Source organism: Flavobacterium sp. SLB02, from assembly GCF_009664855.1.
Classification (GTDB): domain Bacteria; phylum Bacteroidota; class Bacteroidia; order Flavobacteriales; family Flavobacteriaceae; genus Flavobacterium.
In genome coordinates this window covers 1,600,419-1,658,089 of sequence record NZ_CP045928.1, presented here as the reverse complement: position 1 = coordinate 1,658,089, position 57,671 = coordinate 1,600,419, and the positions used below count along the sequence as shown (strand labels likewise).

Sequence of the window (57,671 nt, the reverse complement as noted above, 5' to 3'; positions counted from 1 at the left end):
TTATCTAAACGCAAACTCGCCATTGCATAAAATCGGTCTGCAACACTCAATACATAAGAAGCATATCCGCTAAAAGTGTATTCATCACGTCCGGCTCTTATTACCGGCGCCAACAATACTTTATCAATATCGCTTCTTCTAACCGGATTAAAATTAGTAGTTACATCAATGGTTCTAAATGGAGTCGCAGGAGTTGGTGTAGACGAAAATGTATCAGTATAATATCTGTAATTAACTCCCGCCAATATTTTATGCTTTAAAATTCCTGTCGAAAATTCACCATTAAAATTCTGCTGAATATTAGTATAATTACTCGAAATTGGACCAAAAAGCGTTGCACGGATAGTAGCCGTTGTAGGCGAAGTCCAGGTTGGTAAAACCTGATAGCTGTAATCTAAGTCTTCACTTACATAAGAAAATAAAGTAGTCGATTTCCAACGATCCGATATTTGATATTCGGCCTGAACAAAGGCTTTAGACGAAGATGATTTTGCATCTGCATCATCGTGAACCAGCGATTTTTTATAATTTAATTGTATATCGGCAGGATTTGTTATTCCTGATGCAGCAGTTACAGTTGGATATAATGGTCTTGTATTATTAACTTTAAACAACTCTGCATCAACGCTAAAAATAAGTTTTTCGCTTGCTTTAAAAATAATACTTGGCGTAAAAGAAAGAGTTTTATTAAAACCATAATCCAGGAAACTTTTTTCATTATTGACATCGGCATTCAATCTGAAAAGTACATTTTTATCTTTTGTTAATGGAGTATTTAGATCCAATGTAAGTCGGTTTACACCAAAACTTCCTGCTGTATAGGATATTTCAGTAGCTGACGCTTCAAAAGGTTTTTTGGTAACCAGATTGACCACACCGCCAAACGAAGAAGCAGATGAACCAAATAAAGTTCCCGAAGGTCCTTTTAACACCTCTATTCGTTCAACATTTGCAATACCTACACTTGATCTTCCTGAAAGTGTTTCCATTCCGTTTCGGGAATTAATTCCTGTCGTAAAACCTCTAAAGATAACAGCAAATCCACCCGAAGGATAATTAAGCGGTACAACTCCGGGTGCGTTTCTAACGGCTCCGGCAGGGTCAATTACAATTTGTTCCTGAATCAGTTCTTTGTGTATCACATTATAAACCTGCGGATTTTCTATATTTTTAAGCGGCATTCTCGCAACATATTGTGTTTTCTTAGAAAGAAGACTTTTTCTGTTATTGATCACCACCTCTTGCAATTCCTTATTCGAAACCTTCAATTGCACATTAACAGCGGTAGTTTCATTATCTGTTACTACAATTTGCTGTTCTACAGTTTCGTAACCTGTCAAGGATATTTGCAGCGTATAAGAATTGCTTCTTATGCGATTGAGTTCAAAATTCCCCTCCTCATTGGTACTGGTAGTATATTTCGAATTCTTTAAAACAATATTTACTTCAGAGGCAGGCTTTCCATCAGAAGTCGTTATTTTTCCTTTAATTTTCCCATGGCTTTGTTGTGCAACAGCGGCACTTACAGTAAATAAAAAGCTTATAACAAATAAAAACTTTGATGTTCTTACACTAAAATAGTTCATTGATTTTTGAGTTTGGTTAGTTTATCATTATTTAGAATCAATAAAAACAGTGCAAAAATAGAAATTAATAGCAGTTTAACAAGTACTATTTCTATTTATTCTTTAACATCTAACTTTTCCATGTTGTATTCAACAGAAAATCAATTCGTTTCTATGATTATCAAAAACAACTTTGTAATATTTTGAAGAACTCTACTTGTCATTAAAATCGATAAAATTAACAGGTAAAATTTTCTTTATACACCCTCATATTATATTAAATGCTAATAAAAATCTGAATGTTTTATTTTAAATAAAAAAGCAATTATTTTTTTGAAACATAGTATATATTGAGTCTAAATAAGTATAAATTTGTGCGAGAATTTTAGAATTCACAAACAATTCAATACAACCCTAACAAAATCTGCGGATCAGGCCAATTGACTGATCTGGGAAACAGCCTATATGAAGAAAGGATTTAAAAAAAATATTGGACTCTTGCATTTATGGCTAGGTCTTGGTTCTGGTTTAATTGTTTTTATTGCCGCATTAACAGGCAGTATTTTGGTTTTTGAAAAGGAAATTGACAAAGCGATACATCCGGAATATTATAATGTTGCTGCCATAGGAACTACCAAAAAAACAATTGACTATTGTACCGATATTCTTCGGAAACAATATTCGATAAAAAAGATTACCCGCATTTATACCTTTAGTGATCCTTCGCGCACCATGCAAATTTTAGGAAAGGATTCAGATAAAAAGGCTCAATTTTTCTCTATCGATCCTTATACGGGAAAAATTTTGGCAACAACGCCTCAGGAAAAAAGATTTTTTGTCTTTGTGTTAAAAATACATAGACAATTATTATTGGGTGAAACCGGCCAGATTATTATGGGAACTTCTTGCTTAATATTTGTTTTCATGCTGATCTCCGGATTAATTTTATGGTGGCCAAAAAAGATCAAAAACCTAAAACAAAGACTAACCGTAAAATGGAATGCTTCTTTCAAAAGAGTCAGCTGGGATTTTCACTCGACTTTTGGTTTTTACAGCTTTCTGGTTTTATTGCTTATCTGTCTAACCGGATTAAACTTTGCTTTTAGCTGGTTTCAAAACGGCGTTTATTTCGTAGCTGATGGCACGACAAAAAAACCTTCTGCAAAAGTAAAAAACCCAACAAAAATAGATCCTAACCTAAATCACACGGCTTTTTATCAAAGTATTTACAACAAGGCAGATAGTATTTTTCCGTACACGGGAAACATTCAGATCAGAATGCCTGTGGATACCATTAATAGTATTTTAGTATTAAAAGAATATTCAGAAATAGCCATTCCAAATCAGTCCAGCGCCGCTTATTTTGACAAATATACCGCCAAAGAAATTGAGGCAAGACCTTATGAAAATTTTTCAAACGGCGACAAAATAAGACGTTTGAACTACCCTATTCATACCGGAAGCATTTACGGTTTGCCAACCAAAATACTTGCCTTTTTAGTCTCTCTTTTTGCTTTGACTTTGCCTATTACAGGATTATTAATCTGGTTAGGAAAAAAGAAGAAAACGGCGAAATCTTAATAGATCATCAGCTTCACAGATCGCAAGTTATTCACTCTGTTTGTCATTTCGAGGAACGAGAAATCACACTAGAAAGCCCGTAAAAAATGTTGCCAATCTTTGTCGAGTTACGAGTGTGATCTCTCCCTTGGGTCGAGATGACAAACTAAACGAAAACGATTATCCCCGATAGATTCTGTGTTGATTTCAAAATTTAATCTAATATTTTTTTAATTTTGCTGTCAAGTCAGTTTAAAACTAGACTCCATAGCGTGTTAAGCCATTTGTGTTTGCACGATATTTTTGTATTGCTTCTCATAAGCGGTTTTATTTTTATATAGTATATAGGTCATTTCAAGTAGTTTTCTTTGAATCGATACCAAAGCCTTCATTTTTATTCCTTGTTTAGATACCAGTCTGGCATATGATTCTCTGTAATGATCATCCCATTTAACAGCTGACATTGCTGGAATCTGTTACAATAAATTGGCTTGGCTTTTTCTGGGGACTTATGGCAGCGCTTTCTTATACGGCAACGATGTATTCTTCGAACAATATTGAGCTGGATTCTACTCCGTTAAAAAGAAGTCTTTTTATGATTTTAGGTGGATTTATTATAATTGCTTTGATTTTTCATTCTTCGGTTAATAACCATTTTTCTACTGGTGTTTTTATGAGTTGGGGAATTGTACTTTCTTTATTCGGAACCATCCTTCCTCCTCTTTTATTTACCCGCGGAATGCCGTTAACCGGAAAGGGAATGGGTTTGGGTGCTATTATAGCTTCTGTCGAAATTCCTGTTTCTATACTTGTTGCTTTTATTTGGCTCAAAGAACCCGTTAATTTTCTACAGTGGATTGGAGTTATACTGATTCTTTTTACAGTAGTGTTGATGAACCTACGGAAAAATTAAATTCCAAATTCCAACACAGAATAATTGAAATTCCAATTTAAAAAAAAATCCAAATTCCAACGATCATTGGAATTTGGAATTTATTTAATCATATTTGTTGCTAAATTCTGTACTCTGTATTTGTTGAAAATCATCAAAACAATCACCACGATAAAGATTAATGAAATATTAGCTAACCCTAATAATAACTGACTTTTTACAGCATATAAATTGACAAATCCGTAACTGAATAATGAGCTTAACATATAAGTTCCTCCGCCTGTAAGTCCGCTGGCTACTCCGGCATTTTTAGAGAAACGGCTTAGACAATAGCCATATATATTATTAAAAATAAATCCTCCACAAACGTTGATTCCCATTGTAAAACCTATTAGCGTATAAATATTACTGGTAATCGAAGCTGTAGAAATCATTAATATTACCAGAATCACTTGTACCGTAACAGCAATAGTTATTTTTTTGGCCAAAGGTTTATGAATAAGCGATTTGGCAATAATACCGCCTGTCATAACCGCCAAACCGGACAATAAAGAACTGTAACCGGTTGTAATGGCTGAATATCCTAATACGCGTTCTACAATAAACGGACTTGACAAACTATACACAACTACAAGACCAAAACAAATCGCCAGAATTAAAACGCCCAAAGTAAAATCACCTGATCTTAGCATTCCTGAATAGGTTTGCGCAATGGTTTTTAATTTAAAAGGATGAAAATATTTCAAAGATTCTCCGCTATACAAAAGTTCTAAAACCAGAAAAAAAAGAGATAATCCGCCAAGAAAATAAAAGTTGGATCTCCAGCCAAAGCTATGTTCTAAATATCCTCCCAGAAACGGCGCCATAATAGGTGCACAAGCCCAAATGATCGAAAACAAACTGATGTAACTCTTTAGTTTTTCACCCGAATAAAGGTCGACAAAATAAGCTCGTTTGGCAATCACAATAAAGGCAATCGCGATTCCCTGAATGATTCGCATGGCATATATCACATAAATATCAGGCACTAAAGCAATCACAAAACTGGTTGCTGAAAACACGGCAAGAGATGCAATATTGATTTTAAAGCGTCCGAAACTGTCTAATATACTGCCTATAAAAATCTGGCTTACGCCGAGGCTAAACATAAAGAAGACTAACGAAAGCTGAATGGCTGCAGCCGAAACATGCAGATCTTTTGCCATCGCGGGAAGCGACGGTAAATAGATGTCTGTGGCAAATCCGGATAACGGAATAAGGGACAAGGCTAATAAGGTACTAAAGCCCTTATGATTTTCTTTTAAAGTTCTCATTTTTTAAAATTAATTAGTTTTAAATTAGACCGATCGGTCTAAAAAAGTTCAAAAAAAAACTACAATACATAGTTTTCGAATTCGGTTTTGATGCTGTCCAGAACAATTTTCATTTGTTCATCACTTCCTAAAATTTTTCTACATAAAATTGCACCTTCAATCATGGCAAAAACCTTTATGCTAAAATGTTCCGGATTGATTTCGGATGATACTTCTTTACTCTTTATTCCTTCTTCAGCAATAATAAAAAATCTATTTTGAGCAGAACGTATGGCTTTTTTTACCTGTTCTTTCATAGCAGGATTGGTATCATCAGCTTCTACTCCAAAATTCAAAATCGGACAACCATCTGCTGTATTGATGTCATTGGCATAAACATCCAATAAATTAAAGAGTTTCTCTTTGGCTGATTTTCCTTCAGCTACAGCTGTATTCAATTTTGTAGACAATTGAGATCTTAGATATAGAAATGATTCCTTGCAAATCTCTTCTTTGTTCTCAAAATTTCCGTAAATACCGCCTTTTGCCAGTTTCGTAGCTTCCATAATATCACTTAATGAAGTTCCTGCCATCCCCTTTTTGTTGATTATATGAGCCGATGCTTCAATAATAAATTGTCTGGTTCTTTCTGCTTTACTCATAGCTTTCTTATTTGAGGGAACAAATTTAGACCGTTCGGTCTTTAATTGCAAATGTTTTAACTTTTAATTTTGGAATTGGCCACAGATATTACTGATTTGAAGGGTTCACACTGGTTTTTATTTTTTGCTAATTATCTTGAAAAATTGGCGGTCTGTCTTTTTCAAAGTTTAAAACTTTGAAAAAGATTATATAATCCAGATCTTACTCTACGACAAACCCGACAGGTTTTAAAAACCTGTCGGGTTTACTGTACATAATAAGCTTTACTTCGGAAAATAATTCCCCTTCAAAACAAGCCTAACAGATCCTATTGCAACTCCCAGAACCACAATATTCATTATACAAAAGATTAGTATTGCCAATATAGAAACCGTAAAATCAGTATTTTTTAAAGCAAAAATAGAAAGTCCCTGTGATAATGTTGCAATCCCAAAAGTATAGGCCCAATATCCGGGTGCAAAAGCTTGTTCTTTCAGCCATTTTAAAGCAAAAGTGATAGCCACGAAAATAAATAATGCATATCCCATTAAACCATAAACAATGGGAATACTTAAATTTTCTCCCGCCAAAACCTGATAGGCAACAAACAAGATCACTGCCGGTGCCATATAAATTCCCATAAAGTTTCTGGTTTTAGCACCAAGTCCGCCAACGGTTAATTGTTGAGTAATTACAGAATCCATGATGAGCCACGAAATGGTTCCTATTCCCAAAAGCACATATCCGTAATTGGTATATCCTAATAATCCTGCTGCGAGCGCATTTACCAAAATACTTGCCGTGAATGTCAGGAATAGTGACGGCGTTGTATGTTCGGCCTGGCGATCTTGTGTCCATAAACCCGAAAGTTTATAAGCTCCATAAAGAAGATTTAAAATCGAACCAATCCAAAACAGCGATATAGCAATCGATAAACTATAAACATGAACCGCAACTGCCATTAATATTATAGATTCAGGAATCAAAGCCAGAAACGAAGATTGTACAGGATCGTTGAATTCGTTTATGGCCAATTTTCTATGTTGAATCCATTTGTTGCAATACAACACGAGCCACCATATAAAGGAAAGTACAGCCAATCCTTCTAAAACTTCGCCAATATATGACGGTAAATTCCATAATGAAGTAGCATTTCTCCAGGCATTTCCGGTTTCGGCTAATCCTAATGTCATTGCGAAAAAAGATGCCGGCGCAATAGGTAATGTAATGTTTTGTTTTTGAATCTGTTGTTGTGTGGTTTTGTCTACTATTTTGTCCATTATTAAAATATTTGATTTAACTTTGAGCAAAATTATACTGATTTTGCAAATTTATAATTGTAACATTATTCGTTAATTTAGTAATATGATGTTATGGTAAAGAACAATATATACCTCCCGTACGAAGTTATTTTTAAAGAAATAAACGAATCTCTACATACCGAAGTGGGTAATAATTTCTTTGAATTACTTTATATTGTTTCAGGAACTGGTGTACAAACCATCAACGAAAATCGATTATCATATGAACCGGGACATCTTTTTTTGATCACACCTCAGGATTCCCATTCTTTGGAAATCAAAAGTTCAACGACTATTTTTCAGTTGCGTTTTACAGATATTTACATCAAAAACGGACCTTTTACGTCGAATAATCTTTATAAGCTCGAATACATATTGCAACACGCACATCATCAGCCGGGATGTATTTTAAAAAGAATTACAGACAAAAATCTGGTGCATCCGGTTATTGAAGCCATCAGGCATGAATATTACAATCCTACTTTATACAATACGGAACTAATCCAGTTATTGATCAATACATTGATTGTCATTATCGCCCGAAATATATCTGAATATCTTCCGGAAAATATCAACAAACAATCTGACGGAAAAGCGCACGCCTTACTTGAATATATTCAGACGCATATTTATGAACCTGAAAAATTGAGCGTGACGGTTATGAGTGAAAAATTTGGGATTTCAGAAACCTATCTTGGCAGGTATTTTAAAAAACAAGCCAATGAAACGCTTCAGGATTATATCTCAAAATACCGAATAAAATTGGTCGAAAACCGATTACTTTATAGTGATTTGCGCGTGGGTGAAATTGCAAACGAATTAGGTTTTAATGATGAAAGCCATCTCAACAAAATCTTCAAAAAACATCGGGGCACTACTCCATCTGCGTTTAGAAAAAATCAGGTGAATTAACGGGGTTCTAATTCACACATTTTAATATGATTATGAATCTTTATTTCTAAATTTTCTTTAATATAAAAACTTCGAAATTCGATCAGCTTAGAGATTGTCTCTTTCAAAGTTTAAATTGTCCGTTTCAACATTATTTCCATTTTAAATTGATGACTTATGGCGCAAATTTGTCCTATAAATCAACTTAAAAAATAGAAATCATGACTACAAAAACAACAAAAATTATTTACTGGACAGGAATCATTTTAACTTCTTTATGGTTTGGTGCCAGCGGTTTTTTTGAATTAACTACCAACCCTATTGTTTGGGGAATTACGCAACAATTGGGCTATCCGGAACATTTTATTTATTTACTTGGTGTACTGAAAGTTGCCGGAGTAATCACATTATTGATTCCCAACAAAATATTACGATTGAAAGAATGGGTATTTGCCGGAGTTTTTTTTGATATCACTTTCGCCTTCTTTTCAAAACTTGCCGTTTTAGGTTTTGCGGCAACTACAGATGCAATTATTGCTTTTATAATGGTGAGTGTCACTTATATCATGTTTAGAAAATTGTATACAGCAACTTACACCTTAAGCAATTAAGTATTAAAAGCTTTACTTATTTAATCTCGCAATCCCGATAGCTATCGGGATTACTCTTTTCCAATCATTCAAAATAAAAACAATGAAAAATACACTTTTTATAAGCGCCCTCATTGCGCTTTCCGTTCTCTTTTCTCTCAACTGCTTCATGTTTCCGGATAGCTACGAAGAACTATCCGGAAAATTAAAAGCAGAGAAAATCGAAATAAATAATAATAATAATAATAATAATAATAATAATAATAATAACGGATTCGCGGTTGTAGAACTCTTTACTTCCGAAGGTTGCTCCAGCTGTCCTCCTGCTGATGAATTGATGGCGAGATTGCAAACCGAAAACAAAGACAAAAACATTTATTTCCTGGCGTATCACGTTGATTATTGGGATCGTTTGGGCTGGAAAGATCAATTCAGTTCAAACGAATTTACCATTCGTCAGCAAGAGTATCAAAAATGGCTGAATCTTTATGTGATGTATACGCCACAATTTATCATCAACGGAACTACAGAATTTGCGGGTTATAATGAAACAACGCTTTCTAAAAAGATTTCTGATGCTTTGGCAATGCAACAAACTTCAAGTCTGGAACTTCCTGCAAAAACCGATGATAAAGATTCGATAAACATTCATTTTAAAACAAATGAGATTCAACAAAACAGCAATTTGTTTATTGCTACAATTCAAAAAGAAGCCATTTCGAAAGTAGCACTTGGCGAAAATAAAGGAGATACTTTGCATCACGTTCAGATTGTGAGGCAGCTTAAAGGTTTTGATTTAAATGAAAAAGAAGGAAATGTTTCAATTGAAAAACCTGCAAATTTCAACACCAAAGACTGGGAATTAATCGCTTTTATTCAAAATACTTCGACTGGAAAAATTTCCGCTACAGCGAAAGTTAATCTGAAATAAGGATTGCCCGTGGATTGCAAGGATTTAAACGGATATTCACTGATTATTATTTTTAAAGAATTAATAATCAGTTTTTTTTTCCACAGATTAAAGGGATTAAAGATTTCTATTTAATTTTTTATACCACAGATTAGAATGATTTTAAGGATTAATCTTTTTAATCTTTAAATTTAAAATCAAACTGATTTCAAAAAAATAATCATTTTAATCTGTGCAATCTGTGCATTTTAAATAATAAACTATCTATTCTCTAACCAATTCAAAAATGCAGTTGCTTTGTCTTTACCCACCAATAGTTTTTCTTCTGTTGGGATGGTCAATTTGAGGATTAGCTTACGTGAAAAATAATGCTCTGCTTCTCTAATGGCCGAAAAATTGACCAGATATTGTCTGTTTGTTCTAAAGAATTGCGTTGGCGATAAAAGCTTATGCACTTCATCAAGAGATTGTGCGATCTGATACTCGGCTTTATCGAAAGTCATAATCGTTGGCGTTTCGTTTTTGATATAAAAAAACGCAATATTCTCTGTTAGAATTGTTTGGTATTTGTTATTCTTAAAAACCAAAAAACTGCTTTTTCCTTTATTCTCGCCTGTTCTCGTTAATAAATACTCGAAATCAGGCATTGCTTTTTTATTTCTTTGAAAGAAATTCTTCAACTCACCGGCTTTTTTAATCGCCTGAGCAATGCTTTCTCTCGAGAATGGTTTTAGTACATAATCAATTCCGTTTGATTTGAATGCTTCAATCGCGTAATCATCAAACGCCGTACAGAAAATTACAGGCGATAAAACCTCTACATTTTTAAAAATTTCAAAACATAAACCATCGGCCAGTTGAATATCCATAAAAATAAGGTCAGGCTGATCATTCTCTAACAAATAACTCACCGCGCCGTCTATGCTTTGTATATACGACAAAATTTGGGCATCTGGCCGGATACTCAAAATAAGCTGACCAAGTGCTTTGGCCGTTTTTACTTCATCTTCAATTATTATGATAGTCATAGGTCATGGGGATTTTTACTTTAAAAATAGTTTCGTTTTTCTCGATTTCAATTTCCTTGTGAATCAAATGCGAAAAGCGCTGATTGATATTGTCCAATCCAACTCCGGTAGACAATACGCCTCTTTTAAGCTGAATCTGATTTTCGATCACCAGAAAATCTCCTTCGGTATATAATTTAATGTGTAAAGGTTTATCTAATGAAACCACATTGTGTTTGATGCAGTTTTCGATTAATAATTGCAACGTAAAAGGCGGAACAGCCGAATCATATTGTCTTTGATCGACTTCATTTTCCAGAACAAATCCGTCCTCGAAACGCGCTTTTAAAAGATAAACATACGAATCCAGAATCTGAAGTTCTTCCCGTAAGGGAATCAAATCCAGCTTTCTGCTTTCAAGTGTAAAACGATAAAAATCGGATAATTTCAGGATAAAATCGGAACTCTGCGGATCCTGAATATCCACCATCGATTTTAAGGTATTCAGACTATTAAACAAAAAATGCGGATTGACCTGTTGTTTTAAAAGTTCGTATTGTGCGCCCAGATTAACGGCTTTGGTACGTTCGAGTTCTACGCCCATTTGCTGGGTTTGATAATTTTGAAATAGTAAATGCAGAAACATATAGACAATCAAATTGATCAAAACGCCTCGTAATTCGAACATGATTGGAGCATCCATTTTTGATATTTGAAAAAGTTCCTGATGCCCGATTACCAAAATCACCATGACTACAATACCCATGACAACACTCAGTAAAAGTTTCCAGTTGAATAAACTTTGATGGGTGCGTTGCGAAGAAAATTTAGGCAAACTATACATGTTATAATACCATATAAAAACCGAAAACAACAACGTAATCGAAGAGTTTATAATGATGTCTCCAGGAGTGGAATCACCATCAAATAATTTGGGTATAGAAGCAAGAATCGCGAGTGCTATAGAACTTCCCCAAATGACTTTAGAGGAAACCTCAAAGCGTTTTACTTTTTCCATATTTTGTGTTTGTTTTTAATCTTGCTTTGGTAAAGATAGAATTTTTTAGAAGTTTTTTATATCGAAAAATAGTGACTTCATTCTTTAGAAAACTATATTTTTTTATATTAATTAAAAACTTTAGATGACACATCCAAAGTATCTGATTTTATTTTCATATAATTAATATTTTGTCGCGTTTAAATCTTTAATAAAACATTAAGTTTACTGTTGGTCAGCCTATTTTTGTCATTTCGACGAAGGAGAAATCTTTGCAAGTAACTCCGCAACGAAAGTCAAATCTTTGTCGATCTTCTGGTGGAGATTGCCTTGCCAGTTCGCTATCGCTCATGTCCTGTTCGGAATGACAAAAATGACGATTATAAATGCTGAAAATGGATTCTAATCCTTTGAAAAAGGTAAGAAATCGAAATTATAAATGTGCATATTAACAAACCTTAAAAACTGTAAACCAATACGGTATCACTAAATAAAGCCGGTTCATCAAAAACTATTTTTTTCTCAGTAAATCCCATCAAAGTATTCCCAAATACATTTATTTTGTCTTTATCTATTACTTTGATCATTGCAAGATTATTGACAGAACCACGATTATTTTCGTTTAAAATAGTATGCCACTTTTGGCTGTACAATTCCGAACGGAGATCTTTCGAAAATTTATTTAGCATTGAAATACTGTCATTCTCATTCGTGATAGATTTAGTAAATATAAATCCTTCAAGCATTTGATTATTTTGAAAATGTTTATCCTTATTTAAACTATTACTAGAATAGTTTTGGGCGTTAGATTTAACAGAAAAAAAGAAAAAAGCAACGAAAAAAAAAGAGAATATTAGTTTCATAATTATAGTGTTTAAGAGTTAAAAAGTATTTTAATTTTAAACAAATTTATATCGTATCCCTTGAAACAAGAAGTCAAAAAAAGGTCAACCGGACAACTTAAAACCTGAATTGGACAAGTCACAATTTGAAGACGTTTATGTATTTTATTTTTGGACAAGCAAAGATGTTTGAATTGTATTGTGCAAAATAACCGCGCAAAGTTGCAGAGGCGCAAAGTTTTATTCTTAACTTATTTTTCTTTGCGCCTCTGCAACTTTGCGCGAAATTAAATCTGCTTTTATAAAACAAAACCGGAAGAAATCTCCCGGCTCGTTTTTAAAATATTACCTAAAACCTTATATATTTATTGTTTCGCCAATATCAGGCAAATACAAAATCAAACCCGCATTTTTAAATTCTTCGATTGCGCTGTTTTTATCCATTTTTATGAATCCGAAAGTATCATAATGAACACCGATCACTTTTTTGGATTTTACAAGCTCAGCAGCTTCAATGGCATCGTCGATTCCCATTGTCAATAGATCTCCTACAGGGAAAACGGCAAAATCTAAATCAATCCATTTCGCAACCAGACTCATGTCTAATGTAAGCGCTGTATCGCCGCTGTAGTAAAAATTCCCTTCGGATGTTTTAAAGGCAAATCCGCTAGCAGATCCTGCGTAGGCACCGTCAGGAAAGCTGCTTGAATGTTGCGAAATAAACGCTTTTACGGTTCCAAATTCAAAAGTTCCTTTACCCCCCGGATTTATAGGCTGTAGGTTTTTAAGTCCTAGTTTACCAAAATAATGATACAATTCCCAACTGCCAAATACAATTGCTCCGGTACGATTTGCGATGACTTCAACATCGAGCATATGATCAAAATGTCCGTGAGAAACAAAGATATAATCTGCCTTAATGGCACTTATATCAATATCTTTTGCCAATTCGTTTCCTGAAATAAAAGGATCAAACAACAAGTTTTTGCCTACTACTTCGACCGAAAAGCAAGAATGGCCGTAATACGTTACTTTCATATTTTTATTTTTAAATGGTTAATTTACCATTACTAAATTACTAAAAATCAATTAATTAAAAACAAAAATCATCCTTAGCGATTTTATTGTTCTTTATAATAAAGGTTCCTGAAAAGCTGCTTTATTGGCACCTAATATGATTCCGTCGTTCCTGTCCTGAACAAAACCAATTACTTCCCAGTCTTTTGTATTAAAGTCTTTAGGCAAATGAATAATAGCAATTCCGGACCTGTCTTTGCTAAGATTTACGGTATGCAAATTATGTACGATTTGATAGTGCGATAAAATACGATGCGCATTCTCCCCTCTTTTTACATTGCTTTTGGCAGATTTTTGAACAATGGTAATCAATAAACGACTGTTTTTTGATGCTCCTTCAACAGTATAATTTACAGAAAGATTACTGTTGATTTCGCTTGCCTTTAATGTCAGATCAGCAATTGCGGGTTTAGATAATGCTGTTTTTATGCCGTTTCTCACAACCGTTTCCTGCGAACCAATATAATCTGCTTTTCCGTTAATGATTAATTGTGGCGTATAAATTGGTTCTTTTCCCAAAAATTTAGCATACTCGTATTGTTTTTGGGTATAATCAGGATTGCTAAAAATATCTTTCCAGCCTTGTTTGTTCCAATAATCAACGTGATAAGCAAGAACGTATAAATTGCTGTCCTTGTATTCGTTCTGAATTTTCCCCATCAACTCATCCGCCGGAGGGCAACTCGAGCAACCTTCGGATGTAAACAATTCTAAAAGAGCAAAACCTTGCTGTTGTTTTTTATCTGTAGCATTTTGTGCAGTAGAAGTCATTCCAATAAGAAGTATTAAAGTGATAAAAACGGGTATTAATTTTATTTTTTTCATGATTTCTGTTTTATGAATTAATAACAAAAAAACCTCTTCTGTCGAAGAGGTTTCTGTTTGAGTGATTATATGATATTGATTGTCACATCAATGTTTCCTCTTGTAGCTTTAGAATACGGACACGTTTGGTGAGCCATTGCTGTAAGTTCTTTTGCGGTTTCAGGATCTATTCCCGGAAGACTTACATTAAGTCGCGCTTGCAAAGAATATTCCCCTTCTGTAACACATAAATCTACTTCGGTGTCTACAACAGTTTCTGCCGGAACTTTAGTGCCTAATTTCGAAGCTGCGATTCCCATTGCTCCAATAAAACAAGCCGACCATCCCGCTGCAAAAAGCTGCTCCGGATTTGTTCCCGGACGTGATGTTCCTGGTGAACTTAATTTGATATTCAATTGATCATCTGAACTTTGAGATGCTCCTTCACGTCCACCTGTTGTGCGTGTTTTTCCTGTGTATAATACTTTTGTTTCCATGTTTTTGAATTTTAGATTTTTGAATTAAGATTTTAGATTATTTTTCTATTGATGATATTGTTATTGGAATTTGGAATTTTAAAAATTTGGAATTTACCTAAGCTTATCAACATCCATTATCGCCTGAGCAAATGCTTTTGGGTCTTCCTGCGGAACATTGTGCCCAATTCCTTTTAGAATTCTGTGTTCGTATTTACCGCTGAATTTATTGGCGTAGGCTTTTCCGTCTATATTAGCACCGTCGAAATCGCTTCCTATAGTAATTGTCGGAACTTTAATTGCTGGTCTTGTCGCCAATCTATTTTCTAAATTATCATATTTAGATTCTCCAGATTCCAGAGATTGTCTCCATCGGTAATTATGAATAACAATTGATACGTGATCCGGATTATTAAAAGATTGAGCCGTTTGGTCATAAGTTGCTTTGTCGGAATTCCATAACGGAGAAGCTATTTTCCAGATCAGTTTATTAAACTCATAAGTGTTTTGGCTGTAGCCGAGTTTCCCTCTTTCGGTAGCAAAATAATATTGGTACCACCATCCTAATTCGGCTTGAGGTGGTAAAGGTTTTAAGTTCGCTTCCAGATTTACAACAAGGTAACCACTTACAGAAACCAATCCGTTTAAACGTTCCGGCCAAAGTGCTGCCATCACCACTGCTGTTCTTGCTCCCCAATCAAATCCGCCAATAATGGCTTTATCAATTTTTAGCGCATCCATAAAAGCAATAATATCACTTGCCAAAGCTGCCTGCTGCCCGTTTCTAAAAGTATCTTTAGAAATAAAAGTGGTTGTTCCCGATCCTCTTAAATAAGGCGTAAGCACTCTGTATCCTTTTGCAACTAAAATAGGTACCACTTCATTATAACTGTGAATGTCATAAGGCCATCCGTGAAGCAAAATTACCGGAGTTCCTTTAGAAGGTCCTGCTTCGGTATACCCTACGTTCAATAATCCGGCATTAATTTGTTTTAAAGTTCCAAGAGAACTTGCCGTTGTTTGTTTTTCTGATTGCGCGTTTACAAATGTCATTGTAAAAAATAAAGCTGCTATTAAAAGCATTTTAGAAGCTATTCTATTGGCGAAACTACTTGTGTTATTTTGTGCTGTTTTCATGATTATTATTTTTTAATATTTTGATTATTAGTTAATTTCTTCGTCAAAAGTATTCTGATAACAATCCTTGTACAATTAGAAAACAGTTGAAACGGACGAAGTAAAAGCTGAAACGGACAAACCAAAACCTGAGTTTTCTTATTTTTTCATGATCATAATAGGTTTCCCTTTCTCGACAATATAGGTGGCCAGTTCAGAAGCTTTGGCATTGGTATGGTTGTTTGCCGAGTGAAATTTTCCTGCCGGAATAAAAAGTACTTCTCCTGCTTTTAAGGTTATTGGCTTTTCATCCTCAATTTGATATTCCAGCGAACCTTCTAATACATAAATAATTTCTTCTCCCGGATGTGCGTGTTTTCCAAACGAGGTATGAGCATCAAAATCAATTCGGGCCTGAACCGTTTCTTTTCCCGGAATACTTAGATCGTGTTTTTGTAAATCGGTTCTTTTTACACCACTTTGTTGTGCCTGAGCATTTGATGGAGTGAATAATGCAATAAGACCTACGATCATCAATGCGTATATTTTATTAATTTTCATTTTGTTTGTTTTTAATTACGTGTTAAATATTATTTCACGCAGATTTAAAAAGATTTAAGCGGATAACCGCAGATTAATTTTAATAAAAATCTAAAATTAAATCTGCTTCAATCTGTCTAATCTGCGTGAACTAAAATTATTTTAATCTTAATAATTCTATCTAACTCTTTGTCAAAGTCCTGAAACCTGTTAGATATATTCTACTATTGCTTATTTTCTCAAAGATTTAAACGCTGCGCGAAGTTCTTCTGTAAAAAGCTGTGGTTCTTCCCAAGAAGCAAAGTGACCTCCTTTTGATACTTCATTAAAATAAATCAGGTTTTTATAACTTTTCTCTGTCCAGCTTTTAGGCGCTTGGTAAATTTCTCCTGGGAAAACAGTTACTGCAACCGGAATTTTTATATCGTTTGTTTTTTGTTCAACTGCATTAAAGTTGTTGGTATTATTTTCCCAATACAATTGTGCCGATGAGTTTGCCGTATTTGTTAACCAATACAAAGTGATATCATCCAGCATTTCATCTTTTGTAAGTGATTTTTCTGCGTTTCCACCACTATACGTCCATTCGTTGAATTTATCCAGGAAAAAAGATGCCAATCCAACCGGAGAATCTGTAAGTCCGTAACCTAAAGTCTGAGGGCGTGTCACCATCATTCCGGCATAACCACCACCTCTTGTATATAACTTATTAAGAGATAGAAAAGCAGCTTTTTCTTTAGCCGATAGTCCTTCAGGAGCTGGATCTCCGTCTTTTAAAGCTTTGGCAATATCAGCGGGAACTGTTGCAGGCATGTTTACGTGAATTCCCAATAATCCATATGGAGCCTGACGCGCCATAGCATCTGCAATTACAGAACCCCAATCGCCGCCTTGAGATACATAAGTTTTATACCCCAGACGTTTCATTAAAACATCCCACGCATTTCCAATTTTTTCAGGTCCCCAACCTGTTCCTTTTGGTTTTTCTGAGAAACCATAACCCGGCATTGACGGAATTACAAGATCAAAAGCATCTTCGGCTTTTCCTCCATAAGCAGTAGGATCTGTTAAGGGACCAATTACTTTTAAAAGTTCGAAGAAAGATCCCGGCCAACCATGTGTAATTACCAATGGTAAAGCATTTTTATGTTTCGATTTAATGTGAATGAACTGAATATCTAATCCATCGATATTGGTTACAAATTGAGGCAATGCATTTAGTTTCGCTTCTGTTTTGCGCCAGTCATAAGTAGTTCCCCAATATTTTACAAGACCCTGAATTTGTTGTAATTTAACTCCTTGTGATTGGTCAGTAACGGTTTCTTTATCCGGCCATCTTGTAGCGTTTACACGAGTACGAAGATCTGTTAAGGCTTCTTTCGAAATACTAATGTGATACGGACGAATTGCCTCGGCTTCATTAGTTGCTTTTGCCTGATTTTTTTGTGGGTATCCTGTTGCTGCGATCAACATAAATGTTCCTGTTGCAATGGCAGTCAGAAAGCTGTTTTTGTTTTTTAGAATTGTTTCCATTTTGATTATAAATTTTGTTATTGTGATTAATTTCTTTGTCAAAAGTATCTCGATAACTAGCGATTTAAAATCAGTAAATAGTCTAAACGGACGAAGTAGATCCCGAAGCGGACATTGCAGAAGTTGAAAATTTTATGGTACTATTGTTATTCTTTTCAGGAGCTAATCCCGCACCCGAGTCTGAAAGTGCAAATTGGCGAAGCAATACGTTACAATTTTTTATTCCGAACCCCCGAACAAAAGGATTTTCACTTCTATCGAGGCTAGGGCAATGATTTTCATAAGAATGTTTATCACAAAGTTTGTCATCCTGAGGAACAAAGAATCACACTAGGGACTCTGCACAGATTGGCGATTAATTTAAACACATAGAAACATAGGTTTTATGATCTTAATTGAGGTAGTTTAAAAAATCAAGATTTTTAAACATAGTTCACCTATGCGGTAATATTCAAAGTGAAACGCCTTTTCAACGTTTTAAAATTCTATGTTTCTATGTGTTTAAAAAAAAAGGGCATAAAAAAAGCCCAATCTCTACAATCAGGCTTTCGTCAATAGCTATTAAATTAGATTATCCTTTCAAATCATCAAAATAAGTGTTCGTTTCTTCTATAAGAGCGTGCATTAATTCTTTGGCTTTGGTATGTTTTAGAATTGGGGAAATTTGTCCACCCCAAAATAAGATCATATCCCATTTTTGCTGATCAAGCGCTGCTTTTCGTAATGGCGATATTAGTGTCGTCTGCAACGGAAACGGCAGTACATCTTGTTCTTTGCCTGAAATTTCCCTGGCAATTCTGCTGGTTAATCCGCGGCCCAAACGTCCTGTGTAAGCACGGGATAAAGTCGTGTATTTTGCTGCATCAGAAAACAACATTTCTCTATGAATAGGTAATGCATTCGATTCATCACACGCCAGAAACGCAGTTCCTATCTGCGCGGCACTTGCTCCTAAGGCTAAAGCTGCAGCGACGCCTTTTCCGTTTGCAATTCCTCCGGCAGCAATTATTGGAGTTTTTACTTTTTCGCGAATGAGTTGTAGTAAAACAAAAGTTCCTGTTAGCGATGATTCGGCGGAAGCCAAAAACGAAGGCCGGTGTCCGCCCGCTTCAAAACCCGAGGCGATAATCATATCTACGCCGGTACTTTCAAGAAAAACAGCTTCGTCTAAAGTCGTTGCCGCGCCAACGGTTGTAATTCCTGATCTTTTGCATTGTTCCAAAACATCGGCAGAAAGTGCTCCAAACATAAAACTGAAAACTTTTGGTTTAATATCCAAAATTACCTCCAACTGATTCTCAAACCTGGATTGAAACGGAGCCGGTTTTTCCGGTAACGGAATCCCAACTTCATCAAAATAAGGTTTAAATAATGCTGTTGTTTTCTTGTATTGTTCGTCTGATAAACCAGATTGCGGAATATCATGATCTGAAACCCAGAGATTGATATTATACGGTTTATTGGTTGCTGCTTTTAATTGTTTGTTTACATCAAATATTTCCTGAGGAGACATTGTATAAGCTCCGTATCCGCCAAGTCCGCCGGCATTTGATACCGCGGCAGTCAATTCTACCGTTGACAGGTTTCCGCCAAATGGTCCCTGCATTATCGGGTAATCAATCCCTAATAATGCTGTAGCTTTTGTATTGTACCACATTGCTATCTTGTTTAAAGTTATTCGCTTGTATCGGTCAGCATTTTATTGACGATAAGCCATTTTCCGTTAATCTTATGGAAAGATAAAAAATCCCGATAATTAAAGTCGTACATTTTAACATTAATTTCGGCTGTAGCAATTGAATTTACTACATTAATATTCAAGATTTCTCCTTTGAAAGGTTTTCCGGAATCTTTAGGACTTTGTCTGCTTTTTACGCCACTTAAATAAAGATCTACCGTTTTAAAATAAGGTTGTCCTTTTATATCTCCAAAAAGTAAAGCACTTTCATGAAAGATACTTCCTAAACGTCTTTCGTCTCCTTCGTAAATTCCTTTAAAATAATAATTTTCTAATGCATCAGTAATCGCTGATACGTCGGCCTGATTTTCCATTTTAATGTTATTTTGAGCTTTTATGCCCTGCAAAGTACAGAGCATAAAAGCAATTAATAAAATAGTTTTCATTTAATTATAAGTTGTGTCCAGCTCCTTTACCGCCATCAACATTGATGATTGAACCGGTAATAAAACTGCTTTTGGCAACCGTATACACCATTTCGGCTACGTCATCGACTTCTCCTACTCTGTTTAAAAGATGCAATCCGGCACTTTGATCTGATTTATCTCCGTGCATTGGCGTACGAATAACTCCCGGAGCAACGGTATTGATACGAATATTTTGTTTTCCAAATTCGGCTGCTAACTGAATCGTCAGGGCATGAATAGCGCCTTTACTTGATACGGGAGCCGAAGCTGGCCATCCGCCCAAACCGTGATTTACTAAAGGAGTTCCTATATTGATTACAACGCCATCTTGCTGTTTCAGCATTTGCGGAATAACAGATTGTGTAGTGAAGTAAGTTCCTTTTAGATTTGTGGTCAGGAATTTATCCAAATACGCTTCATCTACTTCCAAAAATGGTTTACTGTCGAATATTCCGGCATTGTTAACCAATACATCTACAGAACCAAATTTTTCTAAAGCAATTTTTACCAATTCTTCTCCGGTTTGTTTCTTGCTCACATCTCCGGCAAACATTGCCAGATTGTGTCCTGCTCCAAATTCGTTGTAAGCACTTTCTAATGCTGATGGTGTTAGCGAATTGATCACAACATTATCGCCTCTGTCCAAAAAGTATTTAGCGATTCCTTTTCCAATTCCGGATGCTGCTCCGGTAACGATTATCGTTTGTTTTTTCATGATATTTATTTTTTATCGGCTGTAATGCCTTTTTCTCTTAATACAGATACCTGATCTCCTGCGTAACCCCAATCGTCGAGTTCGATTTCCTGAATGACAACATGGGTTAAATGCGGATCTTTGTTTAATACATCAGTAATTAAATTTGTGATGCCGCTGATTAATTCTTGTTTTTGCTCGCGGGTAACGCCCTCGCGGGTCAATTCGATTTTTACGTAAGGCATGGTTTTAGTTTTTAGATACTTCGGCTATGATAGTAAAATCTAAATCAAAGTCGTTGTAGATTAATGTATCGCCTAAATCTTTGAAGAAGTTTCCTGAACGGAATTTGATATCGTATTTGGTACGATCAATAACCAATTTACCTGTCAATGAAAGTGCATTGTTAGTGCTTTCTACTTCGGTTTCAAAACCTGTAAGGTGTGTGATGTCTTTTATAGTAAGATTCCCTTCAAGATAATATTTACCATTTGAAATTTCTTTTACCGAAAGAATGTCAAATGTTGCCGTTGGGAATTTTTCGATCGAGAAAAAATCATCTGATGCCAAATGTCCTGCAAATTGTGCATTTGTATCGGGATCTGTAACATCCAGAATTTTTATTGAGGCGGTATTGATGACAATATTTCCACCATTTATTTTTCCGTCATTCAAAATAAAATGACCTTCTTTGATACCAATTGTACCATTATGTGCACCGGTAACTTTTCTACCAGTCCAATCGATGTTGCTTTTTGCACTTACGATATTAAAATTTGTTGTTTCCATTTTTATTGTATTTAAAAGTACAGTACAAAGGAACGCTGAGTATGGAAATTGGTTACGTGATGTAGATCACAATCTTTTTTTAACGTGCAAAGGAACAAAGGTTCAAAGTTTTCGTTTCACGCAGGTTTTATGAGATTTAAACAGATTTTTTTTATCGTGATTCTTTTTTAATCTCGCAAAGGTCCGAAGTCGCAAAGGTTTTTTATTTAATGCGGATCTTTTAATCACACAATGGACCAGAGGCTCAAAGTTTTTGTTTCACGCAAATCGCTTTATTCACATTTTGTCATCTCGAGCAACGAGGGCTATCCGCAAGTAGCTCTAAAAATATTGGCGATTATGATTGTGGGGTATGTAATGTTATCTTTCCTTCATCGAGATGATAAACTACGCGGAAACTTCAAATTAAAAAATCATTTTAATCCTGTAAATCTGTGACTAAAAAACTTTATGAATTGTATAATCTACTTAGGGTTTCTCTTGAAACTCCCAGATAGGCTGCAATTAAGTGTTTGGGAACTAAATTGTAAAGTTGTGGATATAATGCCAGAAGTTCTTCGTAACGGGTTTTAACATTGTTATTCATGAAAGACAAAAGTCGCTTTTGGGAAGCGATATATCCTTTGTTGGTTCTCCAACGGAAAAAATGTTCGATTTGATGAAATTCATTGCACAATTTTTCGCGGTCGCTGTTGGAAAGGCAAAGCAATTCGACATCAGAGATGCAATCTACATTTATGGTTGCAGGGGTTTGATTGTATAAAGCTGTATAATCTGATGTCCACCAAGTGGCCATGGCAAATTGCAGGATGTACATCTTGATTTCGTCATTGATGAAAAATGCTTTTAAACAACCTGAAATTACAAAATATTCACAATCGACTTTGTCACCGGCACTAATAATTGTTTGCCCTTTCTTGAATGATAATGGTTTAAAATGCGAAAAGAAATAATCGAATTGATCATCTGTTAACGAAGCGGTTTTGGAGATGTGTTGTTGGAGGATTTCTTTGTATTCCATGGAAAAGGTTCAAAGGTTCAGAGTGGCAAAGGTACAAAAGGTTTTTTTATAGCTGCTAGGATTCTTTTAAGATTCAAAGGGATAAAGTTTTTTGAACTTCGATATTTCTTATGGAAATCAGTGCCTAACCCTGATGTGAGGGAAATAGCTCCTAATAAAGACTAAATTCCAGTCCCTAAACTTAGTAATAAATTCCAAATTCCAATTTGGGGGAGCCAAAGACTTTCCCAGCAATGAGAATAAATAAAAAACCTAGAGACTTAAAATCTTACTAACTTTAAAAAAACCTTTATCCCTCTGGGCCTTTTCCTTTGTTTCTCATAAGAACCTTAAGCTAAAACCATCCCACCATCCATAATAAAATCGGCTCCGGTAATGAATTTAGCAGCGTCGCTACTTAGGTAAGCGACCATTTTGGCAACATCTTCCGATGCTCCCATTTGTTTTAGCGGAACCTTTTCTATCACCACGTCCATAATAGATTTAACGGTAGTTGTATCCAAACCTACTTTGTTCATCACTTCGGTTTCTGTTGGACCGGGACTTACGGAATTTACTCTGATTTTTCTTGGTGCCAATTCCACTGCCGCAGATCTCATAACCGAATTCAAAGCTGTTTTACTCGAAGAATAAATCGATGATCCAGGGCCCGGCATACTAGCAGTATTCGAAGAAAGAAATACAACAGATGCTCCGTCTCTTAGCATTGGAATAAATCTGCTCAAGGTGAAATATGCTCCTTTGAAGTTGACGTCTATGATGCTATCGAATAATGTTTCTGTGGCTTGTTCTATGTTTCCTAATCCGGCAATTCCCGCATTGATGAAGAGAATATCAACTTGTCCAAAATCTTCTTTTACTTTTGAAGCCAGATTTTCTATCTCAGAAATACTGGATTGATCGGCAACAATTGCTGTTACTCCCAAATCTGAAGCTGCTTTTTCAATTGCTTCTTTTCTTCTTCCGGTAATAATTACAGTTGCGCCTTGTTCTTTTAGTTGTTTGGCTGTTGCGTAGCCAATACCGCTATTTCCTCCCGTTATTATTGCTACTTTATTTTTTAAATTGTCCATTTTTTATGTTTTTAAATTAGTGGTACAAATTTAAATGGGAAAACATATTGCTTTTTCAGTGGTATCATGGAGTATACCTAAATGTTGGTATTTTCCACCACATAAGTTATATAAGTTCATTTAAATTTGGAACGTTAATTAAGCAAGTGTTTATAATTTCTTATATCACTGATATGGTGAAAAAAAATGTTTTTATATATTAGTCTAAAAATTGTTATGGAAAGAAATCAGAAAGAAGAAGTTAAGGCGCTTCAGGATACTTTGTATGTTTTGGGAGGAAAATGGAAATTGCCCATCATCAATTCAATCTGTAATGGAAACCATCGATTTACAGAAATTCAGCAAAGTATTCCGGGGATAACGTCAAGAATGCTATCGAAAGAACTGAAAGATATGGAACTGAACAATCTTGTAAAAAGAACCGAAGATCGCGATGCAAAAGTTCCTATTCTTTATGAATCCACTCCTTATTGCCAATCTTTTGGCCCAATTATAACCGAAATGATAAATTGGGGAATAGCACATAGGAAACACATTGGAAAGGTAAATTCCAAAAAGTAAAATTAAAAATTCCAATTGGGAAGCCCATCGACTTCAGGGTGACAATAGAAAAAACCTTTGAGCCTTTGTTTCTCTGACCCTTTGTCCCCTATTCTTTGCTTTTCAACTGCATCGCTCTTTGTAAAAAACTCTGATGCATTAATTTGTTTTCGGCCTCGTTAATGGCCTGAAGCAGATTATTTTGATTGTCGGCAATTTCTTTAAGAACGCTTGACATTACATCCCAAACGGGTTTCATTTTCAGGATCAATTCCTGTCCTTTTGGGGTAAGTGATATTAATCTTTTTCGTTCATCTACTTTGTCTTTTTTGGATCGGATTAGCTTTTGTTTTTCGAGTTCTTTTAATAAACTAATGGTGGAAGGATGTGTATAGCCTATCTCGTTTGCAATTTCTACAACGCCCAAAACTTCCTTATGATGCAAAGTATATACAACAGGAAACCATTTGGGTTCAAAGTCGATTCCGTATGATTTGTAAAATAATGCACCGTCTTTTCGCAACTGCTCACTAAGTCTTTGCAATCGCGTCGAAATGGCTAAAATCCCTGATTCATCAATTATATTCATCGTTACTTTTTTAGTTTTAAATGACAAAATACATTGTCGGCACTCATAACAGGAAATGTCTGCGGAAGCGATTCTTTATGGATTCGTACGAAATGATTTCTTTCATAAAAACGTAAAGCAGCTTCTAATACTGTTATGGTTCCCAAATATAAATCATCAATTTGATTTTCGTTGCAATAATGCAGTAAAGTGTCTAATAATTTCTGGGCTATAGAAAACTCTTTTCCACGGAATTCTTTTTTTACAAACATTTTTCTGATCGCAGCTTCAGAATTGCTAAATTTTACCAAAGCAATTGTTCCTACTAGTTCATCATTAATAAAAGCACCCCAGAAATGTCCTCCACTCGCGTAATAGAAGTTTTGTATGTTTAATAAATCCGGTTGGTCTTCGATTGTGATGGCAACATTAAATTCTTTTTGCTGAATGTTTAAAATTAAATCTACAACTTCATTTGAGAATTTATTTTCTATGGGAATAATCTGTGGTTTCATGTTTTTAGAATTCAAAAACACAAAACTACGTAGTTAAATACATAAATAATAATATTTCATTACAAATTGTTGTTTTTTGTTTCACGCAGCTTTAAAAAAGATTTAAGCTGATGGTGCAGATTTTATTTTTTCGCTTTGATTTAATTTAAAAATCTTTTTCGAGTCAGCCCCAATCTGCCAAATCTGCGTGAAATGAAAAAATAATTTACGCCTTAATGCCTTGTGGCAACTATTAAAACTAAGTCAAATGTGAAACTTATCACAAAAAATCGAATTTGTTTGTTTTTATGACCAATCGGTCATATATTTGTACTCGTAAAATGAAAACTATCATGACAAAGGGAGAAGAAACCAGACAATTCATCATAGAGAAAGCAGCTCCAATCTTTAATACAAAAGGAATTGCAGCAACGGCTATGAGTGATATTATGGAAGCGACCAAATTGTCTAAAGGAAGCATGTACGTGCATTTTGAAAATAAAGATGTTCTGGCGTGCGCGGCGGTTGATCATAATATAAAAGTATTGGGTGATAAACTGGTATCAGAAATTAGTAAAACTAAAACTGCCAAAGAGGAGCTTTTTACTTATATCGATTTTTTTAGTAATGCCATAAATCCTCCCCTTACCGGTGGTTGTCCGTTACTGAATTTTGGTACCGAGGCCGATGATACTAACCCTATTGTAAAGGAAAAAATAAATAAAGGCTGCAATTATAACCAACAATTATTGGCTAATAGTGTTAACAAAGGAATTGCCAACGGAGAGTTTAAACCGGAGTGGAATGCTGAAGAGTTTGGCATTGTTATGTTTGCCATGATGGAAGGCGGTCACCTTATTTCTAGAATGTCGGGTGATAATGATAAGATGAAAGTGATAGCCAAAACATTAAAAAAAATTATAGAGCAAAACACACTCTAATTTTTTTTACCCTAAAAATGACCGAACGGTCACTTAAAATTACAATTACAGTGTCAAAAATTAATTACAATATCAATTACAAAATTAAATATCATTAATAATTCACAACTAACAATTAATAATTTAAAATCATGTCAAAAACAATTTTAATTTCAGGCGCATCAAAAGGATTTGGAAAAGCCTGGGCAGAAGCATTTTTAGCAAAAGGATACAAGGTAGCTGCAACAGCACGAAATATTGATACCCTAGCCGACTTAAAAGCACAATACGGAGACGCTATTTTGCCTTTAACATTAGACGTAAACAAACGCGAAGATTCCTTTGTAGTTGTAGAAAAAGTAAAACAACACTTTGGTACAATTGATATCCTGATTAATAACGCTGGTTATGCCTTAAATGGTGCAGTCGAAGAAGCCAGCGAAACAGAAGCAAGAGCACAATTTGAAACAAACTTCTTTGGTACTCTTTGGTTAACTCAGGCTGTTTTACCGATAATGAGAAATCAAAAAAACGGTCATATTATTCAAGTTTCTTCTATTTTAGGAATCGCAACTTTACCTAATTTAGGTCTTTACAATGCCTCTAAATTTGCTGTGGAAGGTCTTACAGAAACATTATCTCAGGAAGTAAAACAATTTGGAATCAATGTAACTTTGGTTGAGCCAAATGGTTATTTTACTGACATTTGGGGTAACGGTTTCAATAGTAAAAGTATTGATGCTTATGATGGGCTTAAAAAAGCAATAGCAGAAGGACATGATCCCGACACTTTCGGACAAGCAAGCGCTACTGTACCTGCAATTGTTAAACTGGTTGAAGCAGAAAATCCTCCTCTACGCCTATTCTTAGGAAAAGTAGCTTTGCCACTTGCAAAACAAGTTTACCAACAAAAATTAGCTACCTGGGAAGAATGGGCTGACGTTTCTGTAGCAGCTCATGGTTAATTAAAAAACCTCTCATTAAAACTAAAACCTCCAAAATCAATGACTTTGGAGGTTTTCAATTTTATGCTTTATTCGTATTTAAGGTATTTCAAAACATCAATTTTGGTTGCTTGATAGGCTCTTGTAAGTACCACTAATAATGTTAATGCTAATAAGGCAGTAAACCCAATGATAAAAGGATAAACAGAAATAGTAATCCTGTAAGCAAAATTCTCTAACCATTTATTTAGTAAATAGTAGGCTGGAAATAACGCTATTAAAAATCCTATGATACTAAAGATTAGATATTGCCTGCAAAGTTCTTTTAATAAAACATTTGTTTCGGCTCCCAGTGTTTTTCGAATGGCGATTTCTTTCATGCGTCTTTCGATAGAATATGAAGCGAGAGCAAATAACCCGAAAAGTGCAATTACGATAACAACAACATTCAATAAAGAAAAGAGATTCTTTTGTTTTACATAACTGCTGTAAGACTTTTTATATTCTTTATCTACGAAATCATATGAAAACGGATATTCTGTATCTACTTTTTTTGTCCAGAGATTTTCTATATCAGCTATGGTTTGCTGCATGGTTTTAGGATCGGCTGTAATGTAAATATTGTTCAAAAGTCCAGAAAACCAAGGAACGGTTTTAAAATGGAAAAAAGACATTGGAGGTATTGGTTCTCCCGGATTTCCTATATTAAAATCTTTTACAATCCCAACAATAATAGCATCTTGTCCATTCCAATGCAATTTTTTGCCTATTGGATTTTTTTCATTTAATAGTTTTAAGGCAGTTTCATTAATGAGCATCGAAGCAACAGTATCCTGTGCAAATTTTGGACTCAAATAGCGCCCTTTTATGATTTTTATTTTCATCATTTCCAACAGTCCAAAATCTATTGGTACATTGTTTCCGTCAATATTTTTATCCTTATAATGATATGATATTACAGATTTTGCCCCATTTCCAAAAACAAAACCACCTCCTGCAACTTGCTGTACTCCTTTTATATGCTGCAATTGGCTTTTAATAATGTTGTATCGGGCAAATTGATCTTTATCCGTTATTGCTTCGCCGTAAATATTTCTGTAGGAGATATTGAGAATTTGTTTTCCGCTAAACCCTAAATCTTTTGAGTTCATAAGCTCTATTTGCTCATACACAATATAAGATCCAACAATAAAGAAAGCAGCTACAGCAAATTGAAAAATAAGCATACCGTTTCTAAGCCAGATACCGCTTTTACTTCTACCAAAGTTTCCTTTTAATACTTTTAGTGATTCAAAATTAGAAACATAAACTGCAGGAAGTATCCCCGCCAATATTACGGTTATAAAAAATATAGCAACAAGCTGGATATAAAACTGTCCGCTTTGTAATACAAGTGTTTTTTCCAAAAAAACATTATAGTACGGTAAAGAGACTTCGACAATAACCAATGCTATTAAAATTGAAAGCAACGAAATGATAGCGGTTTCAAAAATAAATTGTTGAATAATGGAAAATTTAGAAGCGCCTATAATTTTGCGAACTCCAACTTCTTTTGCTCTCTTTACTGCATTTGCCGTAGCTGAGTTAACATAATTTACAATGGATAGAATTAGAATTAAAACAGATAAGCCAACCATGATAAGCAAAAATTGAAGATTACCGTTTGCTTCTATCACTCCACCGGTTTTGGTATGTAATCGAATAGATGCCAATGACTCTAAACCTGGTTTTATCTGACCATATTTTTTAATAAATTCTTCTGGTTTAATGCCCTGATCTTTTGCAAAACGAGCTGTCATGTTTTCAAAATATATTTTTTCAAGATTTTGAATCACTTGTTGCTGTCCATTAGGATTTTTTAATTTTAATAACAGAACAAATTGAAAATTACCCCATTGCTGAATGGTCTCTTTTATTCTTGCATCTATAAAATTAACTACGCACGAAGGATTACAAATTGATTTTTTATCAAGTTTATAAACACCTCTTACAATTAGTTTTTTACCCTGCAACACGATTTGTTTGCCTAAAGCAGTTTCATTTCCAAAAAGCTGAACAGCCAAATCTTGCGACAAACAAATACTGTTGAGATCAGGTAATGCATTTTTTGCACTTCCTTCTATAAATTGATAAGGGAAATAATCAAAGAAGTTTTTTTGTGCTGCAATTATCCTATCAGACTGCACTTTTTTATTACTAAAGCGAATAATATCATTATTATAGTTACCGCTTAAATAACAGTAAGATGCTACTTCAGGGCTTGCATCTTTTATAGTAGATCCTATAGGTGCTGAACTCGAAGCCCAATAGGTAGTCGCATCCATTTGATTGGCAACCAAAAATATATTGTCTTTATTGGGATTCCATTGGTCATAACTCTGTTCGTCGTTCCAATACAAAATTGCAAAAATTAAACCTGCAATTCCAATACTCAATCCTAAAACATTCAGGGCTGTAAAAACCTTATTGTTTTTGATATGATAAATAAATATGTTGATCCAGTTTTTTAGCATGATTTAGTTTATTGAATTAGTTACCAAAACATCTACATTTCTATGGTTCATTTTCTCCGAAAGAATCACTCCGTCTTTCATTAAAATAGTTCTTTGAGAAAACGAAGCGTCATAATCAGAATGTGTTACCATCAGGATTGTCGCTCCGCTGGCATGAAGATCTGTTAATAATTCCATTACTTCATTTCCGTTTTTACTGTCCAGATTTCCTGTAGGCTCATCGGCAAGAATAATCGCCGGATCATTGATTAAAGCTCTTGCAACCGCTACACGTTGTTGCTGACCTCCTGAAAGTTGCTGCGGATAATGTTTCAAACGATGCGAAATACCTAATATCTTCGAGATTTCCTCTACTTTTTTCTTTCTTTCTGATGACGGAACATTATTGTAAATCAATGGCAATTCGATATTATCAAAAACAGATAATTCGTCAATTAAATTAAAATTCTGAAATATAAAACCAATGTTTTCTTTTCTGGCTTTCGATTTGAATTTCTCTTTCAGGCCAATCATTTCCTGGCCTAGCAATTCATAACTTCCTCCAGAAGCACTGTCTAATAATCCTATGATATTCAATAAAGTTGATTTTCCACTTCCCGAAGGCCCCATGATCGATACAAAATCACCCTGGTTTATAGTTAATGAAATTTCGCTTAAGGCATTTGTTTCTACTTCTTCGGTTCTAAAAATTTTAGAAAGCTTTTTAATTTTAATCATAACTAATTTGATTTTTGATGTTTGTTTTTCTTACTGAGAATTTTATTGCCGAAGTAAAAAACAGATCCTAAATTAAGATAATTGATAAGATAATCTATAAATATCTATTTTTGTTACATTTACCAGCAATATTGATTCTCATACTTGATGATTTGATAATCTAATTGTGATTTTCATGCCAAAAATTTAAGATTTGCAACTATCTAATTTCTAAATTATTATTTTTTTACAGCAATACAAAGTGTCCATAATTGGACAGCTTTCGTCCAAAACCGAACAACAATGAAAAAGACAAATGCCTCAATTTTAATCATAGACGATCAGGAAGACATCCTTTTTGCGTCGAAAGTGTACCTGAAAAAGTATTTTGAAGACATTTATACCCTTAATAATCCAAAAAATATTGTCGAATTGTTGTCGAAAAAAAGCATTGATGTCGTTTTGCTCGACATGAATTATCGAATAGGTTTTGAAGACGGAAGAGAAGGTTTGTATTTATTGAAAGAAATAAAAACACTTTCGCCCAAAACTGTTGTGATTTTAATGACGGCTTTTGGTAAAGTCGAAACGGCGGTTGAAGGTTTAAAAAATGGTGCTTTTGATTATATCTTAAAACCCTGGGAAAATAAAAAACTTCTGGAATCTGTAAAACAAGCCGTTGACAAATCGCGCAAAGAACAGAAGAAGGAAAAAAATATCGAAATTGAAAATGACTTTTTTATTGGAACTTCAGAGATTATAACAAAAGCGTATTCCCTTGCCGATAAAGTAGCTAAAACCGATGCTAATGTTCTGATTCTGGGTGAAAACGGAACAGGGAAATTTGTTCTGGCACATCATATCTACAAACAATCCCAAAGAAAAAACAATCCTTTTATTGCTGTTGATTTGGGATCTTTAAACTCTAATATTTTCGAAAGTGAATTATTCGGTTATGCAAAAGGCGCTTTTACCGATGCCAAAGTTGATACGCCAGGACGTTTTGAAATGGCGCAAAACGGCACTATTTTTCTGGATGAAATTGGTAATGTTCCGCTGCATTTGCAATCTAAATTGCTGCAGGTTATACAAACCAAAACTGTAACGAGATTAGGCGAAACAAAAGCAAGGCCTTTAAATGTGCGTATTATTACAGCAACCAATTTAAACCTGAAATTAGAAGTTGCAGAAAAAAATTTCAGGGAAGATTTGTATTATCGTATTAATACCATGGAAATTATTTTGCCCCCGTTAAGAGAACGTAACGAAGATAAAATCCCGTTAGCCGACTATTTATTAGGTAAAATGATCGGAAAATACGGCAGGGACGAAATTACTTTTGATAAAAAAGTGACGCAACAAATCGAAAAACACGCCTGGAACGGAAACATCCGAGAAATGGAAAATAAGATCGAACGCGCCGTAATTCTGTGTGAGAACAATAAAATTACGCTTGCTGATTTAGATCTCGAAACCATAACAGCTTACGAAGAAAATCACGATGATATTCAGCTTTCCTCTGTAGAAAAAGCTGCGGTTGAAAAAGCATTACTTAAAAACAATAACAATATCAGCAAAACTGCCGAAGAATTGGGATTATCAAGAGGTTCTTTGTACCGCCGTTTAGAAAAATATAATATTAACATTAAAACCGATGACTTTTAATCACATGTCAAAGAGAAAAATTATAATGTCAAAAACTTTTAGTTCTGAATTCTCAATTTTTAATTCTTAAAATATGTTACGATCCTTACAAACATACAAACTACTATTTCTGAGATTAATTATAATTGTCGCAGCGATCGAAGTTTCTATTTTCTTCTTTAAAAAAGAACTTTTGTTTACAGGCGTATTCGGACTTTTTATTGTTTTTCTGTTAATCAGGGAAATGTATTTTTATGTTCGCAATTTTGTTTTGATTTACAATAAAACAATCGCTTCAATTTTACAAAATGATTTTAGTTCCGATTTTTCAAAACATAAATTAAATGATAATTATACAGATCTATTTCGTTTGTACAGCTCATTGAAAGCCAAAGAAAATGAGCAGATTTCGAAAGATATTATTTACCGCTCTATTCTTAACAATATTGAAACCGGAATTATAATTCTGCAAAAGCAGGATAACGATTGGAATATTTTTTTAATGAATAACTACTTTTCGACACATTTTAATGTTCCAAAAGTATCCAAATGGAAATACCTTAAAAACCAATTACCAGCCTTATGCGAGATTATCGAACAAGATAATTTTCAGGAAATAAAAACATCTATAGAAATTAGTGTTAATGGACAAAGCAATCAAACCTTTGTTTTGCAGGCTTCGAGAACCGAGATTTTCGAATTGGATTATTTTATTGTTTTATTAGACTCAATCCAGAATGTGGTAGAGAAAAAAGAGAAAGAAGCCTGGGTCAATTTGATGAAAGTAATCTCGCATGAACTCTTAAACTCCATTACCCCTATTCGTTCTATTTGCCAGAATTTACAGGATTTGGTTGAGCAGGATTCAATGTCAGATGAAGATCTTGAAGATGTAAAAAACAGCGTAAGCACTATGTTAAGGCGAAGTGACCATTTGCAAAAGTTTGTCGAAGGCTATCGAAAACTCGCCATGCTGCCTTCTCCTAAAAAAGAAAAAATAGAACTGCAGCATTTGATCGATAACTGCCTTCAGGTTATGAATCCTTTGTTTAAAGAAAAAAATATAGAAGTCGTTAACCATATTACTTTCAAACGATTCATAAACGTAGATTCTCAACAAATAGAACAGGTATTAATTAATCTGCTAACCAATAGTTTTTATGCGCTAAAAGATGCTTCACAAAAGCAGATTATAATTTCGGCGGAAGCCAAAGAAAACCGAATCTTCATTAAAATAACCGACACCGGAAACGGAATAGAAAAAGAAATAGAAAACAAAATATTCCTGCCTTTCTTTACCACAAGACAAGAAGGCGCAGGAATTGGCCTGACGTTATCTAAAAATATTATCGAAGCCCATGGTGGTTATATCTCGCATAATAACGAAGAGAGTAAAACTACTTTTGAGATTTGTCTTGTTGAAGATTAACATTCATATTATGTAACATCACTCGAAAATTATATAACCTTCAAGTCCGGATTTTAAAATAATTTCATGGAATGAAAAATACAGTAATTTTATTAGTAGATGATGACGAAGATGACTGCGAACTTTTTATCGCTGCGATTGCTTCATTAAACAAAAATATACTCACTACAATCTCCAATAATTCTCTCGAAGCATTAAATAATCTAAAAGCAGCAACAGTTTTACCTGACTTTATATTTCTGGATATGCAAATGCCTTATCTAAGCGGAGCCGAATTTATACAGGAACTAAGAAACATTCCTGAACTTAGTAAAATTCAGGTGGTGGTGTATTCATCGCATTCACATGAAACTTTAAAAAAGCTAACGAACGAATTTAGTTCGGTACAAATATTTACAAAGCCTAATAATTTTCAAGAACTGGTTAGTACCCTTGATGGTATATTGTAATTGTTTTTATTAGAATATTCTTCAGGAGTTAATCCCCGCACCCGAGCCTGAAAATACGAACTGGCGAAGCAATCCGTTACAATCTTTTGTAGCGAACACCACTACAAAAGGATTTCCAATTCTATCGGGGCTAGAGCAATCATTTTTATAATATTGTTTTATCACAAAGTTTGTCATTGCCCTGCGCATTTTTGTCATTTCGATCCCGAAGTTTCGGGAGAGAAATCCCCGTCAGAAGCTCGACAAAGATTGACTTGCTGAAACGGAGTTACTTTCGAAGATTCCTCGTTCCTCGGAATGACAATGATTGTGACTATTTTGTATAAAACTAAAATTCCTTACATCCTTGTGTTTAAATCATTAGCAGGTTGCAAAGTATAATTCGATACTATATATTCTTTATTCTCTATTCCCATTAGAAATCATGTAACATTTACGGAAAAAAGTATAAAATCTCAACTCACCTCAGTTTGTAACTTTGAGTATATTATTTTATCACTAACACCTTAATTGCTATGTTACTACAATTTATATCCAATTTATTCGAAAGCGACGAATCTATTCAAAATCCGTACGATATTGTAATTCAGATTAATGATAAAGTCTCACCATTAGACCGAAGAAACCTTTATATGTTGCCTTTACATGATTTCTTGACGGACAATAATTATGGTGAAATTTCCGGTGGCGGAATACTTAAAGAAGAGCCCGGAGAAATCATCTTTTGTGATATTCATGTAAAATTTCATAAAAATGAGATTAGCACAGCAGTTTTAAACGACATAATCAATTTTGTCGAAATTTGCGGCGCTCCAAAAGGATCAAAAATTATAATCGAAAAAACACATCAGGAAATTCCGTTTGGTAAAAATGAAGGAATCGCCATTTATTTTGATGGAGAAAATAATCACGAAAAAAATCACGAAGATTATAATGTTGATTTCGTACAGTCAGAAATTTCGAAATTAACCAGTACGTCTCAGGAAAGACATTGGAAAGGAAATGCTACTACTGCATTGTATTTTTACGGAAAATCTTTCGAGACTATGAAAGATGGCGTATCTGATTTTATGCATACCTATCCCTTGTATAAAAGTGCAAGAATTGCTCAAATAGCTTAATCAGGTTATGAAAGTCCCACTATTAGCTTTCAATGACAAAGGAATATATTGCCAGCAGGCCGATGTCTACCTCGATCCGTGGCGTCCGGTTACCAACGCCATCATTACACACGGACATGCTGATCATGCGCGTTGGGGACACAAAAATTACATTACACATTATGACAATGTGCCTATCATAAGACACCGTTTGGGCGATATCAAGGTTACCGGAAAAAACTGGAACGAAACGTTTATCGTAAATGGTGTAAAATTTTCGCTGCATCCTGCCGGCCACGTTATTGGTTCTGCACAAATACGCGTAGAATACAAAGGCGAAGTATGGGTTTTTACCGGAGATTATAAAACCGAAGACGACGGGATCTCTGTGCCATACGAAGTGGTAAAATGCAATTCGTTTATAACCGAATGCACGTTTGGATTACCTGCTTTTAAATGGACTCCTCAGGCCGAAGTCATGACCGATATCAATAATTGGTGGGCAGAAAATCGTGCCGAAGGAAAAACGTCTGTTCTCTTTGGCTATTCGCTAGGAAAAGCACAACGTTTATTAAAATACCTGGATCCTAATATCGGAAAAATATATACCCATGGAGCGATCGAAAATATGACCGAAGTGTTGCGCCCATTGGTAGATTTTCCAGCCACAATAAGAGTAACATCAGAAACTAAAAAAGAAGATTTACTGGGTAGCCTTGTCCTTGCTCCGCCAAGTGCACACGGCTCGACATGGATCAGAAAAATGACTCCGTTTGTTACAGGCTCTGCCAGCGGATGGATGACTTTTCGCGGTGCCAGACGCCGACGTGCCGTAGACAGGGGTTTTGTTTTAAGCGATCATTGCGACTGGACAGGTTTACTCGAAAGCATTAAAGCCACCGGAGCCGAAAAGGTAATTTGCACCCATGGATATTCGGATATATTCTCAAAATACCTTCAGGAAATTGGTTACGATGCAAGAACCGCTCACACACAATATGAAGGAGAATTGGGGGAAATGGATTCTAAGAAAGATGTTGAGGAAGAAATTGAGACAGAGAAAATAGAATAAAGAATATAGAGAATAGATTAAAGAGCCAAGAAGCTAGAAGGAAGAGAATACTTTTAATCCGTTCGTTTTCTCTCTTGAATCTTCAGTAATGTTTCTTGTCTCTTGCATCTTGTCTCTTGCATCTTGCCTCTTGCATCTTGCCTCTCTTTAAAAAAAACAAGAAAAAATGAAAAACTTTGCCGAACTAATAAAAGCGCTTGACAGTTCTAATAAAACTTCGGTAAAAGTGGATGCTTTGACCAAATATTTCATCAATGCCAGTAATGAAGATAAAGTCTGGACGATTGCCATTCTTTCGCATCGTCGTCCGCCAAGGCCTGTAAATACCACTTTATTGCGATTATGGGCAAATGAACTGGCTAATATTCCGCTTTGGCTGTTTGAGGAAAGTTACCATATTGTGGGTGATCTTGCCGAAACCATTGCACTGGTGATTCCCACTACAAAAGAACATTCTGATAAAAGTTTAACCGAATATCTTCAGGAAATTATTGCCCTGAAAAAGAAAACAGATATCGAAAAAAAAGAATATCTGCACAAAAACTGGCTGGCACTCAATTATTATGAACGTTTTGTTTTCACTAAATTAATTACCGGAAGTTTCAGAATCGGCGTAAGCCAAAAATTAATGACCCGCGCACTTTCTAAAGCCGAAAACATTGATGAAGATTCCCTGGCACATAAATTAATGGGCGACTGGAATCCGAATACAATTACGTTTCAGGAATTAATTTTAGACGAACAAAACAGCGATTATTTATCGAAACCTTTTCCGTTTTACCTGGCTTATCCTATCGAAGGCGAACCCTGCAATCTTGGAGATCCTAACGATTGGAGCGCGGAGCACAAATGGGACGGAATTCGGTCTCAAACTATTATTCGTGATAATGAAATTTTTATCTGGAGCCGCGGAGAAGAATTGGTAACCGATAAATATCCTGAGTTCGCTTCTTTCATCGGAATTATTCCTGACGGAACAGTTATCGACGGAGAAATTCTTCCGTACATAGAAAACGAAATTGGAACTTTTAATGATCTGCAAACGCGAATTGGACGAAAAACAGTTTCGGCTGCGATCCTTAAAAAATCCCCTGTAATTATAAAAGCCTACGATTTATTAGAATGGAAAGGTCAGGATATTCGGAATCTTCCTTTTGAAGAAAGACGTATAGTATTGGAGAAATTGTATGAAGATATCAAACACCATGATATTCCGCTGCAACTTTCAGAAAGGGTGAAATTTTCAACCTGGGAAGAATTGACAGAAGAAAGATTGCGTTCCCGCGAAATGAAAAGCGAGGGTTTGATGATCAAACGAAAAGATTCGCCTTACCTCGTAGGAAGAAAAAAAGGCGATTGGTGGAAATGGAAAATTGAACCTTTAGTGATTGATGCCGTCCTCACCTACGCCATGCGCGGTCACGGACGACGTTCGAATTTATTTACCGATTATACTTTTGCCTTATGGCAAAATAACGAAAATAACAAACGTGAATTGGTCACATTTGCGAAAGCCTATTCCGGTTTAACAGATGCGGAATTTAGAATGGTGGATGATTGGATTAAAAAGAATACGCTGGAACGATTTGGTCCTGTTCGAAGTGTAACCCCTCAATTGGTTTTCGAAATTGGTTTTGAAGGAATTGCGCTTTCAAAAAGGCATAAAAGCGGCATTGCAACACGATTTCCGAGGATTTTGAGATGGCGACATGATAAAAAAATCGATGACGCCAATTCTATTGAAGATTTGAAGAGTATGATTTTATAGGATTGTTATATTACCCGTAAATGGCACACGGATGATACCGATTCGCAAGCGAAAACACGGATTGGGCACGGATTTTTATAGGATAATTTTAAAGCTCCAGAGGAGCGATATATAATTTTTTAGTTGATGCATAATATGTCACCCCTATGGGGGCCTACTAATAAATCTATAAATTTCTATAAATATGACGTCCCGCTGGGGCTTAATTTAAAAACCGATTACTTAATTTTCTTTCGCACAGTAAAACTTAATGAACCTTAATATCTTAATGATAAAAAAAATAAGGGTTTAAAAAAATAATAAATGAACAGAGAGCAACTTTTTGCGGTAGCAAATGACTGGTTTCACAATCAGGGATGGAAACCGTTTGCGTTTCAGACTCAGACCTGGACTGCTTTTTTACAAGGAAAAAACGGCTTACTCAACGCTCCAACCGGAAGCGGAAAAACCTACGCGCTCTGGCTCCCTATTGTTTTGAACTACATAAAAGACAATCCAAATTATAAAACCAAACATACACCTGGACTTAAAGCAATCTGGATTACACCTTTGCGTTCTCTTTCAGTTGAAATCAAACAAGCTGCGGAAAGAGTGGTTAATGATTTGGGAACAAAAATGACTATTGGTATTCGTTCCGGAGACACATCAGCCAGCGAGAGAGCCAAACAAAAAGGGAAAATGCCTGATTTATTGGTCACGACTCCAGAGAGTTTGCAATTGCTTTTAGCCACCAAAGGCTACGATAAAATCTTTAGCAATTGTACCGCAATTGTTATTGACGAATGGCATGAATTATTAGGTACAAAACGTGGGGTACAAACTGAACTTGGTTTGTCCCGACTCAAAGCGATTGCGCCCAAAATGCGTATTTGGGGAATCTCTGCTACGATTGGGAATCTGCAACAAGCACAGGAAGTTCTATTGGGAGTGGATTCACAAGCGTATCATAATTCGGTTTTGGTAAAGGCTCAGATTCATAAAAAAATAAAAGTCATTTCGATTATTCCGGATAAAATGGAAACCTATCCTTGGCGTGGACACATGGGCTTGCATTTGATTGATGAAGTCGCAAAAATTATAAAAGCAAGCAAAACGACTTTGATTTTTACCAATGTACGGTCGGCTTGTGAAATCTGGTTTCAGCGTTTGCTCGAAAAATATCCTGAGTTTGCCGGAGAAATGGCGATGCATCACGGAAGTATTAATCGCGAAACAAGACTTTGGGTCGAACAGGCTATTAGAGATGAAGAACTAAAAGTCGTGGTTTGTACCTCGAGTCTGGATCTGGGTGTTGATTTTGCTCCTGTAGAAACTATTATTCAGGTTGGCGGACCAAAAGGTGTTGCGCGTTTTTTGCAAAGAGCCGGACGAAGCGGACACCAACCGGGAAAAGAAAGTGTGATTTATTTTCTGGCAACACATGCTATCGAATTGATCGAAGCTTCGGCACTAAAAAAAGCAGTTGAAGAGAATGTCATCGAAGATCGTGTTCCGTATTTAAACAGTTGGGACGTTTTGGTACAATACCTTAATACTTTAGCAGTTTCGGATGGATTTCTTCCTGACGAAATTTTTAAAGAAGTAAAAGGAACTTTTTGTTATCAGGCTATTACAGAAGAAAACTGGAACTGGATACTGAATTTCATCACTAACGGAAGTCAAAGTTTACAAGCATATGATGAATATAAAAAAGTAGAAGTTGATGAAGACGGACGTTTTAAAATCAACAGTAGATTAATTGCGATGCATCATCGAATGCAAATAGGAACTATTGTGGGCGATGCTGTTGTAAACGTAAAATTCATGAGCGGCGGTTATATTGGGACTATCGAGGAATGGTTTGTTTCAAAATTAAAACCGGGCGATACTTTTATCTTTGCAGGAAAACAACTCGAATTGTTCCGAATAAGAAATATGCAGGTTTTGGTTCGAAAGGCTGATCCTAAAAAGAAATCTAAAGTAGTAAGCTGGATGGGTGGCCGAATGGCGCTTTCGGCTCAAATGAGCGAATTGTTGCGGCAAGAATTGTATCGTGCCAATACCGATGATTTATCGCCTGAATTAAAGGCATTACAACCTTTATTCGCGAGACAAAGAAAAGAATCTATCGTTCCAGGAGATAATCAGTTTTTGATTGAAACTTTTAAAACGAGAGAAGGTTATCATGCTATTTTTTATCCTTTTGAAGGGCGTTTTGTACATGAAGCCCTGGCAAGTTTACTGGCTTATAGAATTAGTTTATTGTTGCCTATTAGTTTTTCTTTGGCTTATAATGATTACGGATTCGAATTACTTTCTGATCAGGAAATTGATATGCAGAATGTTCTGGATAACAATTTATTTTCGACAGAATATGTACATCATGATTTGCAAAAAAGTTTGAATGCGACTGAAATGGCGAGACGGAAATTCAGGGATATTGCTGTCATTGCAGGTTTGGTTTTTACTGGTTTTCCGGGTAAAATGGTCAAAACAAAACATTTGCAAAGCGGTTCTCAATTGTTGTTTGAAGTTTTTAGGGATTACGAACCTGATAACTTATTGTTTCAGCAAGCATATCGCGAAACCTTTGAACATCAGCTGGAAGAAGGTCGTTTGATTATGGCTTTGGAACGAATAAACAATCAGGAAATCATCTGGAAATCGTGTTTGAAACCAACACCTTTTAGTTTTCCGTTAATCACAGACAGATTACGTGAAAAATTATCCAGCGAGACATTAGCAGAACGAATTAAAAAAATGACGGCTTCGTATATGAAGTAAATATTTATGACGATTACCATACAAAATCAGACCTTTACATTGCATCCGAGTGGGGCTTTATTTTGGGAAACCAGAAAATTGCTTCTCATTTCTGATGTGCATTTAGGGAAAGTATCTCATTTCAGAAAACACGGCGTGGCGATTCCCAATAATGTGGTTTCCGAAAATTTTAAACGTTTAACCAATATCGTGGAAAACTTTAAACCTGAAAAAATTATTTTTCTGGGCGATTTATTTCATAGTTCTAAAAATACCGAATGGGATTTATTCGAAGAATGGGTAAAATGCTGCACTAATACCATTATCCTGATTGCCGGAAATCACGATATAATTGATAAAAAAAATTATCTCAAACTTAATATCGAGGTTGTAGAATCCCTTGAAATTGATGACTTTTTACTCACGCATCATCCCACCATAAAAGAAGGTTTCTTTAATTTTTCGGGGCATATTCATCCCGGAATTATGCTGCGTGGTTTTGGCGCTCAATTTTTAAAATTACCGTGTTTCTTTCAAAAAGAAAATCAAATGATTCTGGCCGCTTTTGGTGAATTTACAGGAAAACATATTTTAAAACCCCAGCAAAACGATATTGTATATGCTATTGCAAATGATGAAGTTATTAGAATTAATTTAAACTGATTTCTTAAAGTAAAGCTGTTTTTGATTGGTGTCGCGAGTGGTATCACTTTCGTAATTGAATTCTTCGTAACCCAAAGACTTCAATGTCTCTATTAGTACAGTATTAATTTCAAAAGCTTTTGCCCAAATTAAATCGTATTTTCTCTGCAAAGCCACTTCTTCGGCACGTTTAAAAAGTACTGTTATATCCTCTGGATTAAAGTAAACAATATGATCTACTCCCATTGGTTTATTGGCATCCAAATTTTGATTCGAAAGTCGGGATGAATTCAGTTTCATGAAAGACAACGGATTTTCGCCTTCATAAACCATAAGCATTTCGACCGAAAAATCATTCTGTATTTTGAATAATTTCTGACTTGAGAGGTTTTCACTTGCATACTTCTCTCCGATTTCTTTCTTTGCTCCAAATAAATCCGAATAGAATTTCAGGGCTTTCTCTTGCATCCAGATTACATTATCATTTATGATTACTACGAATTTTGCAATTTTTGACATATCTTTTATTTTTTATGATAGTGCAAAGTTGAGATGATTTGATGGATTAGAAAAGAGCTAAATGTCTTGTATTTTGTTCGAAAAGGCGGTTGGGTTTATTTACCCATTTTTTTGTGTCATTTCGACCGAAGGGAGACATCGCGCTAGAAATTCCGCCAAGAAACTCACCAATCTTTGTCGATTTACGAGTGTGATCTCTCCCTTCGGTCGAGATGACAAACTTTATGGTGATACAATATTATTTGAAATACAAGATTATAAATTACACCTTCTTTCTGCGATATTCTAAGGGTGAAATTCCTTCGCATTTTTTAAAGAATCTGCCAAAACCGGATTGATTGGGGAAGTTTAAGGTATCGCTGATTTGATTGATTGTTAAATCTTTGTTTTGGAGTAATATTTTGGCTTCTAAAATCACAATTTCTTCGATCCAGTCGCTGGCTGTTTTACCGCTATTATTTTTAATTACTTCTGATAAATATTTGCGTGTTACATTCAGAATATCGGCATAATACTGAACAGATCTTTGGCTTAAAAAATCTCTGGATAGCATTTCTTTGAATTTTTCGAACAAGGGATTTTGCTTACTACCATTGATATTGGTTTGCTTTATAGCATCTAATTCGTAAATCAGAATATAAAGATACGCTCTTAGAATAGAGGGTTGATTGTCATTATTATGTTCGATGGATTGTCTTAATAAACTAAAAATTTGCTCAAACTTAACTTTGTTTTTTTTCTCCAGATGAAACACATGCATTTCACTATTGTCGAAAAACTCATATTGTGAAAGAAAAAACACATTGGCCTGATTGTGCAGAAAAAATGGTGATTTGAAAAAAATAATATCGATTAAAATTTCGTCACTGTCTTTTGTAAAACTTCTAATTACCGAAGGGCCTAGCGTGAGTATTGCGGGAGCATGAATCACCATTTTCTTTAGTTTCGTTTGCATTACAATACTCCCTTTTCGAAGAAATTCTATTGCATAACTTTCTGCCCGGTAAGGTTCACTTATATAGGGATGACCTTTTGCCTGAATATAAAAGTAGTCTTTATTATTGTCGGCATTAAACAAACTTTTATGATCCTCGAGTGAGTATGTTGTAATTTTATTCTTCAATTCTTTTTGCTTTAATCCATACCAAATATAGTTAACCATTTACCCATAACAAAAAAATGGCGCCATACAGCGCCATTATCTTATCATTCTACAGTCTATTCTCTTGACTCTATTTTCTTTCCTCTATATTCTTCTTCAATTTATTTTTTATCAATTTTATAAAGTTTTCCTGCATCTGTAACAGCGTATAATGCACCGTCATTTCCTTGTGTTACATCTCTAAAACGTTGGTTTTCCGAAGCCAAAAGTCTTTCTTCGCCAATCACTTTATTGTCTTTTATAGCAAGACGTACAATGTGCATTCCGCTTAAAGCGCCTATGAATAGGTTATTTTGCCACTCCGGAACGCGATTTCCTGTGTAGAACGTCATTCCACTTGGTGAAACTACCGGATCCCAATAGTAAACTGGTTGCTCTAAACCATCTTGCTGCTGAATTCCTGCTCCTACTTTTTCTCCGCTATATTCAATTCCGTACGTAATTGTTGGCCATCCGTAATTTGAACCCGCTTTAAGGCGATTGATTTCGTCACCTCCGCGTGGTCCATGTTCTGACAACCAAATTTCTCCTGTATTAGGATTAAGTGCCAAACCTTGCGGATTTCTGTGTCCGATAGTATATAATTCAGGTAAAGCTCCCGTTCCTGTAAAAGTAGGATTTCCACTTGCAGGCTGACCTTCTTTTGTTAATCGAACTACTTTTCCTAAACCTGATGCAACAGATTGTGCCAATGGTCTTGTTTCTAATACAGAACGTTCTCCGGTACTTACTACAAGAAAACCAGATTTATCAAAAAGAATACGTCCGCCATAATGAAGCGTACTTGCATTGGCCGGTTTTGCTCTGTAAATTACCGTTGCTCCTTCGATGGTTTTTTCATCGGCTGAAAGTTTTCCTTTCGCTACAGCGGTATTATTTCCGCCTGTTGTCGCTTCGGCATATACCCAGTAAATCATTCTGTTTGTTGTAAAATCAGGATCGATAGTTAAACCTAATAAACCTCCCTGATTAGCAGCATTAACAGTAGGAATACCTGTAATTGGAGTACTCAAAACTCCGGCTGTTGTAGCAATACGCATCGTTCCTGTTTTTTCGGTAATCAATAATCTTCCGTCAGGAAGACTTTTAATTCCCCATGGACTGCTTAGCCCTGTAGCAATAGCAACTCCCTCATATGGTGTATTGGTTTGCACACCGCTAACTCTGGTTTGTCCTGCAAAAGCAGGTTTATAAGTTGTATTGGCAGCATTTCCTTCAACAGGATTGGTAGTGGTGCCTGGATTTACATCGACATCTTTATCACTAGAGCAGCTCAATAAGGTGATTAGCATACTCGAAACAATAGCAATCTGGTTAATATTTCTCATAGTTTTGGGATTTTTATAATTAGAATAAATCAAAAATCTTAAAAATAAAACAAAAACTATTATATAATTTATGGGAAAAGTTATACCATTATAAGATTTGTTAAGTACTTAACCGCAAAGAATGCGAGGATTTTTTTACTGGGCTGAAATAATCTCAAAGGCGCAAGGACGCAAAGTCTATATTGTATTTTTTTTAAATACAAATTTGCTTCGCCTATTCGCTATCGCTCGAGTCACAAATTATCGCAAATTTTTATTTAACCACAGAGGACACAGAGATTTTTACAGAGAATTAAAAACTTGTGTTACTTTGTGTTTTCTCCCTTGGTGTTCTCTGCGGTAAAAAAACTTTGCACTTAAAAATTTTGAGCTCTTAGCGGTTATTTAAATTTTTTTTATACTTTTGCATTCATCAGATGATATGATAACTCAATTATGACATTAATCAATAAAAAATCTCTCGCAGAAGAAGTTGCTTCAAAATTACAGGAGCAAATATCTCTTGGTCATTATAAGATCAACGAGAAATTGCCTATTGAAGCAGAATTGATGAAGAGTTTTGGTGTTGGAAGATCCTCGATAAGAGAAGCGATGAAGCTACTCGCTAATTCAGGTTTGCTCCGGATTCAGCAAGGGGTCGGTACTTTTGTTCAGGAAGTGACCAGCATACAAGAGCCAATGGACCAGCGATTAAAGCGTGCAAGTCTTGAGGATTTAGATGAAGTAAGACAATTACTAGAGCTGAAAATTGCTGAAAAAGCGGCCATTAACCGAACAGAAGAGGATATCATTGCCATGAAACAGCATTTGGCCGATAGAATGAAAACGGCCAATGAAGGTTTACTCGAAGAATGTGTCAAAGCGGATATACAATTTCATATCGCGATTGCTCAAGCATCAAAAAATGAAATTTTGGCCGATTTATATAAATCTGTATCGAAACATTTAAAAAAGGAGTTTCTTAGAATCTATCCTAACACGAAAATATTTCAGGATACATACGCAATACACGAACAACTTTTAGACAATATCATTGCAAAAGACCCTAAAAAAACATGGAATACTGTTGCCAAAATAATAGGACATACTAATTACTAATTTTTTACTCCAATTCATCAGATGATCTGATTTTTTTTTTAATTCATTATGAAAACAAACACCATTACCCATTCGAAGCAGTTGGCCCAGCAAACTGTTTTCTCTATTTTATTTACTATTAGCTTAACGCATTTTATTAATGATATGCTTCAGGCTGTGGTTCCTGCAGTTTATCCTATTATAAAAGATAAATTTCATTTGACCTTTACCGAAATTGGTTTAATCACCCTGACTTATCAACTTACTGCATCTATTTTACAACCTTTTGTTGGATTTTATACTGATAAAAGACCACGCCCCTATTCACTAGCCGTTGCCATGGTTTTTACACTTTTGGGGTTGGCAGCTGTAGCAGTTGCTTCAAGTTTTATCAATATTTTACTTGCCGTTAGTCTAATTGGTGTTGGATCTTCTATATTTCATCCCGAAGCTTCAAGGGTTGCTCACATGGCTTCCGGAGGAAAAAGAGGTTTGGCACAATCTATTTTTCAATTAGGAGGAAATGCAGGAAGCGCCATTGGGCCTTTGCTTGCGGCTATTATTGTAGTGCCTTATGGACAGTTTAATATTATCTGGTTTTGTCTTGCAGCTGCTGTAGGAATTATTATTCTCTCAGGTGTTGCAAAATGGTATCAGGAGCATTTAAATCTTAAAGCTAAAAATAAATCTGCCGTAGCTGAGGAAGTTCATCATTCACTTTCAAAACAAAAAGTTATATTTTCGTTGGTTATTTTATTAGTATTAATTTTCTCGAAATACTTTTATATGGCCAGTATGACCAGTTATTATACTTTTTATCTTATTGATAAATTTCATGTCTCTGTACAGGAATCTCAAATTTATCTTTTTGCTTTTCTTGGTGCTGTTGCTGCCGGAACATTGTTTGGCGGAGCATTAGGAGATCGTTTTGGTCGAAAATACATCATTTGGATCTCTATATTAGGCGTTGCTCCTTTTACCTTATTATTGCCATACGCTTCTCTTTTCTGGACCGGAATTTTATCTGTAATTATTGGTTTGATTATATCGTCTGCTTTCTCTGCAATCTTGGTTTATGCTACAGAACTTGTTCCTGGAAAAGTGGGTTTAATAGCAGGTCTTTTCTTTGGATTGGCTTTTGGGATGGGCGGATTAGGTTCTGCTATATTAGGCAAATTAGCAGACTCAACAAGCATTGAGTATGTTTTTAAAGTTTGTGCATTTTTGCCTTTAATAGGGATTTTGACAAGCTTTCTTCCAAATATCGAAGGAAGGAAAAAAGCTGCTGCAGAAGATTAAATTGTTTTTTACTAATTCGATTATTTATATAAAAAAAGCGCTGAATCTAATGATTTAGCGCTTTTTTGATTGTACTAAAAGAATACAACTATTTTTTACCAGCCTTTTACAGCTCCGCCTTTAAATTCTTTAAGAGCTGCTGCTTCAACTTCTGGAGATTGAAAAGCTTGTAAAAACTGTTTTACTTTTTCTTCGTTTTTATTGTCCTCACGGCTTACTACCAAGTTTACGTAAGGAGAATCTTTATCCTCAACAAACAAAGCATCACGCGAAGGAACCAATCCAGCCTGAGAAGCAAAAGTATTATTAATAATAGCAATTGTTACGTTGGCATCATCAAGAGCTCTTGGTAATTGAGGTGCTTCTAATTCTAAGATTTTAAGCTTTTTAGGATTACTTACAATATCGGTTACTTTAGGCAATAATCCAATTCTCTCTTTTAGTTTTAGCAAACCATTTTTTTCTAAAAGCAATAACGAACGACCACCGTTTGTTGGATCATTTGGGATAATAATGGTGCTTTCATCTTTCAAATCTGCAAGACTTTTTATTTTTTTAGAGTAGGCTGCAATAGGATAAATAAATGTTTTACCAATGATTGCTAATTTGTATCCGCGTTGTTTCGATTGCTCATCAAGATAAGGTTTGTGCTGAAAAGCATTTGCATCAATATCTCCCTGGCTCAAAGCTTCGTTAGGAATCACGTAATCATTAAAAGAAATCAACTCTACTTCTAGTCCGTATTTTTCTTTTGCTACTTTCTTAGCCGCTTCTGCTACTTTATATTCCGGTCCTGTTGCAACCCCTACTTTTATGTGGTGCGGATCGTTGTTTTTGCTTTTTCCACAATTAACCAATGAAAGTGTCAAGGTTAAAATTCCGATTGCTTTTAAAAAATTATTTTTAGTAATCATATTTTAGTTTTTAATTATTATTTATCTGTTGCCTAAAATTTAACCGCAAAGTATTATCTATGATCAAATCGTTTTGATAAAAAGTCACCCGCAAACTGAATCACGAATACCAAAATTACCAACAACGCCAAAACCGAATTCATGATTACGGCATCATAACCAATATATCCGTACTGATATCCCACTTGTCCTAAACCACCAGCACCAACAGCGCCACCCATTGCAGAATAACCTACAAGAGTAATTAAGGTAATGGATGCAGCGTTTATTAAAGAAGGTAATGCTTCTGGAAGCAGTACTTTATATACAATTTGCAAAGGCGTTGCGCCCAAAGCTCTTGCCGCTTCGATTAATCCCGAAGGCAAACCAAGAAGGCTATTCTCAACAAGTCGGGCAATAAATGGAGCTGCTCCAATACTTAACGGAACTAGCGCTGCACTTACGCCAATAGAAGTTCCTACCAGGGCACGTGTAAACGGAATCATCCAAACAATTAATATAATAAACGGAATCGAACGAAAAATATTCACCAAAACCGATAAAGTTCTGTTTAAAACGGGTTGCTCCAGAATTTGATTTTTTCTCGTAAGGAAAAGCAAAATACCTGTAGGAAGCCCTAATGCAAAACCAAAAAAGCCCGACACAAATGTCATTACGATGGTTTCCCAGGTACCGTTTAATAATAAGGTAATAGTAGAATCAGACATAACCTATGATTTCTGTTTTAATATGTTTAGAAATAAAATATTCAATTGCAGCTTCGTAATTCTCGCGTTTGCCAGATAATTCGATCAGCATCACACCAAAGTTTACATCTCCCGCCTGATCCATTTGAGCACTTACGATTTTAAAGTTGGTATCAAACAATCTCGAAACTTCAGAAATTACAGGCTCATTTACCGATTTTCCAGTCATTTCAAGTCTCAATAACGGACTCAGACCTTCACCATCTTCCTTTTGTAATCTTTCCTGATACACTCTCGGGATATCAAGATGCAGAGAAGAAGCAATAAATTCTTTGGTTAATTCATGCTTAGGATCGGCAAAAATTTCTCCCACACTTCCCTGCTCGATCAATTTTCCGTGACTGATTACCGCGACCTCATCGCAAATTGATTTTACCACTTCCATTTGGTGTGTAATCAATAAAATTGTGATGTTCAGGCGACGATTAATATCTTTCAATAAGTTTAGAATCGATCTTGTAGTCGCAGGGTCCAAAGCACTTGTAGCTTCATCACACAACAATACTTTCGGGTTATTCGCCAAAGTTCTCGCAATAGCCACCCTTTGTTTCTGACCTCCGGAAAGGCTTGCAGGATAATCGTTTGCTTTTTCGGCCAAACCTACTAATTCCAATAATTCAAAAACACGTTTTCGAATATCGTCCTTTGATGCCCCAACCAATTCCAGCGGAAAAGCTACATTATCAAAAACCGTTCTTGAGGAAAGCAAATTAAAATGCTGAAAAATCATCCCAATTTGTCTTCTTTCGATTGCCAATTGCGCATTCGATAATTGTATCAACGATTTCCCGTCAACGATAATTTCTCCCGAAGTTGGTCTTTCCAATAAGTTCACACATCGAATCAAGGTACTTTTTCCAGCTCCCGAAGTTCCAATTACACCAAAGATTTTCCCCGGCGGAACTTTAAGCGAAACATCTGATAAAGCCGAAACAATTCGGTTTTTCTGATGAAAATTCTTGGTGACATTTTTTAATTCAATCATTTTTTAAATTCAAATTAAATCTGCTACATCCACAGATATCAATACTTAACGCTTCTGAAATTCTAAAATTTAAAATCAAAAAGCCTTTCAATAGATTATGAAAGGCTTGAGAAATAAATCATTTTATTTTTATATATAAGCCAGTTCATACCATCGCATAGAAGTGCAACACATTATGCTGCAGCTATAATAATTGGTATTCTGGTTATCGTTTTTCATTGCTGCGGCAAATTTAAAGAGATAATTTGAATTTCAATGCAAAATCGCAAACTTTTTTAACCCTATCAATTTAATAGACTTTTTTTTTAAGGACTTGAAGCTGTTTGCTGCTGTCCGCTATATCTTTGCTTAAAGAAAGTAAGCAAAAGATGCCGCTCCCATCAGGGCTAGGGCACTTGTTTTCATAATGACTTTTTTTTGATGGCGCACCCGATGGTAAGGATTTAAATCGATTTGAGTGGATTTCTTTTGTTTTTATCACTTTGTCAAAGTTTCGAACTTTGACAAAGTTTTCACGCAGATTACTAACGCCAGCCATCCTGAGCGAAGCCGAAGGGCCCAACGGGCTTCGACTTCCCTCAGCCTTACAACAACCCACATATTCTATCTTTTGTACAAAAAAATCCGTCAAAATTCGAGTTTTCGCAAAGCGAATCTGTATTATACGTGGGTCATAAATTTACACCTCTACTTTTCCAGCATCCAATAGTATAGCCAACTGAATACAAGATAAATCAGATCGATTACTCCAGGCATGATTGGCGCCTCTTTGTACAACAATATCTCCAGCTTGCAATAAAGTTTCCCCTTCATCCACAATAAGCCAGATTTCTCCCGAAAGAATTACGATATAATCTAATGTATCAGTTTGATGCATCAGCGGATGTGGCTGACCCTCGGGCGCTACAATCCCAAGATCCTTGTCAGGTGGAATCTGAACGTATCTAAAATAACTTCCGTTTTTGGGTATATTTGGGAAAGCGGTATTTTCGATTACTTTTTCTTCTTCTAATTTTACGGGCATAGAATCTGTAGACCAAATATCAGAGATGACCAAACCCGGAAAATGTTCCGAAACATTCGATACAATTGTATCTTTTTCGATTATTGATTTTCCACTTTTTATTCCTGTAACGATTCTTCTGGGAATTGTCTTCATAGTGGATTGATTTGCATGATTAATTTCTTTCCATTGGTTTTGTTTTCACGAAGAATATTAAGCGCTTTCAAAACAGTTTCATCTTCTAAATTGCCGACTATTTCAATCATTGGTGGTGTGATCGATTTGTTTTCGAGTAAAATTCTCAATTCATTCAATCCCTTTTTATAATAATCATATTGCTTTTCTAAGCCAAAAGCATAATTGGAGATATTAAGAATTGTGGCGCCTCTGCTAAAAAGAACTTCACGGGAATCTGGTGTAGAAAAATTAGTAACATCAACATAAGTTCCGTTTATTTTTAAAAGTTTTGCTGCCGTAAGTCCGATTTCATTCCCCACCAGATCCACAGCAAAATCAAAATATTTGTTATTGTTCAAAGCCAAAGCCGTTTCGTAAACCTGATCTTTTCTGTAATTGATAATCTGCCTTGGCTTTAAGCCAAGATCTAATAGGGCAGCAATACTATTTTCGTTTCCGGCTGTTACAATAAGATTTACATATCCTTTTGACAGAAGTAATTTAAGGAGCATATTCCCTACTCCGCCAGCGCCGCCGGTTACAAGAATAGAATCTGTCAGATTCGCTTTCATCCTGTTTATCGATTGCAACGCTGTTAATCCAACAGAAGATATTCCTGCACTTTCTTCAAATGAAATATTCTTTGGCAGGTGCATTACAATAGCGGCGGGAACACAAATATATTCGGCATAAGTACCATTTGATCCCATGCTTCCTGAACCGCAAAAAACAGGATCTCCTATTTTAAAATCAGTTACTCTTTCTCCAATAGCTGAAATGATCCCTGAAAATTCCCTGCCCAATATTGACGAATGCAGCAACTTGCGTTCCATCGCATTTTCAGTCATCTGATAATCGATTGGGTTAAATCCTGCTGCGGCTATTTTTACCTGAACCTGCTGCTCTTTTGGTTGTGGAGTATCTACTTCTTCAAGTTTAAATTCTCCCTTTTGATGTAAAACGATTGCTTTCATTTTTCTTCTTTTATCTTACGAAATTACAGTGCAAATACTTTATTTTTGCTATGGGTTAACCCAAGGTTACCGGTTACCGAATAGAAACTACTATGGCAAAAATTAATGATAACGGAACGCTTCGCGAAGCCAATTGTTCAGAAGAACTTATGGCCATGCGTGATAGTCTGGATGTTTTAGGAGGAAAATGGAAACTGATGATCCTGCGTTTCCTGACGAACAGAACGCATCAGGTAATTAATTTCAAGAAAATGCAACGCGAGATCGATGGAATATCGGCCAAGATGCTGAGTAAAGAATTGAAGGAACTGGAAACCAATTTACTGGTTTCAAGAACGGAACAGCAAACAAAACCAATAACGGTAGTGTATGCCATTACAGAATACGGAAAATCTGTTCTTCCCGTTACAGAAACTTTGGTAAACTGGGGTCTAAGCCATCGCGAAAAGATTATAGAGGCGATTAATAAATAATTAGGATTTATTTAATTTCTTCAAATTCTTTATTTGCAAATCCTTAAAACCAGCAATAAAAGACCTATTGCCTGTTTAGCTTTTTAATGTTCAATATCCAAATCAGTAAAAATTACAAAAAGATTGCAGTTTTCTAAAGTTATCCTAATGCTTTTTCCAATCTTAAAAAATCATTAGAATTACAGTTTCTTCCCTAAATAAAGTTGGTTTACTGATATTAATTTTTACATTTGCGTTATTTTTAATTATTCTAAATAGATTTTGTGTAAAGAAGATATTAGGGTAAAGGAAAAAATAACCTTAAACGAATTTCAAAACAATAAATACCTCCATATGAAAAAGAATATTTTTATCTCTTTTGCATTAGCCGCAACTTTATTTGTTAGTGCCCAACAAAAAAATATCTTATTAGAACAGTCTTTTTGGAAAACCGCACCTGATGTTACTGCCCTTAAAGCAGAAATAGCAAAAGGCAATAACCCGGCAGAGGCCAATGCAAATGCTTTTGATGTTGTTGTAATGGCGATAAATAATGATGCGCCTCTGGCAAGTATCAAATTCTTATTAGACCAATCCGGAAACCCCGTTTCTAAATCCACTCATGATAATCGTATTTATCTTCATTGGGCTGCTTACAGAGGAAATACAGAATTGGTAGAATATTTAATTGCAAAAGGTTCTGATGTTAATTTTGAAGATAGTCACGGTACTACTCCTCTTGTTTTTGCTGCTGGTAACGGATTGCTTAATCAAGGTGTTGCCGAAGCTTTTTTTAAGGCAGGAATAGATCCTAAGAAAAAATATAATGATGGTGCCAACCTATTACTTTTGGCTATTCCGTTTGACAAAGACCTGTCTTTCTCTGACTATCTTATCACAAAAGGATTATCCTTAAAAGATGTTAACAGTAACGGAAATACTGCTTTTGATTATGCTGCAAGAACAGGAAATGTTACGCTTTTGAAAAAAATTGCAGCAAAAGGAGTTAAACACACAGACAACGCGCTTTTAATCGCCACACAAGGAACACGCAGAGAAACCACTCCTCTTGAAACCTACAAATATCTTGTTGATGAGGTTAAAATAAAACCATCGGCTGTAAATAAATCTGGAGATAATGTATTGCATCTTTTGGCAGCTAAACAAAACCAGTCTGAAATTATCAATTACTTTTTAGCCAAAGGCGTCGACGCTAACAAAGTAAATAAAGACGGAAATACGCCATTGATTATTGCTGCGGGAAGAGAAATTAGCACATTAGAAAAATTAATTCCTGTAACCAAAAACATCAATTTACAAAATGCAAAAGGAGAATCGGCTTTGACTTTTGCAGTAAGATCAGGAACTCCTGAAGCTGTTGCACTACTTTTAACAAAAGGTGCAGATGTAAACGTAAAAGATAAGGACGGAAATAATCTGGGAATTTATTTAGTACAATCTTACAGACCAGCCGGACGTGAAGCCAATGCACAAGATTCTTTTGATGCAAAAGCAAAATTACTTCAGGATAAGGGCTTAAACCTTGCTGCTGCCCAAAAAGACGGAAGTAATTTATATCACTTCGCTATTGCTAAAAATGATTTGGCTTTACTAAGAAAACTAGCTGCTTTAAACATCGATGTTAATGCTAAAAATAAAGATGGAATGACAGCGCTGCACAAAGCTGCAATGGTTGCCAAAGATGATACGATCTTAAAATACCTGGTTTCAATTGGAGCTAAAAAAGACATCAATACCGAATTCGACGAAACTCCTTACGCATTGGCCAAAGAAAATGAGTCACTGACTAAAAATAATGTTTCTGTTGAATTTTTAAAACAATAGTTTAAAATTTAAATTCCATTTTTTTTTAAATTCCAAATATTAAAGTCTATAATTTAAATTCCAAATTCCAATCTAAAATCCATATTCTAAAATCTAATATCCGCATGAAATCAATACTTAAAATAGCTCTTACCAGTGCATTAATTTGTTTAATCTCTTTTCAGGCAAATGCTCAGGCAAGTAAATACAAATGCATGCTGCAAATGTCAAACTATATGGGTGAAGGCGCTTACATCGTAGTTTCGCTTATTAATACCAAGGGGGAGTACGAAAAAACACTTTATGTAATGGGCGATGATAAAAAATGGTACAAATCACTGAAAGAATGGAACAAATTCCAGACAGCTAAACCTGCTGATATTAGTGCCAAAACCGGAGCATCTGTTACGGGTGGAGATCGCAGCATTACGACCATAGAAATCGATGATTCTAAAATTAATAAAGGATATAAACTACGTTTTGAGTCGGCTGTAGAAGATCAGAAGTATCATGTAAATGATGTTGAAATTCCGCTTACAACCGAAGGTCTTGCTGATAAAACAGAAGGAAAAGGTTATATTAGATACGTGAGATTAAACAAGATTTAATATTTTCGTTCTTAACAAACTTTGTCAAAATTTAAAACTTTGACAAAGTTGCCACAAATTAAATAGATTAATCATTTTAATCAGTGGGAAAAAACAATTACATTTCAATAGATTACACTCAATGACTCTTTCTTTTTGGCGTTACGCACACTTGGCTCTGGCTTTGTTTTCTTCTTTATTTTTAATTTTAGCTTCGACTACAGGAATTATCCTGGCGCTGGATGCGATGCAGGAAAAAACACTTCCGTATAAGGTAGAAAATTTCGACAAAATAACGCTGGGAGAAACCTTAACCGTCTTAAAAAAACAGTACACTGAAATTACAGAGTTAAATGTAGATCATAATCAATTTGTTACCCTCCAGGCCATTGATGAAGATGGTAATGATATCAATGCTTACATCAATCCTAAAACGGGGAAACAATTAGGAACGCCGGTCAAGAAAAGTGAATTTATTCAATGGGTTACGGGTTTTCATCGTTCGCTGTTTCTTCACGAAACCGGACGATTTTTTGTTGGTGTAATTTCTTTTTTATTATTGCTGATTGCCATTTCTGGTTTTGCCCTTGTTTTAAACAGACAAAGAGGAATCCGTAATTTCTTTTCGAAAGTGGTCAAAGACTATTTTGCCCAATATTATCATGTTGTTTTAGGGAGACTGGCGCTGATTCCGATTTTGATTATTGCCCTTACCGGAACGTATTTATCCCTAGAAAGATTCAACTTTTTTATGGATAAAGAAGAAAAGAAAAAAGAAAAAACAGAAATCGTAACGCCTTCAAAAGACAAAACTGTTTCTGTATTTACAACAACACTTTTGGCTGATGTTAAGAAAATAGAATTTCCTTTTACAGATGATCCCGAGGAATATTATATCATTGAGTTAAACGATCGCGAGATCGAAGTCAATCAGGTTACGGGCGCTGTGGCAACACAAAAGCGTTCTCCAATGATCGTTCAGTTATCGGATTTAAGCCTTAATCTGCATACCGGAAAAACCAACGCAATCTGGGCTTTTATATTGGCTATTGCGAGCCTTAATATTCTCTTTTTTATCTATTCCGGTTTTGCTATTACCTTAAAAAGAAGGTCAAGCCGCATTAAAAATAAATTCCAAGCCAGTGAAAGTAAATTTATACTTCTGGCAGGTTCTGAAAACGGAAGTTCTTTGCATTTTGCTAATGCCATCCTTAAGCAATTGATTGGCCATGGCGAAAAAGCTTTTATCACCGAATTGAACAGCTATACTACTTTCCCGAAAGCAGAACATATTATCGTATTCTCCTCTACTCATGGTTTGGGAGATGCGCCTTCTAACGGAAGTAAATTTGTGTCGCTTATACAGAAATATCCTCAAGAGCAAAAAATCAATTATTCAGTAGTAGGTTTTGGCTCGAAAGCTTATCCGGATTTTTGCGAATTTGCTTTTGAAACCGACAGGCAATTAGAAAATCATAATTGGGCGGAGCGTTTCCTGGATGTCCAAACCGTAAACGATAAATCGGCAACAGAATTTGTAGAATGGATAAAATTATGGAGCGCCAAAACCGGCATTCCGTTATCGACTACGCCTTCTTTATACAATCATGTTCCAAAAGGGCTGCAAAAGCTAATGGTTTTAGATAAAACACTGGTTTCTGAGAACGAACAAACTTTTATCCTGACTTTAAGGGCCAATGCAAGGGCTAAATTCAGTTCAGGCGATTTACTGGCTATTTATCCGGCAAACGATACAAGAGAACGCCTCTACTCTATCGGGAATCATTCGGGTAACATACAATTGGTCGTAAAACTACATCCACACGGATTGGGTTCTGAGTTTCTAAATAACCTTACTCCCGGAAATACGATCAAGGCCAGAATCATCAATAATAAGGCTTTTCATTTCCCTAAAAAGATTTCTAAAGTAGCGCTAATTTCAAACGGAACCGGTATTGCGCCTTTCCTTGGAATGATCGAGCAGAATAAAACCAAAACAGAAACGCATTTGTATGCTGGATTCCGTATGGAAACTGAAACTGTTTCAGGATATAAAAAGTTTACTGCTGAAATGATGGAGAAACAAAAACTGCAAAGTTTCCATTTGGCTTTATCACGCGAAGCCGAACATTTTTATGTAATGGATCTTATCAAACGAGATGCTGATTTTTTTATTGATTTATTAAAAGAAGGCGGTGTCATCATGATTTGTGGATCTCTTGCCATGCAAAAAGATGTAGAAGCTATTCTCGATAAATTATGTCTGGAAAGAAAAATAAAAAGCATTGCAGATTATAAAGAAAATGGTCAATTGCTGACGGATTGTTATTAGGTAAAATCGTACCGTTAGGTACATTTCAAATCTTAATAAAACGAATAACTAAAATGATTTTCATGCACAAATCAATCCTATATAAACTCCTGTTTTTCGCTGTCATAATTTGCGGTTTATCTGTTAATGCGCAAGTTTTACGAAAGCGAACGACTTTACTTATGGGAGGACGTTTTGATATTACGATCGTGGCAAAAGACTCTCTTTCGGCAGAACAAAATATTGACGAAGTTATTGCGGAAATTACCAGAATCGAAAATTTAATATCTGATTGGAAACCGGATTCGCAAGTTTCGCAAGTCAATCAGAATGCGGGAATTAAACCTATCAAAGTCGATCGTGAGGTATTTGAACTGACCCAAAGAGCCATACAATTTTCTGAAGCTACAAAAGGCGGTTTTGATGTGAGTTTTGCCGCCATGGACAGAATCTGGAAATTTGACGGATCGATGACTGGAATGCCTTCGGCGGAAGCCATAAAAAAATCAGTTGAAAAAGTGGGATATAAAAATATCATTCTGGATTCGGTTCAATCGACCATTTTTCTAAAATTGAAAGGAATGAAAATTGGTTTTGGTGCTCTAGGCGAAGGATACGCAACCGATAGATGCCGAAATATGATGCTGGCAAAAGGTATAAAAGCCGGAATCGTAAACGGATCCGGAGATATGACTGCCTGGGGAAGACAGCCCAACGGTAAAGACTGGAATATTGGTATGACCAATCCGTTTCATCCTGATGAGTTATTTGCTGTAGTTCCTTTAAACAATGGCGCTGTAACTACTTCCGGAAGCTATGAAAAGTTTGTTGTTTTTAAGGGAAAACGCTACTCACACATTATAAATCCGGCAACAGGTTATCCAGCAACCGGATTGTGCAGCGTATCGGTTTTTGGTCCAAACGCTGAAACTGCTAATGGACTAAGCACTTCTCTAATGGTTTTAGGACAAAAGGAAGGCTTGCTTTTACTTAAAAAATATCCCCATTACAGTTGTGTCATGATTACCGATAACG

56 protein-coding genes (2 of these 56 cut by a window edge) are annotated in these 57,671 nt (G+C 35.4%); 23 read left to right on the top strand and 33 right to left on the bottom strand.

Features of this window, described 5'->3' with window-relative positions:
* On the bottom strand, positions 1–1,586 hold the 5' portion of the coding sequence (locus tag GIY83_RS06635) for a TonB-dependent receptor (protein WP_208685877.1). The gene continues 754 nt to the left of window position 1, outside the view; the window shows 1,586 of its 2,340 coding nt (coding positions 1–1,586); it begins with the start codon at positions 1,584–1,586; the stop codon falls past the left edge of the window.
* A gap of 444 nt (positions 1,587–2,030) precedes the next feature.
* Here GIY83_RS06635 and GIY83_RS06630 point away from each other — a divergent pair, with 444 nt between their 5' ends.
* Positions 2,031–3,146, top strand: coding sequence for a PepSY domain-containing protein (locus tag GIY83_RS06630; protein WP_208685875.1), 1,116 nt, complete (start codon positions 2,031–2,033; stop codon positions 3,144–3,146).
* Between the two features lie 254 nt (positions 3,147–3,400).
* Here GIY83_RS06630 and GIY83_RS06625 read toward each other — a convergent pair whose 3' ends face one another.
* The gene (locus tag GIY83_RS06625; protein ID WP_194616095.1) at positions 3,401–3,589 is read right to left on the bottom strand and encodes a hypothetical protein; all 189 of its coding nucleotides are present in this window, start codon (positions 3,587–3,589) and stop codon (positions 3,401–3,403) included.
* Between GIY83_RS06625 and GIY83_RS06620 the strand changes: the two genes are divergently transcribed.
* Positions 3,589–4,038 carry an EamA family transporter gene (locus GIY83_RS06620; protein ID WP_229029236.1) on the top strand — a complete coding sequence of 150 codons (450 nt, stop codon included), beginning with the start codon at positions 3,589–3,591 and terminating at the stop codon, positions 4,036–4,038. The two genes, GIY83_RS06625 and GIY83_RS06620, sit on opposite strands and share 1 nt — an antisense overlap.
* A gap of 80 nt (positions 4,039–4,118) precedes the next feature.
* Here GIY83_RS06620 and GIY83_RS06615 read toward each other — a convergent pair whose 3' ends face one another.
* The 3 genes from GIY83_RS06615 to GIY83_RS06605 all read right to left on the bottom strand — a co-directional run bounded on the left by GIY83_RS06615 (position 4,119) and on the right by GIY83_RS06605 (position 7,231).
* Positions 4,119–5,330, bottom strand: a complete 1,212-nt coding sequence (locus tag GIY83_RS06615) for an MFS transporter (RefSeq protein WP_194616096.1) — start codon at positions 5,328–5,330, stop codon at positions 4,119–4,121.
* Between the two features lie 59 nt (positions 5,331–5,389).
* Positions 5,390–5,971: a TetR/AcrR family transcriptional regulator gene (locus tag GIY83_RS06610; RefSeq protein ID WP_194616097.1), complete on the bottom strand. Its 582-nt coding sequence runs from the start codon at positions 5,969–5,971 to the stop codon at positions 5,390–5,392.
* A 264-nt stretch (positions 5,972–6,235) separates the two neighbouring features.
* On the bottom strand, positions 6,236–7,231 hold the full coding sequence (locus GIY83_RS06605) for a hypothetical protein (RefSeq protein ID WP_208685870.1): 996 nt from the start codon (positions 7,229–7,231) through the stop codon (positions 6,236–6,238).
* A gap of 93 nt (positions 7,232–7,324) precedes the next feature.
* Here GIY83_RS06605 and GIY83_RS06600 point away from each other — a divergent pair, with 93 nt between their 5' ends.
* The 3 genes from GIY83_RS06600 (at position 7,325) to GIY83_RS06590 (ending at position 9,664) form a co-directional block, all read left to right on the top strand.
* Positions 7,325–8,164 carry an AraC family transcriptional regulator gene (locus GIY83_RS06600; RefSeq protein WP_194616099.1) on the top strand — a complete coding sequence of 280 codons (840 nt, stop codon included), beginning with the start codon at positions 7,325–7,327 and terminating at the stop codon, positions 8,162–8,164.
* Positions 8,165–8,364: 200 nt separating this feature from the next.
* Positions 8,365–8,754: a DoxX family protein gene (locus GIY83_RS06595; RefSeq protein ID WP_194616100.1), complete on the top strand. Its 390-nt coding sequence runs from the start codon at positions 8,365–8,367 to the stop codon at positions 8,752–8,754.
* An 82-nt stretch (positions 8,755–8,836) separates the two neighbouring features.
* Complete coding sequence (locus GIY83_RS06590; protein ID WP_194616101.1) at positions 8,837–9,664, top strand: thioredoxin family protein; 828 nt, start codon at positions 8,837–8,839, stop codon at positions 9,662–9,664.
* A gap of 239 nt (positions 9,665–9,903) precedes the next feature.
* On the opposite strand, the gene GIY83_RS06585 is transcribed toward GIY83_RS06590, so the two are convergent.
* From GIY83_RS06585 to GIY83_RS06510, 16 genes are all read right to left on the bottom strand, one after another.
* Positions 9,904–10,671 carry a LytTR family DNA-binding domain-containing protein gene (locus GIY83_RS06585; RefSeq protein ID WP_194616102.1) on the bottom strand — a complete coding sequence of 256 codons (768 nt, stop codon included), beginning with the start codon at positions 10,669–10,671 and terminating at the stop codon, positions 9,904–9,906.
* Positions 10,652–11,668, bottom strand: a complete 1,017-nt coding sequence (locus GIY83_RS06580) for a sensor histidine kinase (protein ID WP_208685868.1) — start codon at positions 11,666–11,668, stop codon at positions 10,652–10,654. Before GIY83_RS06580 ends, GIY83_RS06585 begins: the two co-directional genes overlap by 20 nt.
* 437 nt (positions 11,669–12,105) lie before the next feature.
* Positions 12,106–12,510, bottom strand: a complete 405-nt coding sequence (locus tag GIY83_RS06575; RefSeq protein ID WP_208685866.1) for a hypothetical protein — start codon at positions 12,508–12,510, stop codon at positions 12,106–12,108.
* Positions 12,511–12,846: 336 nt separating this feature from the next.
* Positions 12,847–13,527 carry a metal-dependent hydrolase gene (locus tag GIY83_RS06570; RefSeq protein ID WP_208685864.1) on the bottom strand — a complete coding sequence of 227 codons (681 nt, stop codon included), beginning with the start codon at positions 13,525–13,527 and terminating at the stop codon, positions 12,847–12,849.
* 93 nt (positions 13,528–13,620) lie between these two features.
* Positions 13,621–14,391, bottom strand: coding sequence for a thioredoxin family protein (locus tag GIY83_RS06565; protein WP_208685862.1), 771 nt, complete (start codon positions 14,389–14,391; stop codon positions 13,621–13,623).
* A gap of 65 nt (positions 14,392–14,456) precedes the next feature.
* Positions 14,457–14,867, bottom strand: a complete 411-nt coding sequence (locus GIY83_RS06560) for an organic hydroperoxide resistance protein (protein ID WP_194616107.1) — start codon at positions 14,865–14,867, stop codon at positions 14,457–14,459.
* A gap of 93 nt (positions 14,868–14,960) precedes the next feature.
* Positions 14,961–15,983 carry an alpha/beta fold hydrolase gene (locus GIY83_RS06555; protein ID WP_229029235.1) on the bottom strand — a complete coding sequence of 341 codons (1,023 nt, stop codon included), beginning with the start codon at positions 15,981–15,983 and terminating at the stop codon, positions 14,961–14,963.
* A gap of 138 nt (positions 15,984–16,121) precedes the next feature.
* Positions 16,122–16,523 carry a cupin domain-containing protein gene (locus GIY83_RS06550; protein WP_194616108.1) on the bottom strand — a complete coding sequence of 134 codons (402 nt, stop codon included), beginning with the start codon at positions 16,521–16,523 and terminating at the stop codon, positions 16,122–16,124.
* A 210-nt stretch (positions 16,524–16,733) separates the two neighbouring features.
* Positions 16,734–18,035, bottom strand: a complete 1,302-nt coding sequence (locus GIY83_RS06545; RefSeq protein WP_194616109.1) for an epoxide hydrolase family protein — start codon at positions 18,033–18,035, stop codon at positions 16,734–16,736.
* A 571-nt stretch (positions 18,036–18,606) separates the two neighbouring features.
* Positions 18,607–19,692: a nitronate monooxygenase family protein gene (locus GIY83_RS06540; protein ID WP_194616110.1), complete on the bottom strand. Its 1,086-nt coding sequence runs from the start codon at positions 19,690–19,692 to the stop codon at positions 18,607–18,609.
* 17 nt (positions 19,693–19,709) lie between these two features.
* Positions 19,710–20,159 (bottom strand): nuclear transport factor 2 family protein, encoded by a 450-nt coding sequence (locus tag GIY83_RS06535; RefSeq protein ID WP_194616111.1) that lies wholly within the window; start codon positions 20,157–20,159, stop codon positions 19,710–19,712.
* 4 nt (positions 20,160–20,163) lie between these two features.
* Positions 20,164–20,895, bottom strand: coding sequence for an SDR family NAD(P)-dependent oxidoreductase (locus tag GIY83_RS06530; RefSeq protein ID WP_194616112.1), 732 nt, complete (start codon positions 20,893–20,895; stop codon positions 20,164–20,166).
* 5 nt (positions 20,896–20,900) lie between these two features.
* The gene (locus tag GIY83_RS06525; RefSeq protein ID WP_055095205.1) at positions 20,901–21,119 is read right to left on the bottom strand and encodes a 4-oxalocrotonate tautomerase family protein; all 219 of its coding nucleotides are present in this window, start codon (positions 21,117–21,119) and stop codon (positions 20,901–20,903) included.
* A 4-nt stretch (positions 21,120–21,123) separates the two neighbouring features.
* Complete coding sequence (locus GIY83_RS06520; RefSeq protein WP_194616113.1) at positions 21,124–21,663, bottom strand: YceI family protein; 540 nt, start codon at positions 21,661–21,663, stop codon at positions 21,124–21,126.
* A 448-nt stretch (positions 21,664–22,111) separates the two neighbouring features.
* Complete coding sequence (locus GIY83_RS06515; RefSeq protein ID WP_194616114.1) at positions 22,112–22,684, bottom strand: Crp/Fnr family transcriptional regulator; 573 nt, start codon at positions 22,682–22,684, stop codon at positions 22,112–22,114.
* Positions 22,685–23,013: 329 nt separating this feature from the next.
* A complete protein-coding gene (locus tag GIY83_RS06510) occupies positions 23,014–23,757 on the bottom strand; it encodes an SDR family oxidoreductase (protein ID WP_208685860.1) in 744 nt (247 codons plus the stop codon).
* Positions 23,758–23,973: 216 nt separating this feature from the next.
* On the opposite strand from GIY83_RS06510, the gene GIY83_RS06505 reads away from it, so the two are divergent.
* The gene (locus GIY83_RS06505; RefSeq protein WP_194616116.1) at positions 23,974–24,318 is read left to right on the top strand and encodes a helix-turn-helix domain-containing protein; all 345 of its coding nucleotides are present in this window, start codon (positions 23,974–23,976) and stop codon (positions 24,316–24,318) included.
* Between the two features lie 88 nt (positions 24,319–24,406).
* On the opposite strand, the gene GIY83_RS06500 is transcribed toward GIY83_RS06505, so the two are convergent.
* Entirely contained in the window at positions 24,407–24,886 is a 480-nt protein-coding gene (locus tag GIY83_RS06500; protein ID WP_194616117.1) for a MarR family winged helix-turn-helix transcriptional regulator, read from the bottom strand.
* 2 nt (positions 24,887–24,888) lie between these two features.
* Positions 24,889–25,380, bottom strand: a complete 492-nt coding sequence (locus tag GIY83_RS06495; RefSeq protein WP_194616118.1) for a GNAT family N-acetyltransferase — start codon at positions 25,378–25,380, stop codon at positions 24,889–24,891.
* A 332-nt stretch (positions 25,381–25,712) separates the two neighbouring features.
* On the opposite strand from GIY83_RS06495, the gene GIY83_RS06490 reads away from it, so the two are divergent.
* Entirely contained in the window at positions 25,713–26,300 is a 588-nt protein-coding gene (locus GIY83_RS06490) for a TetR/AcrR family transcriptional regulator (RefSeq protein WP_208685858.1), read from the top strand.
* Between the two features lie 131 nt (positions 26,301–26,431).
* Positions 26,432–27,244 (top strand): SDR family NAD(P)-dependent oxidoreductase, encoded by an 813-nt coding sequence (locus GIY83_RS06485; RefSeq protein WP_194616120.1) that lies wholly within the window; start codon positions 26,432–26,434, stop codon positions 27,242–27,244.
* Between the two features lie 68 nt (positions 27,245–27,312).
* Here the strand turns inward: GIY83_RS06485 and GIY83_RS06480 are convergent, their stop codons facing one another.
* Complete coding sequence (locus GIY83_RS06480) at positions 27,313–29,736, bottom strand: ABC transporter permease (RefSeq protein WP_194616121.1); 2,424 nt, start codon at positions 29,734–29,736, stop codon at positions 27,313–27,315.
* Positions 29,737–29,739: 3 nt separating this feature from the next.
* Complete coding sequence (locus tag GIY83_RS06475; protein WP_194616122.1) at positions 29,740–30,453, bottom strand: ABC transporter ATP-binding protein; 714 nt, start codon at positions 30,451–30,453, stop codon at positions 29,740–29,742.
* A gap of 282 nt (positions 30,454–30,735) precedes the next feature.
* Between GIY83_RS06475 and GIY83_RS06470 the strand changes: the two genes are divergently transcribed.
* The 8 genes from GIY83_RS06470 to pdeM all read left to right on the top strand — a co-directional run bounded on the left by GIY83_RS06470 (position 30,736) and on the right by pdeM (position 41,299).
* Positions 30,736–32,097: a sigma-54 dependent transcriptional regulator gene (locus tag GIY83_RS06470; RefSeq protein WP_208685856.1), complete on the top strand. Its 1,362-nt coding sequence runs from the start codon at positions 30,736–30,738 to the stop codon at positions 32,095–32,097.
* Positions 32,098–32,170: 73 nt separating this feature from the next.
* On the top strand, positions 32,171–33,505 hold the full coding sequence (locus GIY83_RS06465; protein ID WP_208685848.1) for a PAS domain-containing sensor histidine kinase: 1,335 nt from the start codon (positions 32,171–32,173) through the stop codon (positions 33,503–33,505).
* A gap of 71 nt (positions 33,506–33,576) precedes the next feature.
* Positions 33,577–33,954, top strand: a complete 378-nt coding sequence (locus tag GIY83_RS06460) for a response regulator (RefSeq protein WP_194616125.1) — start codon at positions 33,577–33,579, stop codon at positions 33,952–33,954.
* A 515-nt stretch (positions 33,955–34,469) separates the two neighbouring features.
* On the top strand, positions 34,470–35,075 hold the full coding sequence (locus GIY83_RS06455; RefSeq protein WP_208685846.1) for a hypothetical protein: 606 nt from the start codon (positions 34,470–34,472) through the stop codon (positions 35,073–35,075).
* Positions 35,076–35,082: 7 nt separating this feature from the next.
* A complete protein-coding gene (locus GIY83_RS06450; RefSeq protein ID WP_208685843.1) occupies positions 35,083–36,126 on the top strand; it encodes a ligase-associated DNA damage response exonuclease in 1,044 nt (347 codons plus the stop codon).
* A gap of 166 nt (positions 36,127–36,292) precedes the next feature.
* On the top strand, positions 36,293–37,894 hold the full coding sequence (locus GIY83_RS06445) for an ATP-dependent DNA ligase (RefSeq protein WP_208685841.1): 1,602 nt from the start codon (positions 36,293–36,295) through the stop codon (positions 37,892–37,894).
* A gap of 303 nt (positions 37,895–38,197) precedes the next feature.
* A complete protein-coding gene (locus GIY83_RS06440) occupies positions 38,198–40,657 on the top strand; it encodes a ligase-associated DNA damage response DEXH box helicase (protein WP_208685839.1) in 2,460 nt (819 codons plus the stop codon).
* 6 nt (positions 40,658–40,663) lie between these two features.
* A complete protein-coding gene (gene pdeM, locus GIY83_RS06435) occupies positions 40,664–41,299 on the top strand; it encodes a ligase-associated DNA damage response endonuclease PdeM (protein ID WP_194616130.1) in 636 nt (211 codons plus the stop codon).
* Here the strand turns inward: pdeM and GIY83_RS06430 are convergent.
* The 3 genes from GIY83_RS06430 to GIY83_RS06420 form a co-directional block, all read right to left on the bottom strand.
* Positions 41,291–41,797, bottom strand: a complete 507-nt coding sequence (locus GIY83_RS06430) for a hypothetical protein (RefSeq protein ID WP_208685837.1) — start codon at positions 41,795–41,797, stop codon at positions 41,291–41,293. The two genes, pdeM and GIY83_RS06430, sit on opposite strands and share 9 nt — an antisense overlap.
* A 262-nt stretch (positions 41,798–42,059) precedes the next feature.
* Positions 42,060–42,920 (bottom strand): AraC family transcriptional regulator, encoded by an 861-nt coding sequence (locus tag GIY83_RS06425; RefSeq protein WP_194616132.1) that lies wholly within the window; start codon positions 42,918–42,920, stop codon positions 42,060–42,062.
* A 140-nt stretch (positions 42,921–43,060) separates the two neighbouring features.
* Positions 43,061–44,287: a PQQ-dependent sugar dehydrogenase gene (locus GIY83_RS06420; protein WP_194616133.1), complete on the bottom strand. Its 1,227-nt coding sequence runs from the start codon at positions 44,285–44,287 to the stop codon at positions 43,061–43,063.
* A 435-nt stretch (positions 44,288–44,722) separates the two neighbouring features.
* Here GIY83_RS06420 and GIY83_RS06415 point away from each other — a divergent pair, with 435 nt between their 5' ends.
* Positions 44,723–45,385: a FadR/GntR family transcriptional regulator gene (locus tag GIY83_RS06415; RefSeq protein ID WP_194616134.1), complete on the top strand. Its 663-nt coding sequence runs from the start codon at positions 44,723–44,725 to the stop codon at positions 45,383–45,385.
* Between the two features lie 48 nt (positions 45,386–45,433).
* Positions 45,434–46,663 (top strand): MFS transporter, encoded by a 1,230-nt coding sequence (locus GIY83_RS06410; RefSeq protein ID WP_194616135.1) that lies wholly within the window; start codon positions 45,434–45,436, stop codon positions 46,661–46,663.
* Positions 46,664–46,758: 95 nt separating this feature from the next.
* Here the strand turns inward: GIY83_RS06410 and metQ are convergent, their stop codons facing one another.
* The 5 genes from metQ to GIY83_RS06385 form a co-directional block, all read right to left on the bottom strand.
* The gene (metQ, locus tag GIY83_RS06405; protein ID WP_194616136.1) at positions 46,759–47,577 is read right to left on the bottom strand and encodes a methionine ABC transporter substrate-binding lipoprotein MetQ; all 819 of its coding nucleotides are present in this window, start codon (positions 47,575–47,577) and stop codon (positions 46,759–46,761) included.
* 53 nt (positions 47,578–47,630) lie between these two features.
* Entirely contained in the window at positions 47,631–48,284 is a 654-nt protein-coding gene (locus GIY83_RS06400; protein ID WP_194616137.1) for a methionine ABC transporter permease MetI, read from the bottom strand.
* Positions 48,277–49,308 (bottom strand): methionine ABC transporter ATP-binding protein MetN, encoded by a 1,032-nt coding sequence (gene metN, locus GIY83_RS06395; protein ID WP_208685835.1) that lies wholly within the window; start codon positions 49,306–49,308, stop codon positions 48,277–48,279. The genes GIY83_RS06400 and metN overlap by 8 nt, the downstream gene beginning before the upstream one ends.
* Positions 49,309–49,987: 679 nt before the next feature.
* Complete coding sequence (locus GIY83_RS06390) at positions 49,988–50,467, bottom strand: cupin domain-containing protein (protein WP_194616140.1); 480 nt, start codon at positions 50,465–50,467, stop codon at positions 49,988–49,990.
* Positions 50,464–51,462: an NADP-dependent oxidoreductase gene (locus tag GIY83_RS06385; protein WP_194616141.1), complete on the bottom strand. Its 999-nt coding sequence runs from the start codon at positions 51,460–51,462 to the stop codon at positions 50,464–50,466. The genes GIY83_RS06390 and GIY83_RS06385 overlap by 4 nt, the downstream gene beginning before the upstream one ends.
* 92 nt (positions 51,463–51,554) lie before the next feature.
* Here GIY83_RS06385 and GIY83_RS06380 point away from each other — a divergent pair, with 92 nt between their 5' ends.
* The 5 genes from GIY83_RS06380 to GIY83_RS06360 all read left to right on the top strand — a co-directional run.
* A complete protein-coding gene (locus GIY83_RS06380) occupies positions 51,555–51,935 on the top strand; it encodes a helix-turn-helix domain-containing protein (protein WP_194616142.1) in 381 nt (126 codons plus the stop codon).
* A 333-nt stretch (positions 51,936–52,268) separates the two neighbouring features.
* The gene (locus tag GIY83_RS06375; protein ID WP_208685827.1) at positions 52,269–53,759 is read left to right on the top strand and encodes an ankyrin repeat domain-containing protein; all 1,491 of its coding nucleotides are present in this window, start codon (positions 52,269–52,271) and stop codon (positions 53,757–53,759) included.
* Positions 53,760–53,863: 104 nt separating this feature from the next.
* On the top strand, positions 53,864–54,346 hold the full coding sequence (locus GIY83_RS06370) for a DUF2271 domain-containing protein (RefSeq protein WP_208685825.1): 483 nt from the start codon (positions 53,864–53,866) through the stop codon (positions 54,344–54,346).
* Between the two features lie 121 nt (positions 54,347–54,467).
* Entirely contained in the window at positions 54,468–56,657 is a 2,190-nt protein-coding gene (locus GIY83_RS06365; RefSeq protein ID WP_208685823.1) for a PepSY domain-containing protein, read from the top strand.
* A gap of 62 nt (positions 56,658–56,719) precedes the next feature.
* A protein-coding gene (locus GIY83_RS06360) for an FAD:protein FMN transferase (RefSeq protein WP_194616146.1) crosses the window boundary here: on the top strand, positions 56,720–57,671 show its 5' portion. It continues 56 nt past the right edge of the window; the window shows 952 of its 1,008 coding nt (coding positions 1–952); it begins with the start codon at positions 56,720–56,722; the stop codon falls past the right edge of the window.

Coding starts and splice junctions, on each gene's coding strand:
- GIY83_RS06500 (WP_194616117.1), bottom strand. CDS start 24,886: ATGAATATAATTGATGAATCAGGGATTTTAGCCATTTCGACGCGATTG.
- GIY83_RS06455 (WP_208685846.1), top strand. CDS start 34,470: ATGTTACTACAATTTATATCCAATTTATTCGAAAGCGACGAATCTATT.
- GIY83_RS06465 (WP_208685848.1), top strand. CDS start 32,171: ATGTTACGATCCTTACAAACATACAAACTACTATTTCTGAGATTAATT.
- GIY83_RS06385 (WP_194616141.1), bottom strand. CDS start 51,462: ATGAAAGCAATCGTTTTACATCAAAAGGGAGAATTTAAACTTGAAGAA.
- GIY83_RS06415 (WP_194616134.1), top strand. CDS start 44,723: ATGACATTAATCAATAAAAAATCTCTCGCAGAAGAAGTTGCTTCAAAA.
- GIY83_RS06410 (WP_194616135.1), top strand. CDS start 45,434: ATGAAAACAAACACCATTACCCATTCGAAGCAGTTGGCCCAGCAAACT.
- GIY83_RS06560 (WP_194616107.1), bottom strand. CDS start 14,867: ATGGAAACAAAAGTATTATACACAGGAAAAACACGCACAACAGGTGGA.
- GIY83_RS06580 (WP_208685868.1), bottom strand. CDS start 11,668: ATGGAAAAAGTAAAACGCTTTGAGGTTTCCTCTAAAGTCATTTGGGGA.
- GIY83_RS06470 (WP_208685856.1), top strand. CDS start 30,736: ATGAAAAAGACAAATGCCTCAATTTTAATCATAGACGATCAGGAAGAC.
- GIY83_RS06445 (WP_208685841.1), top strand. CDS start 36,293: ATGAAAAACTTTGCCGAACTAATAAAAGCGCTTGACAGTTCTAATAAA.
- metQ (WP_194616136.1), bottom strand. CDS start 47,577: ATGATTACTAAAAATAATTTTTTAAAAGCAATCGGAATTTTAACCTTG.
- GIY83_RS06515 (WP_194616114.1), bottom strand. CDS start 22,684: ATGGAATACAAAGAAATCCTCCAACAACACATCTCCAAAACCGCTTCG.
- GIY83_RS06585 (WP_194616102.1), bottom strand. CDS start 10,671: ATGACTATCATAATAATTGAAGATGAAGTAAAAACGGCCAAAGCACTT.
- GIY83_RS06590 (WP_194616101.1), top strand. CDS start 8,837: ATGAAAAATACACTTTTTATAAGCGCCCTCATTGCGCTTTCCGTTCTC.
- GIY83_RS06380 (WP_194616142.1), top strand. CDS start 51,555: ATGGCAAAAATTAATGATAACGGAACGCTTCGCGAAGCCAATTGTTCA.
- GIY83_RS06615 (WP_194616096.1), bottom strand. CDS start 5,330: ATGAGAACTTTAAAAGAAAATCATAAGGGCTTTAGTACCTTATTAGCC.
- GIY83_RS06605 (WP_208685870.1), bottom strand. CDS start 7,231: ATGGACAAAATAGTAGACAAAACCACACAACAACAGATTCAAAAACAA.
- GIY83_RS06550 (WP_194616108.1), bottom strand. CDS start 16,523: ATGAAAATTAATAAAATATACGCATTGATGATCGTAGGTCTTATTGCA.
- GIY83_RS06505 (WP_194616116.1), top strand. CDS start 23,974: ATGGAAAGAAATCAGAAAGAAGAAGTTAAGGCGCTTCAGGATACTTTG.
- GIY83_RS06460 (WP_194616125.1), top strand. CDS start 33,577: ATGAAAAATACAGTAATTTTATTAGTAGATGATGACGAAGATGACTGC.
- GIY83_RS06520 (WP_194616113.1), bottom strand. CDS start 21,663: ATGGAAACAACAAATTTTAATATCGTAAGTGCAAAAAGCAACATCGAT.
- pdeM (WP_194616130.1), top strand. CDS start 40,664: ATGACGATTACCATACAAAATCAGACCTTTACATTGCATCCGAGTGGG.
- GIY83_RS06390 (WP_194616140.1), bottom strand. CDS start 50,467: ATGAAGACAATTCCCAGAAGAATCGTTACAGGAATAAAAAGTGGAAAA.
- GIY83_RS06630 (WP_208685875.1), top strand. CDS start 2,031: ATGAAGAAAGGATTTAAAAAAAATATTGGACTCTTGCATTTATGGCTA.
- GIY83_RS06480 (WP_194616121.1), bottom strand. CDS start 29,736: ATGCTAAAAAACTGGATCAACATATTTATTTATCATATCAAAAACAAT.
- GIY83_RS06545 (WP_194616109.1), bottom strand. CDS start 18,035: ATGGAAACAATTCTAAAAAACAAAAACAGCTTTCTGACTGCCATTGCA.
- GIY83_RS06370 (WP_208685825.1), top strand. CDS start 53,864: ATGAAATCAATACTTAAAATAGCTCTTACCAGTGCATTAATTTGTTTA.
- GIY83_RS06595 (WP_194616100.1), top strand. CDS start 8,365: ATGACTACAAAAACAACAAAAATTATTTACTGGACAGGAATCATTTTA.
- GIY83_RS06510 (WP_208685860.1), bottom strand. CDS start 23,757: ATGGACAATTTAAAAAATAAAGTAGCAATAATAACGGGAGGAAATAGC.
- GIY83_RS06450 (WP_208685843.1), top strand. CDS start 35,083: ATGAAAGTCCCACTATTAGCTTTCAATGACAAAGGAATATATTGCCAG.
- GIY83_RS06600 (WP_194616099.1), top strand. CDS start 7,325: ATGGTAAAGAACAATATATACCTCCCGTACGAAGTTATTTTTAAAGAA.
- GIY83_RS06375 (WP_208685827.1), top strand. CDS start 52,269: ATGAAAAAGAATATTTTTATCTCTTTTGCATTAGCCGCAACTTTATTT.
- GIY83_RS06565 (WP_208685862.1), bottom strand. CDS start 14,391: ATGAAAAAAATAAAATTAATACCCGTTTTTATCACTTTAATACTTCTT.
- GIY83_RS06540 (WP_194616110.1), bottom strand. CDS start 19,692: ATGTGGTACAATACAAAAGCTACAGCATTATTAGGGATTGATTACCCG.
- GIY83_RS06490 (WP_208685858.1), top strand. CDS start 25,713: ATGACAAAGGGAGAAGAAACCAGACAATTCATCATAGAGAAAGCAGCT.
- GIY83_RS06625 (WP_194616095.1), bottom strand. CDS start 3,589: ATGTCAGCTGTTAAATGGGATGATCATTACAGAGAATCATATGCCAGA.
- GIY83_RS06440 (WP_208685839.1), top strand. CDS start 38,198: ATGAACAGAGAGCAACTTTTTGCGGTAGCAAATGACTGGTTTCACAAT.
- GIY83_RS06475 (WP_194616122.1), bottom strand. CDS start 30,453: ATGATTAAAATTAAAAAGCTTTCTAAAATTTTTAGAACCGAAGAAGTA.
- GIY83_RS06570 (WP_208685864.1), bottom strand. CDS start 13,527: ATGAAAGTAACGTATTACGGCCATTCTTGCTTTTCGGTCGAAGTAGTA.
- GIY83_RS06575 (WP_208685866.1), bottom strand. CDS start 12,510: ATGAAACTAATATTCTCTTTTTTTTTCGTTGCTTTTTTCTTTTTTTCT.
- GIY83_RS06365 (WP_208685823.1), top strand. CDS start 54,468: ATGACTCTTTCTTTTTGGCGTTACGCACACTTGGCTCTGGCTTTGTTT.
- GIY83_RS06530 (WP_194616112.1), bottom strand. CDS start 20,895: ATGAAAAAACAAACGATAATCGTTACCGGAGCAGCATCCGGAATTGGA.
- GIY83_RS06400 (WP_194616137.1), bottom strand. CDS start 48,284: ATGTCTGATTCTACTATTACCTTATTATTAAACGGTACCTGGGAAACC.
- GIY83_RS06430 (WP_208685837.1), bottom strand. CDS start 41,797: ATGTCAAAAATTGCAAAATTCGTAGTAATCATAAATGATAATGTAATC.
- metN (WP_208685835.1), bottom strand. CDS start 49,308: ATGATTGAATTAAAAAATGTCACCAAGAATTTTCATCAGAAAAACCGA.
- GIY83_RS06610 (WP_194616097.1), bottom strand. CDS start 5,971: ATGAGTAAAGCAGAAAGAACCAGACAATTTATTATTGAAGCATCGGCT.
- GIY83_RS06525 (WP_055095205.1), bottom strand. CDS start 21,119: ATGCCTTACGTAAAAATCGAATTGACCCGCGAGGGCGTTACCCGCGAG.
- GIY83_RS06555 (WP_229029235.1), bottom strand. CDS start 15,983: ATGAAAACAGCACAAAATAACACAAGTAGTTTCGCCAATAGAATAGCT.
- GIY83_RS06495 (WP_194616118.1), bottom strand. CDS start 25,380: ATGAAACCACAGATTATTCCCATAGAAAATAAATTCTCAAATGAAGTT.
- GIY83_RS06535 (WP_194616111.1), bottom strand. CDS start 20,159: ATGAAAACTATTTTATTAATTGCTTTTATGCTCTGTACTTTGCAGGGC.
- GIY83_RS06420 (WP_194616133.1), bottom strand. CDS start 44,287: ATGAGAAATATTAACCAGATTGCTATTGTTTCGAGTATGCTAATCACC.
- GIY83_RS06485 (WP_194616120.1), top strand. CDS start 26,432: ATGTCAAAAACAATTTTAATTTCAGGCGCATCAAAAGGATTTGGAAAA.